This is a genomic window from Magnetospirillum sp. SS-4, from assembly GCF_902729425.1.
Classification (GTDB): Bacteria; Pseudomonadota; Alphaproteobacteria; order Rhodospirillales; family Magnetospirillaceae; genus Phaeospirillum.
This window is the reverse complement of sequence record NZ_CACVCH010000001.1, coordinates 119,169-172,947: the sequence shown is the minus strand read 5'-3', so window position 1 is coordinate 172,947 and position 53,779 is coordinate 119,169. Positions and strand designations below refer to the sequence as shown.

The window sequence follows — 53,779 nt, the reverse complement described above, 5'->3', positions numbered from 1 at the left end:
TCGGTATAGGAATCGACCTCGTAATCGAAGCTGGCATAGCCGCGCGAGATGGACTTGAGGCGATCGTAGAAGTCGAACACCACCTCGTTCAGCGGCAGCTTGTAGACCGCCATGGCGCGCGAGCCGGCATAGGTCAGGTCGATCTGCTGGCCGCGCCGCTCGGTGCACAGGGTCAGCACCGGCCCCAGATACTCGTCGGGCACCATGATGGTGGCCTTGATCCAGGGCTCCTCCATGTGGTCGATGCGGGCCGGGTCGGGCATGTCGGCGGGGTTGTGCAGTTCATGCATCTCGCCGTTGGTCAGGTGGACGCGATAGACCACGGACGGCGCCGTGGTGATCAGGTCCAGGTTGAATTCCCGCTCCAGCCGCTCCTGGATGATCTCCAGATGCAGCAGTCCCAGGAAGCCGCAGCGGAAGCCGAAGCCCAGCGCCGCCGAGGTTTCGGGCTCGTACTGGAAGCTGGCGTCGTTGAGGCGCAGCTTGGCGAGCGAATCGCGCAGGTCCTCGTAATCGGCGGCGTCGATGGGGAACAGGCCGCACCACACCACCGGCACGCTGGGCTTGAAGCCCGGCAGCGGCGCCTCAGCCGGCTTCTTATCGTCGGTGACGGTATCGCCCACCTTGGTGTCGGCCACCGCCTTGATGCCGGCGGTGAAGAATCCCATCTCGCCCGGCCTCAATTCGCCGCACTGAACGATCTTGGGGGTGAAGTAGCCGACGGTGTCGACCTGATAGGCGATGCCGGTGGCCATCATGCGGATCTTCTGGCCCTTCCTGAGGACGCCGTTCTTGATGCGCACCAGGATGATGACGCCCAGATAGGGGTCGTACCAGGAATCGACCAGCAGCGCCTGAAGCGGCTCGTTCTCCTCGCCCTCGGGCGGCGGCAGGCGGGTGACCAGGGCTTCCAGCACCAGATCGATGCCGATGCCGGTCTTGGCCGAGATCATCACCGCGTCCGAGGTGTCCAGGCCGATGACGTCCTCGATCTGCTGCTTGACCCGGTCGGGCTCGGCCGCCGGCAGGTCGATCTTGTTCAGGATCGGCACCACCTCGTGGCCGGCGTCCAGGGCGTGGTAGACATTGGCCAGGGTCTGGGCCTCGACCCCCTGGCTGGCGTCCACCACCAGCAGCGAGCCCTCGCAGGCGGCCAGCGAGCGCGAGACCTCATAGGCGAAGTCCACATGGCCGGGCGTGTCCATCAGGTTGAGCTGATAGGTCTTGCCGTCCTTGGCCGTGTAGTTCAGGCGGACGGTCTGGGCCTTGATGGTGATGCCGCGCTCGCGCTCGATGTCCATGGAATCGAGGATCTGATCCTTCATGTCGCGCGCCTCGATGGCGCCGCAGGCCTGGATCAGCCGATCGGCCAGGGTCGACTTGCCGTGGTCGATGTGGGCGACGATGGAGAAGTTGCGGATATGGGTCAGCTTGGTCATGGAGTTCATTCTTCCTGAGGCTGCCGGACCATAATGCCGGCCATCGCTTTTGGGAAGATGTCTCCTGCCTCAGCCCAGGGTGAACGGGTGAATGAGGGCGTGACAGCCGAGCACTACCCAAGAGGAAATCGACGGCTACCACATCGTCCGCGCCATTGTGCGTGAGGTAGTCAAGGTGGAGCGAGTCACCATGCGCGATGCCAAGAGCTATTGTGCAATCTTGTTGGACGACAACAACCGGAGGCCCATCTGCCGTCTGCACCTTAACCGAGGGGTTAAATATCTCGGTTTGTTCGATGCGGACAAAAATGAGGAACGGGTTCGCATTGAGAGTTTGGACGATATTTTCGCCCATGCTGACCGATTGAAGGTCACTGCTGCAATCTATGACAACGTGAAAATTAAGGAGATAGCGACGGTCTAGCAAGGCACCGTCCTGCCGTCCAGATATCGTAGCGGCCCGCCGTGGGGGCTGGGCCGCTACGACTTCAGGGCGTCCAGTTGCTGCTGGACATGGGCGCGGGCCGGGGAATCCGCCGGCAACAGGTTCAACAGCCGGGTCCACAGCTTGCCGGCGGTTTCCTTGTCCTCGCGGATGGCGGCGTCGAGACCGACGAAATAAAGGGCGTCCGGCTGGTCGGGGTCGAGCAGCAGCACCTCGGTCATCAGCCGGACCACGTCGACCGGCAGCTTGCCGCCCTCGGCCTCGTCCATCAGCAGGCTGGCGTATTCGACGCGGGACGGCACGTCGTCCTTCAACAGGGTGACGGCGTTGCGGTAGGCGTCCTTGGCCTCCTCGATCTGGCCCAGCGCGGCGTAGGACCGCCCCAGCATGGCCCAGCCCTTGCCGTCGGCGGGATCGGTCTTAAGCCGCTCGGCCAGACGCTCGACCATGGCCTGGATGGTGGAGGCCTGCTCCTTCATGCGGGCGACCTGATCGGCACGGCCGGAATAGGGCTGGTCCGGCAGTTCGGGAACGCCCAGCGGCAGGTACAGTCCCAGCGCCGCCAGCGGCAGCGCCACCGCGATCGCCATGGCGATGGCGCCGCCGGATTTGCCGGTGGCCGGGGCCGGAGAACTCCCGGTTTCGGCGGCGTTCAGCATGCGCCGCTGAATCTCGGTGCGGGCCGCCTCGGCCTGATCGGCGGACAGCAGGCCGCGTTCGATATCGCGGCCGATTTCGTCCAACTGGTCGCGGTAGACCGCCAGATCGTACTCGGCGCGGCTGGCGTCGGGGGCGGCGGGCCGCAGCAGCGGACGCAGCAGAACGGCCAGCGCCAGGGCCACCATGGCGGCAAAGACGATCCAGATCACTGGCCCTGCTCCTTCAGCAACTTTTCCAGGCGGCGCTTCTCTTCGGCGGACAGCGGCGTCACCGGCGCGGCGGCGTCGCCGGCGCGCCGGCGGCGATAGAAGCCGAACACCACCGCCAGGGCGCCGGCGAACAGCACGAACGGCCCTACCCACAGCACCAGGGTGGTGCCCTTGAACGGGGGCGTCAGCAGCACGTAGTCGCCATAGCGATCGACCACGAATTTCCTGACCTGATCGTCGGAATCGCCGGCCATGATGCGTTCGCGCACGATGACGCGCAGGTCCTTGGCCAGATCGGCGTCGGAATCGTCGATGGACTGGTTCTGGCAGACCAGACAACGCAAATCCTTGCCCAGTTCGCGGGCGCGGTGCTCCTGGGCCGGGTCCTTCAGCATCTCGTCGGGATTGACGGCGAACGCCGATGTGGCGAGCGCCATCATCAGCACACCCAAAATCCACTTCATTTTTGCAGCTCCCGGATGATCGGCAGCAAGGTCTTGTTCCAGACCTCGGGCGAGATGGGGCCGATATGCTTGTAGCGGATGATGCCGTTCTTATCGACGATGAAGCTTTCGGGGGCGCCGGTGACGCCGAAATCGACGGCGGCGCGGCCGGGGGCCGGGTCGACGCCGACCCGGTCATAGGGGTCGCCGTGCTTCTTCAGCCAGGCGGCGCCCTGGACGGGGTCGTCGCGCCAGTCGATGCCGTGAATGGGCACGATGCCGGATTTGCTGTATTCCATCAGGTAGGGATGCTCCTGGACGCAGGCGATGCACCACGAGCCGTAGATGTTGACCAGCGACACCCGCCCCTTCAGATCCCTGGTGGCCAGTCCGGTATCCTCGCCGCGGCCCGGCAGCGGCGGCAGGGCCATCTCGGGCACCGGCCGGTCGATCAGCACCGATGGAATCGCCTTGGGGTCCATGGTCAGGCCCTTGACGAACAGCAGGGCCATGGCGGCGAAGATGGCGACCGGCAGCAGATACAGGGCGCGCTTCATGCCCGTGCCCTCCGGCCGCGGGCGTGGGCGCGGGTGGGGGCGCCGACCCGGTGGCGGCGGTCGAGCAGGCTGATGGTTCCGCCCAGGATCAGCAGGCCGGCGCCCGCCCACAGCCAGGGAATGCAGGGATTGAAGTACAGCCGGGTGACGTGGCCGTCCTTGGCGGGGTCGGGGTCGCCGATGACCACGTAGAGGTCGCCGATGATGCCGGACCGGATGGCCGCCGTGGTGATCGGTCGCGGCGGCTGGCGGTAGACCCGCTTTTCCGGTTCCATCACGTCGATCACCTTGCCGTTCCGGCTGATCTCGAAGGTGGCGCGATGGGCCATGTAATTGGGGCCGGGCACGTCGTTGACCGCCTTCAGGGTGACGCCGTAGCCGCCCACCATGACGGTCTCGCCGATCTTCTGGGTCTGGATGCGTTCCTCGGTCCAGGCGGCCGAGGCGGTCAGGCCGATGATGAACACCGCCACGCCGAAATGGGCCAGCACCATGCCCCAGGTCGAACGCGGCAGGCGGGCGGCGCGTCCCAGCGCCTCGGCCGGCGCGTCGATCAGGCCGATGCGCTCGGCCAGGTCGACCAGGGTGCCGAGACCCAGCCACACCGCCAGGGCGAAGCCGGCGCCGGTCCACCACGGGCCGGCGCTGCCGCCCTGGAGGAACCACACCAGCAGGCCGGCGCCCAGGGCGATGGCGGCGACGAATTTCAGCCGGCCCAGCACGCCGGCGAGATCGCCGCGCTTCCAGGCCATCATGGGGCCAACCGCCATCATCGCCGCCATGGGCGCCATCAGCGGCAGGAACACGGAGTTGAAGAACGGCGGCCCCACCGTGACCTTGCCCAGGTTCAGCGCATCGGCGATCAGCGGATACAGCGTGCCCAACAGCACGGTGGCGGCGCCGGTGGACAGCAGCACGTTGTTGAGCAGCAGCGATCCTTCCCGTGACAGCGGCGCGAACAGGCCGCCCATCTTCATGGCTGGCGCCCGCATGGCGTAGAGCATGAACGACCCGCCCACCGCCAGCACCAGCAGCAGCAGGATGAACACGCCGCGGGCCGGATCGGTGGCGAAGGCGTGCACGCTGGTCAGCACGCCCGAGCGCACCAGGAAGGTCCCCAGCAGCGAGAAGCCGAAGGCGACGATGGCCAGCAGGATGGTCCAGCTTTTCAGGGCGTCGCGCTTTTCCACCACGATGGCGGAATGCAGCAGGGCGGTCCCGGCCAGCCACGGCATGAACGAGGCGTTTTCCACCGGGTCCCAAAACCACCAGCCGCCCCAGCCCAGGGTGTAATAGGCCCACCACGATCCCAGGATGATGCCGCCGGTCAGGAACACCCAGGCGGCCAGGGTCCAGGGGCGCACCCAGCGCGCCCAGGCGGCGTCCACCCGGCCCTCCAGCAAGGCGGCGATGGCGAACGAGAACGCCATGGAGAAGCCGACATAGCCCAGATAGAGGAACGGCGGATGGAAGGCGAGGCCGGGGTCCTGAAGCATGGGGTTGAGGCCGCTGCCGTCCAAGGGCGGCGGCTCCAGCCGGGCGAAGGGGTTCGAGGTCAGCAGGATGAACAGCAGGAAACCCACCGCGATCATCGCCTGGACCGCCAGGGCGCGGCACTTGAGCCCGATCGGCAGGTTGCGGCCGAACAAGGTGACGGCGAAGCCGAACAGCGCCAGGATGGTGATCCACAGCAGCAGCGATCCCTCGTGATTGCCCCACACGCCGGCCACCTTGTACAGCATGGGCTTTTCGGTGTGGCTGTTCTGGGCGACGTTCATCACCGAGAAGTCGCTGGTGACATAGGCGTTGGTCAGCGCCGCGAAGGCCACGGCGATGAACAGGAATTGCAGGGCCGAGGCCGGTTCGGCCACCGCCATCCACGACGCCTGGCCGCGCCGGGCTCCCATCAGGGGGACGACGGCCTGAACCATGGCCACGCACAGGGCCAGAATCAGGGCGAAATGGCCAATCTCGGCGATCATGGGGGCTCGTTCCTCGCTCTCGTCACTCCCGGGCGCGGCCCGGAAGTCCATGGATGCCCGGATCGACGACCGGGCATGACGGCTGAAATCACTGCGGCTGCGACGGATGCGTCTGCTTGCCGTCGTTCCACTGTCCCGATTTCTTCAGGGCGTCGGCTACTTCCTTGGGCATGTAGTTCTCGTCGTGCTTGGCCAGCACTTCGCTGGCCTGGAACACGCCGTCCTTCTCCATGCGGCCCTCGACCACCACCCCTTGTCCCTCTCGGAACAGATCGGGCAGCATGCCGGTATAGGACACCGGAATGGCGTTGGTGACGTCGGTGACCTTGAAGGTCACCGTCTTGCCGTCCTTCTTGAGGCTTTCGGCCTCGACAAGGCCGCCGACCCGCATCCGCCGGCCCTCGGGCAGGCGCTGGGTGACGATGTCGGTGGGCGAATAGAAATAGACCAAGCTGTCCGAGATGGCGGTCAGCACCAGCGCCACCGCCACGCCCAGGGTGGCGAGGCCGAGCAGGACGAAATAGAGGCGGCGTTGCTTGCGGGTCACTCCGGCGTCTCCGAGTCGCCACCGCGCCGGGCGCGGCGGTTGCGTTGCAACACGTCCAGGTCGGCCTCGGCGTGGCGCGCGGTCAGCAGCGACGCAGCCAGGACCGCCACCAGGACCAGGATGCTGATGCCGTAGGCCGGCCAGACGAAACCGGCATAGCCGCCCATGTGAAGGATTCCCGACAGCGAGTCCATGACGTTGATCACTCTCCCCGGGAGGCTGCGTGAATCTGGGCCATGCGGATGACCCGGATCTTCTGGGCGGCGATCTCGGCGCGGCCCCGCAAAATCAGCACGGTGACCCAGTAGGCCTTGAAGCCCAGCGCCATCAGCAGCAGCGGCACCATCATGGAGGCGTCGATGGCCGGCCCCCCCATCTTCACCACGCTGGCCGGCTGGTGGAGCGTGTTCCACCAATCCACCGACCACTTGATGATGGGGACGTTGACCACGCCGACCAGGGCCAGGATGGCGGCGGCCTTGTGGCCGCGCTCGGGATCGTCGAAGGCGTTCACCAGGGCCATGTAGCCGAGATAGAGGAACAGCAGGATCAGCATGCTGGTCAGCCGGGCGTCCCACACCCACCACGTCCCCCACATGGGCTTGCCCCACAGCGAGCCGGTCACCAGGCAGAGGAAGGTGAAGGCGGCGCCCACCGGGGCGGTGGCCTTGGCCAGCAGATCGGCCAGCGGATGCTTCCAGATCAGGGCCATGGCCGAGAACACCGCCATGGCGACATAGCAGAACAGGCCCATCCAGGCGGCGGGGACGTGCACATACATGATGCGCACGGTCTCGCCCTGCTGGTAGTCAGCGGGGGAGCCCAGCAGGGCGAACCAGAGGCCCAGGCCAAGCGAGACCACGGCGATGCCCGACGAATACGGCAGGATCACCTTGGCCAGTCTCAGGAAGCGGGCGGGATTGGCGAAGCGGTGCATGGGCGCACTTCATACTCCGGATTCTCGGCCGGCTCAAGAATTGGCGTCATTACAGATTCTCAATGTATCGGAAGGGGGAGGCGTCCTCCCCCGATCATCAGGGCTTGCGGCCGGGACCGATCTCCAGCAGCGCGTCGGTGGACTGAATCCTGAGCCGGGGCACATAGGCCTGCCGGGGGTCGTCGGTGACGGCGCGGGCCTCGGTGGCGCGGTAGTCCAGTTCGTCGTGATCGCGGATATCGCCGGCGCTGCGCTCGCCCAGTTCGAAAATATTCGGCATGACGTCCTCCCGGAACCGTGAGGTTAACGACAGCCTAACACATTCCGTCATCGCGAGGGCTGCCGGGAGCGCATGGCAGGAGGCAGGACGGCGCCTACCGGCCGTTTCCGGCATCGGCGGCGGCCTTGACCGTGGCCCAAACCGCCTCGTGCCGGCGCTGGGCCGGGCCGTCGCACGATGCCGCGAAGCCGACCTTGGCCGGCCACGGGGCCACCAGTTCGGGGGCGTTCAACACCTGGGGCAGCATGTGGGTCTCGCTGCCGCGGATCATGTTGGCGTAGCGGTTGAAGTTGGATTGCAGGGCGGCGTTTTCCGGCCGCAGCATGAAGGTGAGGAACTTCAGCGCATTGGCCCGGTTGGGCGGATTGCGCGGCAGGGCGATGACGTCGGTCCACACCAGATTGCCTTCCTGCGGATAGGCGAAGGCCAGAGACGGCCGTCCCTCCCTGGCCCGCATGGAATCGCCGTTCCAACTGACCGCCAGGGCCAGGGCCGGATCGTTGAGGGCGGTGGTGACCGTATCGGGGGACAGCATCCGGGCGCGGCCGACCAGCGGCGCCAGCAGCCGCGCCGCCTGCTCCAGCCTCTCCGCCTCAAGGGTGCAGCGGGGGGCGTCCAGGTACAGCAGGGCCAGTTGCACCATGTCGGCGTCGTCCAAGACGCCAAGCCGGCCGGCCAGATCGGCCGGCGGGTCGAACAGCAGGCGCAAGGTGTCGATCTCGCCCCGGTGAAGCCTGGTATCGACGGCGAAGGCCGTGGTGCCCCACTGATGGGGGATGGTGTACTCGTTGCGGGGATCGAACGAGCGCGACCGCCAGGGGTCCTCGATATTCCAAAATCCCGGCAGCCGGTCGGCCCAGATGCGCTCCAGCCGCCCGCCCTCGATCAGTTCCGCCACCCGGTGATCGGGGGGAAAGGCGATGTCGAAGCGGGAACGGGCGCCGGAAACGTCGGCGGTCATGATCCCGATCATGGCGATATGGTCGGGAATCTCCTCGACGGTGGCGCGGATGCCGGTCTCGCGCCGGAATTTCTCCAGAAGGTCCGACGAGACGTAGGAGGCCCTAGCCAGGATGCGCAGCTCGCTGGCCACCGCTCCGCCCGGGAATGCCGCCACGGCCAGCATCGCCAGCAGCATGGCGAGGACGCTCTTCATGCTCAGCCGCCGCTCCGGGCGACCACTGCGACCTGACGCGGCGCGCCCATTTCCTCGGCCCGGCGGGCGAAAGTCGCCAGTCGGGCGGCGACCCGGCGGTTGATGCTGCCCGGCGGGAACCGCCCGCGCGAATCCATCCCGCCGGCCGGAACACCGGTCAGCAATTCGATGCCCTGATCGATGGTGGCGATGGGAAACACCGAGAACAGCCCCCGGGCGCAGGCGTCGACCACGTCCTGGCGCAGCATCAGGTGGCCGGCATTGGTGGCGGGAATCAGCACGCCGTGGCTGCCGTCCAGCCCACGCGCCCGGCACAGGTCGAAGAAACCCTCGATCTTCTCGTTGACGCCGCCGATGGCCTGAACCCGGCCGAACTGGTCCACCGACCCGGTAACCGCCAGATTCTGGCGGATGGGGGCTTCGGCCAGGGCCGACAGCAGGGCGTACAACTCGGTGGACGAGGCGGAATCGCCCTCGATTCCGCCGTAGGATTGCTCGAACACCAGGGTCGCGGTCAGGGACAGCGGTTTCTCGACGCCGAATCGCGCCGACAGGAACGAGGACAGGATCAGAACGCCCTTGCCGTGCAGCGGGCCGCTCAGCAGGACCTCGCGCTCGATGTCGATGACGTCGCCCTTGCCGAGCCGGACGCGGGCGGTGATACGCGAGGGGCGGCCGAAGGAAAAGCGCCCCAGTTCCAGGACGGCGAGGCCGTTGATCTGGCCGATCACCTCGCCGGCGGTCTCCACATGGACGGTGCCGTCGCGGATTTCCGCCTGGACGCTGTCGCGCACCCGGTCCTGGCGGTAGATGGAGGCGCTGATCGCCCGGTCGACGTGGCGACCGGCGATCAGCGGGGCATCGTCCTCGCCGGCCCAGTAATCGGCCTCGCGCACCAGGTCGGCGAGGCTGGCCATGTGGGTCGACAGCCGGGCGGCGTCGCCGACATCGCGGGAGGCCTGCTCGATGACGCGGGCGACGGCGCCCCGTTCCAGCGGGCGCAGCCCTTCCTTGCGGGCCAGGGTGGCGACCGAACGGGCCAGCAGCAAGGTGTTGCCGGAGCTGCGTTCCATCCGCCAGTCGAAATCGGCGGCGACCTTGAACAGGTCGCTGAATTCGGGGTCGTGGTGGCTGAGCAGGTAATACAGCATGGGATCGCCGATCAGCACCACCTTGAGGTCCAGCGGAATCGGCTCGGGCTCCAGGCTCAGCGTGCTCATCAGGCCCAGGGACTGGCCCGGCGATTCGATGCGGATCTCGCGGGCCCTGAGGGCGCGTTTCAGGTCCTCCCAGGCGAAGGGGTTCATCAGCAGCTTGCGGGCGTCCATCACCAGATAGCCGCCGTTGGCCCGGTGCAGCGCGCCGGGCTTGATCAGGTTGAAATCGGTGATCAGGGCACCGAACTGGGCGATGTGCTCGACCCTGCCGATGATGTTGGGCTGGGTGGGATAGGTCTCCAGCACCACCGGCGCCCCGGCGACGGTCTCGTTGTTGACCAGGACGTTGACCCGGTAACGGCGGAAATGGCCGTCGGGTCCGTGATGGCGCCGGCGGCGGGGAGGGGCGGTCCTCGCCTCTCCGTCCTCGCCGTTGCCGATGAACTCGGCGACGTTCTCGGCGACGTCGCGGGCGACATCGTCCAGGAAGGCGGTCACCGCCGGCAGATCGGCCCAGCGCCCGGTCATGTCCTCCATCAGGTGGGCGATGGTCTGGGCCGCCACCTCCTGTTCCAGTTCGCGGACGCGGGCGCGGGTGTCGCGTTCCCAGCGGGGAACCCGCTTGATGACGTCCTCAAGCTGTTGCTGCATCGCCTCCAGGGCGGCGCGGTAGCGGTCCTGCTCGTCCTCGGGCAGCAGCTTGAAATCGTCGGGGCTGACCACCTCGCCATTCCTCAGCGGCGCCAGGGCGAGGCCGACCGGGGTGCGGATCAGCGAGACCTCGCGGGCGGCGGCCTGTTCCTGCACCGCGCCGAAGGCGGCTTCCTGCCGTTCCTTCTGCTCGTCCTCGATGCGGCGGCGGCGGCCGCGGTATTCGTCGGATTCGAAGGCCGCGGGCAGGGCCTGGATCAGTTCGTCGACCAGATGGTCCATGTCGCGTTCCAGCGCCCTGGCCCGCCCCGGCGGCAGGCGCAGCGCGCGCGGGCGCGACGATTCGGCGAAATTGTCCACATAGGCCCAGTCGTCGGGAACCGGCCGTTGCGCCGCCGCGCCGCGCAGATACTGCAAGATCAGGTTGCGGCGGCCGGTGCCCTCTTCCCCCAGGGCGAACAGGTTGAAGCCGCGATGGCGCATGCCGATGGCGAAGCGGATGGCCTCGATGGCGCGGTCCTGGCCGATGGCTTCGTCGTAATCGGCCAATTCGGCGGTGGTGTCGAACGGCAACTGGGCGGGATCGACGCTCCGGCGCAGGGTTTCGGGCGGCAATCCGGCGGGGATGGGGGGTAATTCGGTCACGCTTCGTCCTCGATCCGCTCCATGTCCTCGTCGGACAGGCCGAAATGGTGGCCGATCTCGTGGATCAGCACATGCCGGACCAGCGACGACAGGTCTTCGCCGGTCTCGCACCAGTAATCCAGGATCGGGCGGCGGTAGAGGAAGATCATGTCCACCGAGGGCGGAACGCCGCCAAAGGCGTGGCTGTCCATGGCGCTGCCGCGGTAAAGGCCCAGCAGGTCGAACGGGCTGTCCAGTTCCATGTCCTGCTCGACGTCGTCATCGGGAAAGTCCTCGACCCGGATGATGACGTCGGCGGCGTAGCGCCGCAGTTCCTCCGGGATGTCGGCGAAGGCGGCGGCGGCGATGGTTTCCAGATCGGCCGGCGACGGCGGGGTGGAGTGGTGGGGAATGACTCTGCTCATGATTGGAATTTAGCCTGTCCTTGATGACCGCGCCAGGGGCACCCACGTTTGAAGGAATGTCGGGAGGTTCGACCATGATCGAGAAGCTTGCCGGTTCCGCCCGCGTCGCCGCCCTTGCCGCCCTGCCCGGCTGGGACGAGGTCGCCGGCCGCGACGCCATTTCCAGACGTTTCGAGTTCGATGATTTCGGCGGGGCGTTCTCGTTCATGACGCGGGTGGCGCTGGCGGCCGAGCGGCTGAACCACCACCCCGAATGGACCAATGTCTGGAATCGGGTGGACGTCACCTTGTCGACCCATGACGCCGGCGGCGTCACCGAACGCGATATCGCCCTGGCCCGGGCCATCGACCGGGCCGGGGCGCGCTGATCACGGCAGCCGGGTCACCCGGGCGCCCTCGGTGAAGTCGCCCGAGGCGGCCAGATCCTTGAAGTAGTTGATCACCGACCCCGCCGACCCGATCAGGCTGTTGACGGGGCCGGGGCGGATGCTCAGTCCGTGGGCCTTGAGCAGACGCGCCTCGGCCTCCTTGGTCGGCGTCATCAGCACGATGTCGTCGCCCTCGACCTTGGCCAGCACTGACAGCCGGGCCGCGTCGAAATATTGCACCAGATAGATGCCGGAGCCGACGCGCGCCGCCTTGGCGGTGCCGGCCCGGCCGGGCTCGGCGCCCTTGGCGGTGACGTCGTACAGCTTCTCGGAGGCGTTCCAGCGCACGGTGATCTCGACGCCGTCGGGGCGGGCATAGCGCCCGTCCCTGATCCCGTCCACCCGCAGCGAGGCCGAGGCCGGCACGGTGTCGCTGTCCACCTGATAGCAGGCGGCGAGCAGCAGCAGGGCAAGAAGAGCGGTGAGGCGGCGCATGGCGGAACCCGAAGGCTGGAGGGGACGGACGCGCCGGACCCTACCATGCCCGCCGGTCCGGGTGAATTGACTCCGGCAAAGCCGCCCCTATCCCAGCGCCCGGTCCAGCCGGGTTCGGGCGGCCGCGTCGCCGGGCAGGCCGAAGCGCAGCAGGTCGGGGCGGTCGGCGAAGGCGCGCGCCAGGATGCCGGCCCGTCCCAGCCGGTCGTGGCGCGCCGCCGCTTCGGCATGGCGGGCCAACTGGAACAGGGTGGTGCCGCCCATCACCTGGAATCCGACGCGTTCCAGGCTTCGGGCCAGGGCGGCGGCCGCCTCCGCCAGGCGGGGACGGGTGGCCTCTGCCCAGGCCCGATCCTCCAGGGCGCGGCGCCCCACCTCCAGGGCCGGTCCCGACACCGCCCACGGCCCCAGCATTTCGGCAAGACGCGCCGTCGCGTCCGGCATGGCGATGGCGAAGCCCAGGCGCAGCCCGGCCAAGCCATGGAACTTGCCGAACGAGCGCAGCACCACCAGGCCGGGGCGGGGTTGGCTGGCCAGCGACACCTGGGGGCAGGTCTCGGCGAAAGCCTCGTCCACCACCAGCAGGCCTTGGCGCCGGTGCAGCCGCTCCGCCAGATCGGCCAGCCGGTCCGGCGCGATGATCCGGCCGTCGGGATTGTTGGGGTTGACCGCCACCACCGCGTCGGCGTCGCCGGCCTCGTCGGCCGAGGCGACCGCGCGAACGTCGTGGCCGGCGGCGCTCCAGGCGCGGGCGTGTTCGGCGTAGGTGGGGCCGATCACCGCCACCTTGCACGCTTTTCCCGCCATCCTCGGCACCGCCTGGATCAGCGGCTGACTGCCGGGGGCGGCCACGATCATGGCGGGGTCGGGAACGTTCCATGCGGCGGCGGCGGCGTGGCGCAGCGCCCGGTCCTCGGCGGCGCCGGGCAGGCGGCGCCAGGCGGCGGCGGGAATGTCGGGCAGTGGATAAGGCCAGGGATTGATGCCGGTGGACAGGTCCAGCCAGCCTTCCTGCGGCCGGCCCCAGCGCAATTCGGCGGCCAGCAGGTCACCGCCATGCGGCGGCGGGTTCACCGCCATCCCGCCAGCACCGCCTCGGCCGATTGTTCGCTGAACGGGCGGCGGCCGCGCACCCGCGCGCCTTCCATCAGGATGGGCAGCAGCACGTCGACGATGCCGTCGTCGCCCGCCTGGACGAAGCCGCGGGCGCGGTGATGGGGATGGTCGGGCACCTCGGCCGGCTCCAGCACCGGTTCGAAGGTGCAGTTGGCCGGCTCCAGCAGGGCGGTCCATTCCGCCAGGGTGCGGCCGGCGAACAGGGTCTCCAACTCGGCGATCATGGCCTTTTGCGGCATCGGGTCGTCGTGGCGGTGTATCCAGTCCTCGCGCCCGACCGTTCGGCAGAACGACCGCCAGAACTTGTCCTCCAGGGCGGCCAGGGCGGCGAAGCGGCCATCCCGGGTGCGATAGACGCGATAATGGGCGGCGCCGCCGTTGACCAGATCCGCTTCCCGCTCCGGCCCGCCCCAGCGCCGCGCCATGGTCAGCACGCCGCCCATCCACGACAGCGCCGCCTCGGTCAGGCTGACGTCGATCGTGGCGCCCTTGCCGGTGGCGCCGCGCCGCAGCAACGCCGCCAGGATGGCGTTGACCGCCAGCATGGCGCCGGCGTGGTCGGCCAGCGGCGGAAAGGCCATGATCGGACGCTCGGCCGGGCCGGTGGCGGCCAGCAGGCCGCTGGCGGCCAGGTAGGTGACGTCGTGGCCGGCCCGGTCGGCGAACGGCCCGGTGCCGCCATAGCCCGACAGCCGGCAGGTGATCAGGCGGGGATTGAGTTCCAGCAGGCGGGCGTCGCCAAAGCCCAGCCGGTCCAGTACGCCGGGGCGGAAGCCGTCCAGCATGACGTCGGCCTTGGCGGCCAAGCCGGCGAACAGCCGCCCGCCCTCCTCGGTCTTGAGGTCGAGCCTCGCCACCACCTTGTTGCGGTTCGCCAGTTTGTAGAACGGGGTGACGCCGTCCTCGTCCACCGGCCCCATGACCCGCATGGGGTCGCCGGCCGGTCCCTCGATCTTGACGACCTCGGCCCCCAGGTCCGACAGCCACATGCTGGCGATGGGGCCGGGAATGTACATGGACAGGTCAAGGACGCGAATACCGGCGAGGCAATCGGACAGCATGGCGGGCTCCCGTGGTCGAGGCCCACAGAGAAGCAGCCCGGGCGGCAGCGGTCAACCTAGTTGAAGACGCCTTCGAGCCAAGCCCGCTTGCGACGCTGAATCTGCGGCGTCTCGCCTTCCGATACCGAGCGGCCGAGCGCCTGGTTCTCGCGCAGCCGGCTGGTCTCCTTGACCGGGTCGACGGCGGTGCCCGGCGGCTGGGGCTTGCGCCAGAACACGATGCGGTCGGCGAAATCCTTGTCGGCGTCGAGCAGCGCCTGGTTTTCCTTGTTCACCAGCACCCGGATGTCCGGCTGGATGGAATCGGCGCCGACCCGGCGCATCATCGCCAGATCGCCCTGGCTGCGGCCCTCGGTGGCGATGGGGGTGGTGCCGCGCTGGCCGGTGATGACCTTGCGGGCCTGATCGCGGGTGGTTCCTTCCTGGGGACGGTCGGCACCGGCGACCGGCGGCCGGAGCGAGAAGTCCGGCGGCATGCTGAGCGGAGCGCGGCTGACCACCTGGAATTCATCCGGCGGGGCCTTCTCGTAGCCGAGGGCGCGCTTGGCGTCGGAGCAGGCCGACAGCGCCAGCGGCAGCAGCGCCGCCAGGAAGGCGGCGCGGGCGATTCGTCCGAACGGGCGGTGTGTCTGTGTCATGGCCTTAATTCTTAGTCGAATCCCGTTTCGTAAACAAGGAGTCGAACACAAGAATCACCGCGCCGACGGTGATGGCCGAATCCGCCAGATTGAAGGCCGGAAAATGATAGCCGGCCAGATGGAAATCCAGGAAGTCGGCGACCGCCCCGAAGCGCAGGCGATCGACCACGTTGCCCAGGGCGCCGCCGATGATGCCGCCCAGCGCCAGCCGCAAAATCAAGGTGTCGGCGTTTCTCAGCCAGACCAGCATGGCGGCGACGATGGCCAGGGCCAGCCCCGACAGGATCAGCGCGTTCCAGTCCCCACCATTGTTGCCGATGCCGAAGCTGACGCCGCGATTCCACGTCATCACCAGATTGAAGAACGGCGTCACCGCGATGCGGACCGGCGAAAAGAACGGCGTGGCGGCGATTCCGTCCGGCCGCATCACCATTTCGATCATCCACCACTTGGTGATCTGGTCGAGGATGGCGATCACCAGGGCGACCGCCAGTCCCAGCCGCAGGCTAGCGTTCATCGATAGCGTCCGAGCAGCGGTGGCAGACCCCGTCATGGGCGGCGGTGCCGACCTCGTGCAGCACCTTCCAGCAGCGCTGGCACTTGGTGCCCTGGGCCATGTGCGGCACCACCGAGACCCCGGCCACGTCGGGCAGGGTGAAGTCCTCGTCGCGGGGCAGTCCGTCGATCACCATCATGCCCGAGGTGATGCAGATCTCGGCCATGTCGAGGCCGTCCAGCAACTGGTGAATCTCGGCCGAGACCGTCAGCAGCGGCGCCGACTGGAGCGAGGAGCCGATGCGCTTGGCGACGCGCTCGACCTCCAGGGCGCCGGTGACCACCCGGCGGACCTCGCGAATCCTGGTCCACTTGGCCGCCAGGGCGTCGTCGCGCCACGCGGCGGGAATCTCGGGGAACAGCTCCAGATGGACCGAGCCGTCCTCGGACGGATGCCGCGCCAGCCAGGCTTCCTCGGCGGTGAAGCACAGGAACGGGGCCAGCCACTTGCACAAGGTGTCCAGCACGATGTCGAACACGGTCCGCGCCGCGCGGCGGCGCGGGCTGGACGCAGCGTCGCAGTACAGCGCGTCCTTCCTGATGTCGAAATAGAACGCCGACAGGTCGACGGCGCAGAAATTGTGCAGTTCGGTGAACAGGCCGTGGAACTGGAACCCCTCGCAGGCGGCCCGAACCTGGGCGTCCAGTTCGGTCAGGCGGTGCAGCACCCAGCGTTCCAGTTCCGGCATCTGGTCGACCGGCAGCCTTTCCGCCTCGGTGAATCCGTCCAGGGCGCCCAGCAGATAGCGCAGCGTGTTCCGGAGGCGGCGGTAGATGTCCACCTGGGTCTTCAGGATTTCCGGCCCGATGCGCAGGTCGTCGGAATAGTCCGAGCCCACCACCCATAGGCGCAGGATGTCGGCGCCCTGGGTGCCCACCACGTCCTGCGGGCTGACCACGTTGCCCAGCGACTTGCTCATCTTGCGGCCCTGCTCGTCCAGGACGAAGCCGTGGGTCAGCACCGCGTCATAGGGCGCCCGGCCACGGGTGCCGCAGGATTCCAGCAAGCTGGAATGGAACCAGCCGCGATGCTGGTCCGAGCCTTCCAGGTAGAGCGACGCCGGCCACGACAGGCGCGGCCATTCCTCGCCCTCCAGCACGAAGGCGTGGGTGCAGCCGGAATCGAACCAGACGTCCAGGATGTCGAACACCTGATCGAAGTCGGCGGGATCGCGGCCTTGCCCTAAGAAGCGTTCGGGCTTCGAGGTGAACCACGCATCCGAGCCCTCGGCCCGGAACGCAGCCACGATGCGGTCCACCACCGCCTGGTCGCGCAGCGGCTGGCCGGTCTTCTTGTCCACGAACACGGCGATGGGCACTCCCCAGGCGCGCTGGCGCGACACGCACCAGTCGGGGCGGTTCTCGATCATGGAACCGATGCGGTTGCGGCCCTGGTCGGGGACGAAGCGGGTGTCGTCGATGGCCTTCAGCGCCTTGGCGCGCAGGCCGGCGCTCTCCATGGAGATGAACCATTGCGGCGTGTTGCGGAAGATCAGCGGCGCCTTGGACCGCCAGGAATGGGGGTAGGAATGCTCGACCTTGCCGTGGGCCAGCAGGGTGCCGCATTCGGTCATGGCGTTGATCACCGGCTTGGCGACGGGTGAGTAATACTTGCCGTTCTTGCCCTGGGCCAGCACGTCCATTCCGGCGAAGATCGCCACATGGGGGAAGTACTTGCCGTCGGGCTGCACCGTGTCGGGAATGGCGATATTGTGTTCCTTGCCCAGGTGCCAGTCGTCCTCGCCATGGCCCGGCGCGATGTGGACGAAGCCGGTGCCGGCATCGGTGGTGACGAAGGAACCGGCCAGCAGCGGCACGTCGAAATCATAGCCGTTCCTGGCGTCCGGATGGAGCTTCAGCGGATGGTGGCAGATGGTGCCGGCCAGATCGGCGCCCTTCAGGGTGGCCACCGTCTTGAAGCCGCATTTGGCATCCTTGGCCACTTGTCCTGCCAGATCGGCGCAGAGCACCAGCTTTTCCCCGATGGCGGCGAGGCTGCCGGCCTCGGCGCTTTCCACCTCGACCACCACGTAGTCGAACTCAGGCCCATAGGCGATTGCGCGGTTGCCCGGCATGGTCCACGGCGTGGTGGTCCAGATCACCACCTTGGCCCCTTCAAGGGCCGGATGGCTTGCCTTCACGACAGGAAAGCCAACCCAGATGGTGACGCTGGTGTGGTCGTGGTATTCCACCTCGGCCTCGGCCAGGGCGGTCTTTTCCACCACCGACCACAGCACCGGCTTGGCGCCCTTGTAGAGCGAGCCGTCCATCAGGAACTTGCCCAGTTCGCCGACGATCACCGATTCGGCGTGGTTGGTCATGGTGGTGTAGGGATGGTCCCAATCGCCGGTGATGCCCAGGCGCTGGAACTCCTCCTTCTGGATGGCGATCCACTTGGCGGCGAACTGGCGGCATTCCTCGCGGAAATCGACGATGTCGACCTCGTCCTTGTCCTTGCCGGCCTCGCGGTATTTCTCCTCGATCTTCCATTCGATGGGCAAGCCGTGGCAGTCCCAGCCCGGCACGTAGTCGGAATCCTTGCCCAGCATCTGCTGGCCGCGGGTGATGACGTCCTTCAGGATCTTGTTCAGCGCGTGGCCGATGTGCAGGTTGCCGTTGGCATAGGGTGGGCCGTCGTGAAGGATGAACTTGTCGCGTCCCTTCGACGCGGCGCGCAGCCGGCCGAACAGGCCGATCCTGGCCCAGCGCTCCAGCAGCCGGGGTTCGAGGTCGGGCAGGCCGGCCTTCATGGGGAAATCGGTCCTGGGCAGGAAGACTGTGCTTTTGACGTCGGCGCTCATGGCATTCTCAGGCGTTGGGCGAGACCGGCACCATCGGGCCGGCATTCGCGGTGAAACGGCGTCCGGCCAGCAGGGTCCGCCCGGTCTCGACATCGGCGGCGATTTGCGCCTTCAGTTCGTCGAGGCCGGAGAACTTGCGTTCGGGCCGGATGTGCTCGATCAGCGCCACCCGCAGGTGGCGGCCGTAGAGGTCTTCGTCGAAGTCCAGCAGGTGGACTTCCAGCAATTCGTCGGTCTTGTCGAAGGTGGGGCGGCGGCCGAAATTGGCGACGCCGTCATGCCAGACGGTGGCGCCGCCCTTGTCGATGCCGGCGCGGACCGCATAGACGCCGGCGGCGGGATGCTGGTACTCGCCCAGGCGCAGGTTGGCGGTGGGAAAGCCCAGGATGCGGCCCCTGGCGTCGCCGTGCTCGACCCGTCCCTCGATCTCCCAGTAATGACCCAGCAGCCGGGCGGCATCGTCGGGCCGGGCGTTCAGCAGGCATTCCCGCACCTGGGTCGAGGAATAGATCACGCCGGACGGCGCCGTTTCCGGCGGCACCACGGTGACGCCGAAGCCCCGCTCCTCGCCGGTCTTCTGGAGGAAGGCGCCGGTGCCCTGGCGGCCCTTGCCGAACACGTAGTCGTAGCCGACCACCACATGGCGGGCTCCCAGGCACTGGACCAGCTGTTCGTCGATGAACTGGGAGGCGGTGATGCCGGCGAAGGCCAGATCGAAATGCTGTTGCAGCAGCAGGTCGATACCCAGCGCCTCGATCAGGCGGGCCTTGACCCGGAACGGAGTTAGGCGGAAGGGGGGCTGGTCGGGGTGGAACAGGGTGCGGGGATGCGGTTCGAAGGTCATCACCGCGTGGGGCACGCCCATATCCCGGGCGATGCGTCTGGCCGTCAGGATCACCGCCTGATGGCCGAGATGAACGCCGTCGAAATTGCCCAACGCCACCACGCAACCGCGGTGTTCGGGGTTGAACTCGCCACAATGCCGGATCAGGCGCATGTCGGACGGGACCTAAGCGAAAACCAGGGCCCAAGGGGTATTCGATTACCGCACAGAGCGCAAGACCGGGGTGGGGCGTCGGCGGGTTCGCCCGCCATATTCCCGCCGTCCATGCCGGATTTGCCCGGAGCCGGGTTTTGCCTCATACTTTCGATCGGGTGAGTGTTCCCCATAGCCTGAGGAAGCGTCCATGCGCGTCGAAGAGGTTCTTGCCGGAAAGGGCGATGTCGTTCATTGCGTCAGCCCGGGACATTCGCTGCACGAGGCGGCGGTGCTGTTGCAGGACAATAATATCGGGGCGCTGGTCTGCACCGATCCCACCGGCGGCGTGATCGGCATTCTGTCGGAACGGGACCTCGCCCGCGCCGTCGCCCGCCACGGCTGGGATTCCATCGACATGTCGGTTGCCGAGGTCATGACCCGCGACGTCATCACCTGCCGCATGGAGGACGAGGTCGATTACCTGCTGACGGTGATGACCGAGACCCGCTGCCGCCATATTCCGGTGGTCAGGGACGGGGTAGTCGTCGGCATGGTGTCCATCGGCGATCTGGTCAAGCTGAAGGCCGCGTCAGAGTAGCGGTTCCAGCCGCGCCGCCAGCCAAGCTCCGATCCTGGCGGCGCCGGCCGGGGTATTGTGGACGTGGTCGTAGAAATCGCCGTCGGCGAAGGCGAGCTCGGCGGCGAGGTCGAGGCAGACCGCGTGGCCCTCGGCGCACACCGCCAGGGTGACCCGGTTGAACTCGTCCAGCAGGCGCCAGTTGTCGACGCCGTTCAACTCGTCGTCGCGGATCAGCCCCCACACCTTGCCGTCCACCACCTTGTAATCGCCGCGGGTCTGGGTGACGAACACCGCCTTGGCTCCCATGGCTCCGATCCGTCCGGCCATCCGGCGCAGCCGCTCGGCATAGGCGGCGGGGTCGGCGACCGGCCGGGCCTCGCGGTTGGTGGCGGTGTTCGGGGTGTCGGTCCATTGGGCGCGGGCGAAGTCCAGCGCGCTGTGGGTCAGGTTGGTCCGCCGGGCCTCCAGCATCCCGGTAACGGTGCGGCCCAGGCGGAACAGCGCCGAGTTGTGGCGGAACCATTTGAAGATACTGGAAAAAGCCAGGGTGTCGGTGCTGTTGACCCCGATCATGGCGTCGTTGATGCCGACATAGGCCAGCACGATGCGGGGCTTCAGGCCGGGAATCGCCGGATACCACGTCTCGAAATTGAACAGATGCCCGACGGTGCTCTGGCCGTCGATGCCGGAATTGGCGATGCCGACCGGCTTGCCCCGTTCGGCCAGCCGGGCGGCGGCCACCGCCTGCCAGGTCAGTTCGTCGGGCAGGTAGAGCTGGTTGGTGGTGCTGCCGCCCACCGTCAGGATGTCGATGGCGGCCGGGTCGATGCCGTTGCCGCGAAATCCCCAGGAATCGCGGCGATAGGTGAATTCGCGGCCATCGGGATAAAGGCCGGTGGCGTCCACCTGGGCGGCGCTGGAACGGGCGATGTTGAGACGGTCGAGCGGATCGTTGCTGAACCAGGTTCCGAACAGCGCCTCGATCGCCAGCAGCCCGAAGACCAGTATGGCGATGTTGACGGCGATGATCCGGATAAGGCGTCCCAGCATGGGGGTCTGTATAGCCGAGGCCCGCCCGCCCGTCCATCCATGCCGGGCGTCACTTGACTTTGCTCAATGCAATTTGCCGGTGGCGTTGATACCGACGGCATCATCCTGACCTGGAGGGACCCGAGATGAGGATTGGACTGCGTCTGGCGATGGCCGCCGCCACCGTTTGGGGGGGCGTTTTCCTGGCCGGGACCGATGCCGGGGCCCAGCAGGCTCCCATCATGATCAAGGGACAGCCCTACGTCTACGATCCCGACAACGCCAAGGACGTGATGCGCATCTGCGGCGGCTGCCATGGCGAACTGGGCAATGGCGGCGGCGGCGGGCAGTATCCGCGCCTGGCCGGGATCAATGCCGATTACCTGGCCGACCAGATGCGCAAGTTCAAGACCCGCGAGCGCGAGAACATCCCCATGATTCCCTTCGCGGTGGATCGCGAACTGTCCGAGGCCGACGTCCTCGACGTCACCCGCTACCTCTCCGAGATCAAGCTGGACACCAAGCCGCCGGCCGACATGCCGGCCGACGGCTATGCCCGCCTGCAAATCATGAAGAAGGTGCTGCAAATCCCGCGCGAGCCGGGCGACGTCGCCGCCGGCAAGGCCTTCTATGACGCCGACTGCGCCGCCTGCCACGGCCGCAAGGGCGAGGGCCGCGTCAAGAAGCCGCCGCTGGCCGGCCAGCACATCCATTACCTCAAGGTGCAGGTGGAAACCTTCCTGAACGGCAAACGCAAGCACGAGGACATGGACATCCTCAAGGCCCGTTCCGCCGCCGACTGGACCAATCTGTGGGCCTATCTGTCGTCGCTGATGGACTGACGCCGGGATTCCGGAACCGGAGGGGGCGTCAGACGGTCGAGGAAACGCCGTCGTCGGGAAGGTCGGCGGCCTCGCGGTCGAGGCGGACGGCGTGGCGCCATGCGCTGATGGAGATCGCCGCGCCGACGACGGCAAGCAGGGCGATGGCCGCCAACACGATATCCATGGTGGAAAAGTACATTCTGCTCTCCTTGGCCCCGGACGGCGATGCCGGTTCGGGTGTCGCGGTGACTGCGCGTGCCGGAGATGTACATCGCCTCTCGCACATGCGAAAGGGCGGGTAGATCGGCCATGCGCGGCGCACATGGCTGAAAAGGGGAGACGGGAGTGGGGGGCCGTTAGGAATGGCGGCCCCCCTCGTTTGCGGCTGTCAGCCCTTGGACGGAACCATCAGGGTGGCCTCGCCGTCCATGACGATCTTGCCGGCCACCGAGCAGGTGGTCTTGAAGGTGGCGAATTTCTTTTCCGGGGTCAGGCCGGTGACCTCGACCCGGGCGGTGACGGTGTCGCCGATACGCACCGGCGCCTTGAACTTCAGCAGCTGCGACACGTAGATGCAGCCCGGTCCGGGCAGCTTGGTGCCGAACACGGTGGAGACGAAGGCCGCCGACAGCATGCCGTGGGCGATGCGACCCTTGAACATGGTCTGGCTGGCGAATTCCTCGTTGATGTGCACCGGGTTGAAGTCGCCCGACACCCCGGCGAAGGCGACGATGTCGGCTTCGGTCACGGTCTTGGCGAAGATGGCCGACTGACCGACCGACAGTTCCTCGAAATACATTCCGTTCAGGGATTCGCCGTTCATTACTGCATCTCCATGGCGCTTGTTGGTGCTGCATCGCAGCACAAATCGGCGGGAGTATAGACGGGGTGGCAAAAACGGGAAACGGAATTGTTCTGAAGTAACTTCCCAATGCCTCTTGCCGTAACGGCGTCCTGGTCACGGGCGGTGGACCTCGCGCTCGATCCTGGCGAGCACCTGCAACATCAATGCCGCCTGTTCGTCATCCAGACCGCCGTGGCGACGTAGGGTAACGCCGACATCGTGGCCGGAATAGCGCCCATAGAGCCGACCGTCACGGCTGACGATCTGCTCACGGACAAATTGGGTGGCAAGGCCATGGCACTCATTGCACATGGTTCGGAACAGATCCGGCGTCCCCGCCTGCGCCTTCAGCATGTCGGCCATGGCGGCAATGATCTCTGGGGAATAGCCGCCGTTGTGCTTTTCCAGATAGGTGTTGACGGTGTCGCCCAGCCTCTTGCCGACGAGTTGTCCGTCGATCACCCGCAGCGAGTCGCGGGCGAAATCCCCGGCGTGATCGTGGCATCCGCCGCATTGCCGGTTCCACAGGACGTGCAGGTCGTCCGCCGCAGCCGTAGGCCCGGTTATCGCCAGCAGAGCCGCCCCGACGAATGCGGAAAGAGATAAACGGGACGTGCAGGAGAGTGTCGTCCACAGGTTCGCCATCACGATTTCCTTTGGTGTCTGCATCGAGGCGGTTCCACTCAGCAATGAAAAGCCCTTCCCGCGCGGTGGCGGGAAGGGCGGGTTCACTGTCGCGTCGTTCCACCCGAGCCGGTGGCGGGTCACTCCTCGCGGGGCGGCATCTTATGGGCCACGCCCTTGTGGCAGGCGATGCAGGTCCGGCCTTCCTGGGCGGCGTCCTTATGCTTCTGGCGAGCGGCCGTGCTCTGCTTCGGCCCCCCCATGGACTCGTAGGAATGGCAGGTCATGCATTCGCGCGAACCGCTGGCCGCCATGTATTTCCATACCCTTTCCGCCAGTTCGCCGCGCTTGGCCTCGTACTTTTCCGGCGTGTCCAGCGTCCCCTTGATCTCGGCGACGACGTCGTTGACCGCCAGCACCTTGCGGATCACCTTGGCCCCCCATTCCTTGGGGACGTGGCAATCGGCGCATTGGGCGTGCGCGCCGGACCGGTTGGTGTAATGAACCGATTTCTTCAGTTCATCGTAATTGGTCTGCATGGAATGGCACGAGACGCAGAACTCGGTACGGTTCGTCCACTCCATCGCCCCGATCATGCCCAGCATCAGCGCCATGCCGGCGACGACGGCAATCGCCGCCAGCCCCATCGTTCGCCACTTGCGGCCGCCGTTTCCGGCCCCGCTGGTCATTTCGGCAGCGACTGGGTATAGGCGACGGTATCCGAGGCCACCGACGGGTCAAGCGAGCGCAGGGCAGGCATCGCCTCGGCCGGCAGGCCGTTCAGCGACTTGTGCAGCATGTCCCAGGGGTTCTCGGCGGCCTGGCCCAGCGGAATGCCGGTGCTGACCTTCTTGCCGTCCATGCCGTGGCAGCCGGCGCACAGCGTGTTGTAGTAGACCTCGCCCTTGGCGGCGTTGCCCTTGGGCTTTCCCGAGGCGGAATCGATGAATTTCGAGGTATCCACCTGTCCCTTGGAGACGAACAGGGCCAGATCCTGGACATCCTTGTCGTTCAGCTGTTCGGGGGCGTAGGCATGGGTCTTGTCGCGCAGCAGGGCGGCGATGGCGGCCGGGTCCTTGCCGGCGGCGGCGTTGATGCCCTTGATGCCGACATTGTGGTCGTTGTTGGCGGTGATGCCGTCCTTGCCGCGATAATCCCAGCCGTGGCATTCCTTGCAGCGCCAGGACTGCTTGGGATATTTGCCGGTCGCCGGATAAGCCGGATGGGCCTTGTCGGGCCGATCCATCTTCTTTTCCTTGTACCAGTTGTCGTAGAGGCGGCCGCCGCGGGCGATGGCCGATTCCTGTTCGGCCGCGGCCGCGGTGAAAGCGCCGCCCGTCAGGACGGTCACGGCGATGGCAAGGGCAAAGAGACTGCGCGCGATCATATGGGTGGTCCTCCCTCCGGCTTGGTCGTCTTCCGGGCGCGTTGGCCGCGCCTCAATCGACACAAATCTTATATAAACAAACCAGCAAATACATTGCAAGGGCAGCTTTTGAGGTTTTACGTAAGGTGAAAGTATAATAGCAATGGCACGCCATGACGAAACCCACCACGCCTAAATAAAGGCGTGGTGGGGAATGTAATGTTCCGTCAGTTTCTTGGCGTCAGCCCCAGCTGTCCTGGCTGATGCTGGCATACCAACCGCCGGCGAAATCGGCTTCCTTCTTGCGGAACTGATAGGGCGCCCCCATCGGGCTGACGCCGCCCGATCCCTTGATGGCGGCGATCTTGCCGTCCTGCACCGAATAGACGCCGGCGACCGAGATGCCGTAATCCGGGGCGAGCAGCGAGTAGCAGGTGTTGATGGCCGACATGGGGGCGGGCTTGTCGCCCATCACCATGGCGGCGATGGCCCCGGCCGCCACCTTGGCCTGGCTGCTGGCGGAATAGCCCGACTTGGGCATATCGCCGGCGATGCAGGAATCGCCGATGACGAACACGTCCTTCACCAGGGTGGATTCGAAGGTGTTCGGATTGACGGGGCAGAAGCCGCTCTTGTCGGTCAGGCCGGTCGATATGGCGATGGCTCCGGCCGATTGCGGCGGAATGACGTTGGCGACCGCCGGCTTGATCTTCTCGAAATCGGTCTCCAGCACGCCGGCCTTGGCGTCGACCCTGGTGACCTTGCCGTTCTTGGCGGCGGGCACCCATTCGATGATGTCGTCGTACATCTTTTCCCAGCCTTCCTTGAACAGCTTGTCCTTGGCGAAGGCGTCCTTGGAATCCAGGATGAGGATCTTGGACTTGGGCTTGTTGCGCTTCAGGTAATTGGCGATCAGGCTGGCGCGCTCGTACGGGCCGGGCGGGCAGCGGAACGGATTGCCGGGGGCGCTGATGGCGACGACGCCGCCGTTGGGCATGGCCTCGATCTGCTTTCTGAGCAGCATGGTCTGCGGGCCGGCCTTCCAGGCGTGCGGCATGATCTCGGCGGCGGCCTGGTCATAGCCCGCCAGGGCGCCCCACTTCAGGTCGATGCCGGGCGAAACCACCAGCTTGTCGTAGTTGAAGGTGTTGCCGCCCTTGGTCTTGACCGCCTTGGACACCGGATCGATGCCGACCACCAGATCGGTGACGACGGTGATGCCGTGCTTGTTGGCCAGGGCGTCGAACTTGCGTTCGATGAAGGCCATGTCGTTCATGCCGGCGATGACGGTGTTGGAGAACGGGCAGGTGAAGTGGCTCTTGTCGGCGTCGATCAGGACGACGTTGGCCGACGGCAGGTAGCGCTTGACGTACTTGGCGGCCGTGGCGCCGCCGAAGCCGCCCCCCACCACCACGATGCGGGGACCGCCGCCGCAGCCGGACAGGCCGAGAGCGGACAGGGCGCCGGCCGCGCCGACGAAGCCGGTGAAGGTCCTGCGGGAAATATTGATCATGGCCGGGCCCTCACTTCTTGAAGTGGTCGACGATGGCGTCGAGCTGGGCTTCGGTATAGCCCTTGGCGATGCGCCCCATCACGGTTGCCTCGCGGGCGCCGCTGCGGTAGTCGCGCAGCAGTTTCTTCAGTTCCGCGGCGGATTTGGCGTCGGCCGCCTTGGCGTCGAAGCCGGGCATGGCGCCGACGCTCTGGCCGTCGGTGCCGTGGCAGCCGGAGCAGGCGTCGGCCATGACGTTGATCGGTCCCGCCTCGGCGGGGGCGGCGAGAATCGCGAGGCCCAGGATCGCCGGGATCGCTGCAAGGGATCTCTTCATCTGTTCTCCTCCCCAGGAAACGTTGGTTGTTTTTTATGACAGTGAATGATCACTCGACCGTGATCTGCGCGGCCGAGGTATAGGTCTCTCCATTGTCGTCGAACCAGGTCATCTCGATCTTGCCGGTTTCCGTGGCAAGTACGAAGAACGAAATGAACGGGTTGGCGGAAACGGCGGGCTGCATGTCCATGCGGAATACCTCGGCGCCGTTGTATGTGCACAGGAACTTATTGATGATCCTGCGCGGAATCGGCTTGTCCGAGCTGTCCTTGCGCTGGCCCGATTCCATGTCGTGGGTGATCGCGGTCTTGATCTCGACGATCTCGCCCTTCTTGGCCTTTTCCGGCACCCTGATCTTCGCGTTGGCAGTCGCCATGGTCTTCGCTTCCTCGTATCTGGGTCAGCAGCCGCCGGCCGTGACCTTGACCTCTTCCTTGGTGTGCCAGACGGTTCCGTTGCTCATGATCGCCACGGCGTGCACGTTCTGGGTCTTGCCCAGGCGGATGCGGGTCGACACCTCGGCCTTGCCGCTTTTGGGGGTGAAGTGGAACGAGGCGACGGCGGGCAGCGGATTGCCCTCGGCGACCACATGCACCACCTTGACGTAATCGTTCGCGGTCATGGGGCTGTCCACGGTGACCTTCATCAGCACGGTGGCGCCGTTCTCGGCGATCTGGGGCAGGTGCAGCTTCACCTTGCCCTCGCTTGGCGCGGCGGCACCGGTCAGGGTCTTCATCAGGGCGTCGGCCTCGGCCGGCGTGGCTGCGGCCCGGCCGGGCAGCAAGCCGGCGCAGGTGATGCCGGCGGCGGCGCCGAGAACGCCCACCGCCCGGCGGCGGTTCATGGTGAAGGCTTGGTTACGGGATTGCGGCATGATCCTCTTTCCTGTTCTTTGCCCAAGAGCAAGACGATGGGGCGGGCCTTGGTTCAGGCCCGCCCGAAAACGGCCTTGAGGGCGCCCGGCAGCGTTCCCTCCTCCAGGTATTTCATCCCCAGCACGCCGCCGAACACGATGGAGCCCAGGGCGATCGGTGCCGACAGGGCCAGGGTCGACATGCCGGTGATGCCCTGGCCGACGGTGCAGCCCAGCGCCAGCACGCCGCCGGTGCCCATCAGAGCGGCGCCCAGCAGGTGGCGCAGCAGGTCGTCGGTGCCGGTGAAGCTTTCCAGTTGGAAGCTGCCGCCGGTCCTGGCCGCCAGGAACGAGCCGAAGATGACGCCGCCCACCGCCGCGATGCCGAAATCGATGGTGGCGCCGGTGAAGCTCATCAGATATTGCATGGCGCCGCCGATGGGGGCGACGAAGGTGAACGAGGTCACCGGCAAGGGTTCGAATTCGTCGGCCCCCAGGATGCCGCTGACCGCCCAGCCGCCGACGATCAGTAGGCCGATGACCAGGCCGCCGATCACGTCGTGGCCCGATCCCCGGAACTCGGCGTCCTTGAAGCACCACAGGGCGAGGCCGCCGCCGACCAGCGCGGTCAGCAGCATCCGCGCGGTGGCGGCCGGAAGTCCGGTGATCTTGGCCAGGATGTCGGGCATGCCCTGGCTGGCGAGGCCCAGCGAGGCGAGATTGAGGTTGAGCGCCTCCATCTGGATGCGGCCCAGCGCGATCAGGCCGCGCAGCGTCATGTAGGAGAAGAAGCCCAGCACCAGGAAGACGATGACCGATTTGAGGTTGCCGCCGCCGATGCGCACCAGGGTCTTGTTGCCGCAGCCCCCGGCCATGGTCATGCCGAAGCCGAACATGGCGCCGCCCAGGATGGCGCCGGCCCAGCCCAGGTTGGGGGTGAGGTAGATGGATTTTCCGATATTGACCAGCCCGGTCAGCTGAAGCGTCTGGGTGCCGATGATCGCCACCGCCACCGCCAGCATCCAGGCCCGGAACCGGCGCCAGTCGCCCATGAATACGATGTCGGAAATGGCGCCCATGGTGCAGAAATTGGTTTTCTGCGCCGTCCAGCCAAACACCGACCCGACCACGAAGGCGCCCGCGCCGACTATTGTGGTTGCAGCTATGTCCGACACGTCCCCTCCATTCGCGGATCAGGCGTCACGCCGCCGCGCCCCAAGGGGAGCGGAGACATTCAAGATCGTCAACCCTGCAAATGGATGCCGCGGCGTTCGCCGCAATCTCTCCGACCAGGAGAGACCCCCCATTCGCCTCCTCCCATCCCCACCGGCTCTTCGTGGCCGATTCGGGATCGCCATCTGCCTGCGCAAATAACGTTTCGCATAGTGTATTTCAGGTCCGATACATTTAGCAAGACTCATATACGCGCAGGCTTAATGACCGGGGTGGACCTTCGCCGATCGCGATTCCGGGGGGCGGCCGCGATTCCGGCAAAGGTCCGGCCGGATCAGGCGAAGGCGCAGCCGGGCTTCATGCCGAGGCGCTTGAGCATCATCACCAGCGGGCAGAAGCCGGTGAACGAGGCTTGCAGCATGTTGGCGCCGACAAAAGCGGTGAACCACAGCCAATTGGCACTATGAACCTGGGACAGGGCGAGGCTGAGGAGTATCATGAGGCCGGCGAAGGTCATGACGGCGCGGTCGATGGTCATGGGGGAGACTCCAGTGTCTGCGAATTGAACTGTTGTAAAATTAGCTAATGCTAATATATTAGTCAAGCCCAATCCTCAGTGAAGGTCGTTCCATGAGACTGCTGCCCGCCCTTGTGATCCTGGCGCTCGCCTCTCCCTCCCTGGCCGGGGAGGTCGAGGTCAGGCTGCGCCGCGTCGACGATCTGAAGGCGGTGGCCGCCACCGTGGAGAGCGAGCACGAGGCCGCCGCCCGCGCCCGCCTGGGCGGCACCGTCACCGATCTCGCCACCGACGAGGGCCAGCGGGTCGAGGCCGGCCAGCGCCTGGCCACCGTCGCCGACACCAAGCTGGCGCCGCAGATCGGCGGGGCCGAGGCCCGCATCAAGTCGCTGGAGGCCGAGCGCGATCTGGCGCGGACCGAGTTCCAGCGCTCGGCCGAGCTGTTCGAGAAGGGCGCCGGCACCAAGATGCGGCTCGATGCCGCCCGGACCCGGCTGGAAGTGGCGGAACGCGCCATCGCCGCCGCCCGCTCGGAACGCACCGTCCTGACCGAGCGCAGCGGCGAGGGCGCCGTGCTGGCTCCGGCCAACGGCCGCGTCCTCAAGGTTCACGTCACCGAGGGCTCGGTGGTGCTGCCCGGCGACGTCGTCGCCACCATCGCGGTGGAGAATTACGCGCTGCGCCTCGCCCTGCCCGAACGCCACGCCCGCTTCATCAAGGTGGGCGACACCGTCCTGGTCGGTCCCCGCGCCCTCGGGATGGCGGACCAGCCGCCGCGCACCGGAGTGGTGCGCAAGGTCTATCCCCGCATCGAGAACGGCCGCGTCACCGCCGACGTGACGGTGGACGGCCTTGGCGACTTCTTCGTCGGCGAGCGTATTCCGGTCCATGTCAGCACCGGCAGCCGCGACGCCTTCGTCCTGCCCAGGGACGCCATCAGCCGCCGCCTCGGCCTCGACGTGGTCCGCCTCAAGTCAGGAGGCGAGGTGGTGGTGCAGACCGGCCAGATCACGGCGGACGGCGTCGAGATACTGTCCGGCTTGCGCGACGGCGACGTGGTGACGTGGTGAGCGACATGAAGCTGGGTCTCTCGGGCCATATCGCCAAGGCCTTCATCGCCTCGCCGCTGACGCCCTTGCTGCTGCTGGCCTCGCTGGCGCTGGGACTGATCGCCCTGATGGCGCTCCCGCGCGAGGAGGAGCCGCAGATCAGCGTCCCCATGGTCGACATCATGGTCGCCGCCAATGGGCTGAAGGCCGCCGATGCGGTCGAACTGGTCACCAAGCCGCTGGAAGTGATCGTCAAGGGCATCGACGCCGTCGAGCATGTCTATTCCCAGACCGGCGACGACCGGCTGGTGGTCACCGCCCGCTTCAAGGTCGGCACCCAGGAGGATATCGCCATCCTGAGGGTGCACGAGCAGGTGCGCGCCCACATGAACGAGATTCCTGTGGGGATTCCCGAACCGCTGATCGTCGGGCGCGGCATCAACGACGTCGCCATCGTGGTGCTGACGCTGGCGCCCAAGCCCGAGGCGGCCGAGCGCTGGAGCGGAACCGCCCTGGCCGAACTGGCCGAGCAACTGCGTCACGAACTGATCAAGGTCGACGACGTCGGCCTGACCTATCTGTCCGGCGCCCGGCGCGACCAGATCCGGGTCGAGCCCGATGCCGAGAAGCTGGCGCTGTACGCCGTCACCCTCAACCAGCTGGTGGACAAGGTCGCCAACGCCAACCGCTCGTTCATGGTCGGCGCGGTCCGCGAGGCCGGCAAGACCCTGCCGGTGGTGGGCGGCCAGACCCTGACCGGCATCCCCGATATCGGCAACCTGCTGCTGACCGCCCGCGACGGCCGCCCGGTCTATGTCAAGGACGTGGCGCGCGTGGTGGTGGGGGGCGACACCGCCGAGCATCGCGCATGGCATATGGCCAGGGGCGCCGACGGCCAGTTGGTCCGCGTTCCCGCCGTCAGCCTGGCCCTGGCCAAGCGGGCCGGCGCCAACGCGGTGGTGGTGGCCGCCGACCTGCTGGAACGCCTCGAGTCCATCAAGGCGCGGCTGCTGCCCGCCGACGTGGAGATCAGCGTCACCCGCAATTACGGCGAGACCGCGTCCGACAAGGCCGACGAGCTGCTGTTCCATCTCGGCCTCGCCACCTTGTCTATCGTCGCCCTGATCACCTGGGCGCTGGGCTGGCGGGAGGGCGTGGTGGTGGCGCTGGTGGTGCCCACCACCATCTTGCTGACCCTGTTCGCCTCGCACGTCATGGGCTACACCATCAACCGGGTCAGCCTGTTCGCCCTGATCTTCTCCATCGGCATCCTGGTGGACGACGCCATCGTGGTGGTCGAGAACATCGTCCGGCGCTGGCGGCTGGACAAGGGCACCGACACCACCGACACCGCCATCCGCGCCGTGGCCGAGGTCGGCAATCCCACCATCGTCGCCACCCTGACCATCGTGGTGGCGCTGCTGCCCATGATGTTCGTCTCCGGCCTGATGGGGCCGTACATGAGCCCCATTCCCGCCAACGCCTCGTCGGCCATGGTGTTCTCGTTCTTCGTGGCGGTGGCGATCACGCCGTGGCTGCTGGTCAAGGTGGCCGGCCGCAACGCCGCCGCCACCGCCGCCCACGCCCATTCCGAATCCTCGAAGCTGAGCGATCTGTATCTGCGCATCGCCACGCCCCTGCTGGAAGGCCGCGGCAAGTCCAAGCGCCTGCTGCTGGGGGTGACCCTGGCCACCCTCGCCGCCATGGCGTTCTTTCCGCTGAAGCTGGTGACGGTCAAGCTGCTGCCGTTCGACAACAAGTCCGAGCTTCAGGTGGTGATCGACCTGCCCGAGGGGGCTGCGCTGGAAGATACCGAGCGGGTGCTGATGGACGCGGCGGCGCGGTTGAAGGATCTGGCCGAGCTGTCCTCGATCCAGGCCTATGCCGGTACCGGCGCGCCGTTCAATTTCAACGGTCTGGTGCGCCACTCCTATCTGCGTCAGTCGCCGGAACTGGGCGATCTCCAGATCAACCTGCTGTCGCGCCACGACCGCGAACGCGCCAGCCACGCCATCGCGCTCGATGTCCGCCAGCGGCTGAACGGATTGCCGATGCCCGAGGGGACCGCCGTCAAGGTGGTGGAGGTGCCGCCCGGCCCGCCGGTGCTGTCGACCTTGCTGGCCGAGATCTACGGTCCCGACCACGCCAGCCGCCGCGAGGCCGCCGCCAAGGTCAGGGAAGCGTTCCAGGCGGTGGACTTCATCGTCGACGTCGACGATTCGCTGGCGGCGCCGCAAATGCGGCTCAGAATCTCCATCGACCAGGAGAAGCTGGAATTCCACGGCGTCGAGCAACAGGCGGTCTACGACACCATCACCGCCCTGATGGGCGGCGTGAAGGTCGGCTATTCCCATCGCGGCGGTGGAGCCACCCCCCTGGCCATCGTCATCGGCCTGCCCAAATCCGACATGCATCCCGGCGAGTTGCTGGCCAACACGCCGGTTCCGTCCAGGGCCGGCGTGGTCGAACTGGGCGACGTGGTCAAGGTGTCGTACGAGCCCGCCTCGGCCCCGCTGTTCCGCCGCGACGGCCGTTTCGCCGAGATGATCACCGCCGAGCTGGCCGGCCGCTTCGAGGCGCCCATCTACGGCATGTTCGCGGTCAACGACCGCCTCGAGGACATCCGGATCGCCTATCACGGCCAGCCCCGGGACGAATCCAGCCCGACCCTGCTGTGGGACGGCGAGTGGGAAATCACCTACGTCACCTTCCGCGACATGGGCGCCGCGTTCGGCGTCGCCATCCTCGGCATCTATCTGCTGGTGGTGGCGCAGTTCGGCTCGTTCCGGCTGCCGCTGGTGATCCTGGTGCCGGTGCCGCTGACCCTGATCGGCATCGTCGTCGGCCACCTGCTGTTCGGAGCCCCCTTCACCGCCACCTCGATGATCGGCTTCATCGCCCTGGCCGGCATCATCGTGCGCAATTCCATCTTGCTGGTGGACTTCATCCGCCACCGTCAGGCCGAGGGCGCGTCCTTGCGCCGGGCCTTGCTGGATTCGGGGGCGACCCGGGTCAAGCCCATCGTGCTGACCGCCGCCGCCGCCATGATCGGCGCCGCCTTCATCCTGACCGATCCCATCTTCCAGGGATTGGCGCTCAGTCTGGTGTTCGGCCTGATGTCGTCCACCTTGCTGACCCTGCTGGTGATTCCGGCGCTCTACATCTGGCTGCGCGACGACGGCAAGGCGGCGTGACCGAGTGAAACGGGGACTTCCCCGCCACCGGCGGGCGTGCGATTCTGCCCGCGCCCGCAAGCGGAGGACTGACGCCCGATGACGCCATCGACATTCGCCCTGGCGGCCGGTCTCGCCGCCGCCCTGTTGTTCGGTTTCCCGGTCCGGGCCCAGATGCTGGACCGTATCGACGGCCCGTCCACCTATGACGAATGCGTCGCCGAGCAAATGCGGGGCGAGGTGTCGGACTCGCGGGAACAGTCCATCCGCCTCGCCTGCCACAACCGCTTCGTCCTGCGGCTGCCCTATGCGGCGGCGGCGGAGCAGGATCCCGGCTACAATCCCTTCGTCGCCTGGGTGGCCGACCGCGACGCCAGCCACGGCTTCATGGTCCATTCCAGCGATCCCCGCGCCGGCGGCCGGTTCTCGCGCGGATTGAGCGACGCCCGCGCCGACGGATTGCGTCGGGTCCAGCGCCTTCACCGCCTGGCCACCAGCCGCCTGGCCAAGCTTTCGGGGTCGGTCAGCGGTTTTTCCACCCTGACCGTCCATTTGCGTAACCACAACGGCTTTCCGGTGACCCGTGTCGTCCTCGGCCTGTCGGAGGAGGAGGGCGACCCCTGCGTCCGGCCGCTGACCGACTATCCCGCCACCTTGTCCTGTCCCGCGATCACGCCCAAGATCGAGGCCGGAACCGAGGGCAAGGTGTCTTGCCGCTATTCCGGCTCGGTCGACATCGTGACCCTGTGCATCGTCGGTTTCGAATCCGGCTTCGTGCGGACCGATGATTTTCCGGCCGCCATGGGCGTTTCCGTCCGGCCCTGACCCGTTGATGGCGATTGACCGGGACGGCCCCGGCTCTGTAGAACAAAACTGTCCAGTTCAGTTTACTTCAGCCGGATCGGAACAATGTCGAGCAAGCCGAACCGAGGTCCTTCATTCCTGCCGGCTCTTCTGGCCGCGGTCCTGATCCTGGCGGCGGGGGACGTGGCGGATGCCCAGACCGCCGCGCCGCCGGTGACGGTGGCGCAGCCGGCCAAGCGCAGCGTCACCGAATGGACCGACTATACCGGCCAGTTCGTCGCGGTCGACAGCGTCGACGTGCGGGCCAGGGTCGCCGGCTATCTGACCGAGATTCACTTCACCGACGGCCAGATGGTCGACAAGGGCGACCTGCTGTTCGTCATCGACCCCCGTCCCTACGAGATCGCGGTGGCGTCGGCCAGGGCGCGGCTGGATCAGGCGGCGGGCAGCAAGGAATACGCCTCGCGCCAGCTCAGCCGCGCCGGCGAACTGCGCCGCAAGGATTTCGTCGCCGAAAGCACCCTGGACCAGCGCACCGAGGCCTCCAGGGGGGCGGGCGCCACCGTCGAGGCCGCCCGCGCCGCCCTGCGCGAGGCCGAGCTGAACCTTTCGTTCACCCGTGTCACCGCTCCCATTTCGGGGCGGATCGGCGCCCGCCAGGTCAGCGTCGGCAATCTGGTCAGCGGCGGCCCCAGCATCGCCGCGCCGACCCTGTTGACCACCATCGTGTCGCAGGCCCCCATCCATTTCATCTTCGACATGACCGAGGCCGATTTCCTGACCCAGGCCCGGCGGGGCCAGGGCAAGCCCGGCGCGGCCCTGTCGGGGGCCCAGGTCCGCATCGGCCTGGTCAACGAGGTCGGCTGGCCCCGCGAGGGCCGCATCGACTTCGTCGACAACCAGTTCGATCGCGGCACCGGCACCATTCGCATCCGCGCCGTTCTGCCCAACGACGACCACGCCATCGCCGCCGGCTCGTTCGGGCGCGTTCGTCTCGCCGCCTCCGAGCCCTACGAATCCCTGCTGGTTCCCGATACCGCCATCGTCACCGACCAGGCCCGCAAGCTGGTGATGACGGTCAAGGACGGCACCGTCGTTCCCAAGCCGGTCCGGCTGGGACCACTTCAGGACGGCCTCAGGGTGATCAGGGACGGCCTTGCCGCCGACGATCAGGTCATCGTCAACGGCCTGATGCGCGCCCGCCCCGGCGCCAAGGTCACGCCCCAGCCCGGCAAGATCGAATAGCCATGCGCCTGTCCCACTTCTTCATCGATCGCCCGATCTTCGCCACGGTGGTGTCGCTGCTGATCACCATCGTCGGCGGCATCGCGTTCTTCAGCCTGCCGGTGGCGCAATATCCCGAGATCGCGCCGCCGACCATCGTGGTCAGCGCCTCCTATCCCGGCGCCTCGGCCCAGGTGGTGAGCGACACCGTCGCCGCGCCGCTGGAGGAGAAGATCAACGGCGTCGAGAACATGCTCTACATCAACAGCCAGGCCACCGGGGACGGCAATCTCCGCATGACGGTGACCTTCGCGCTGGGGACCAATCTCGACACCGCCCAGGTGCTGGTGCAAAACCGGGTCGCCATCGCCACCGCCCGGCTGCCCGACGACGTCAAGCGCATCGGCGTCACCGTCGCCAAGAACTCTCCCGACATGCTGATGGTCGTTCACCTCAGTTCGCCCGACGGTTCCCGCGATCAGCTCTACATGTCCAATTTCGCGACGCTGCAAATGATGGACGTGCTGGCCCGTCTGGACGGCGTCGGCGACGTCCGGGTCTTCGGCGCCCGCGACTACGCCATGCGCGTCTGGATCGATCCGGACAAGGCGGCGGCCCGCAACCTGACCGCCGGCGAGGTGGTGAAGGCGCTTCAGGCCCAGAACGTCCAGATCGCCGCCGGCGTGCTGAACCAGCCGCCGATTCCCAGCCAGGGCGCCTTTCAGCTGTCGGTGCAGACCCAGGGCCGCCTGACCGAGCCCGCCCAGTTCGAGAACGTCATCGTCAAGACCGATCCGTCCGGGCGGATCGTCCGCCTGAAGGACATCGCCCGCATCGAGCTGGGGGCGCAGGATTATAGCGTCAGCGGCAGCCTGAACGGCGACAACGCCGTGCCGGTGGCGCTGTTCCAGCGGCCCGGCTCCAACGCCCTCGCCACCGCCGAGCGCATCATCGCCAAGGTCGAGGAGATGTCCAAGACCTTTCCCACCGGCATCACCTACACCATCGCCTACAATCCCACCCAGTTCATCGCCCAGTCGGTGAAGGAGGTCATCAAGACCATCTTCGAGGCGGTGATCCTGGTGGTGGTGGTGGTGATCGTCTTCCTTCAGACGTGGCGGGCGTCGCTGATTCCGGTGGCGGCCATTCCGGTCTCGCTGATCGGCACCTTCGCGGTGCTGAGCGCCATGGGCTATTCGCTGAACAACCTGTCGCTGTTCGGGCTGGTGCTGGCGGTGGGCATCGTGGTGGACGACGCCATCGTGGTGGTCGAGAACGTCGAGCGCAACATGCGCGACGGCATGAATTCCCGCTCCGCCGCCCACCAGACCATGGACGAGGTCGGCGGCGCCCTGATCTCCATCGCCCTGGTGCTGTGCGCGGTGTTCATCCCGGCGGCGTTCATCCCCGGCATCTCCGGCCAGTTCTTCCGCCAGTTCGCCGTCACCATCGCCGCCTCCACCGTGATCTCGCTGATCGTGTCGCTGACCCTGTCGCCGGCGCTGTGCGCTCTGCTGTTCCGCGGCCACGGTCCCAACGACCATCACGAGGGCAAGGCCTGGACCCGGCCGTTCACCCTGTTCTTCCGGGGGTTCAACCGGGGCTTCGAACGCATGGCCGGCGGCTATGGCCGGCTGACCCGCGTGGTGGTGCGGCGCTCGTTCATCATGCTGGCGGCCTATGCCGGGCTGATCGGGCTGGCCGGCTATGAATTCGTCAAGACCCCCAAGGGCTTCATCCCCGGCATGGACCAGGGCTATCTGATCACGGTCGTGCAATTGCCGCCGGGCTCGTCGCTGGAGCGTACCCGCGAGGTGGTCGGACGTGCCGCCCGGATCATGGCGGCGACGCCGGGAGTCGGCCATACCGTCGCCTTCGCCGGCCTGGACGGCGCCACCTTCACCAATGCCTCCAACGCCGCCGCCATCTTCACGCCGCTGAAGCCGTTCGAGGAGCGCTATGCCCAGGGGCTGTCGGCCGACGCGATCACCGCGGAATTGCGCAAGCGCCTGGGCGCCATCCAGGACGCCTTCATCATCACCATCGCTCCGCCGCCGGTGCGCGGCATCGGCACCGCCGGCGGCTTCAAGATGATGTTGCAGGACAAGGGCGGGCGCGGGCCGAAGGCGCTGGAGGATGCCGCCCAGGACATGGCGGCGGCGGCGGCCCAGGTCCCCGGCCTGTCCGGCATCTTCACCCTGTTCAACACCCGCACCCCCAATGTCCAGCTCGATATCGACCGGGTGCGGGCGCAGATGCTGGGCGTGCCGACCGAGCGGATATCCGAGGCGTTGCAGGTCTATCTGGGATCGGCCTTCGTCAACGAGTTCAACTTCCTGGGCCGCACCTTCCGCGTCACCGCCCAGGCAGACGCGCCCTACCGCGACGAGATCGGCGACATCTCCACCATCAAGGTCAGGAACGACAAGGGACAGATGGTGCCGCTGGGCGCGGTCACCACCTTCCGCTCCGATACCGGCCCCTACCGGGTGCCGCGCTACAACCTGTTTCCGGCGGCCGAGATCCAGGGCGCGGCGGCGCCCGGCTACGCCAGCGGCTATGCCCTGGCCCAGATGCGCCAACTGGCGGACGAGCGGCTGCCCGATGGCTTCGGCTTCGAATGGACCGAACTGGCGTTGCAGGAATTGCTGGCCGGCGACAACGGCCTGTGGGTGTTCGCCGCCTCGGTGCTGTTCGTCTTCCTGCTGCTGGCGGCCCAGTATGAAAGCTGGTCGCTGCCTGCCGCCGTGGTGCTGATCGTGCCCATGTGCCTTCTGGCCGCCGTCTCGGGGCTGATCGTGCGCGGCATGCCCATCAACATCCTGGCCCAGATCGGCTTCATCGTCCTGATCGGCCTCGCGGCCAAGAACGCCATTCTCATCGTCGAATTCGCCCGCCAGGCCGAGGCCGAGGGCATGGACCGCATCGAGGCCGCCGTCCATGCCGGCCGCACCCGTCTGCGCCCCATCCTGATGACCTCGCTTGCCTTCGTGCTGGGCGTGCTGCCGCTGGTGATCGCCACCGGCGCCGGCGCCGAGATGCGCCAGAGCCTTGGAACCACGGTGTTCTTCGGCATGCTGGGCGTCACCCTGTTCGGGCTGGTCTTCACGCCGATCTTCTACGTGGTGATCCGCAAGATGGTGGCGGGATACCACGTCCGCGCCGCCGCCGCCCACGCCGCCGAGCAGGCCCGGGGGCACTGAGCCCCTTGGCCGGTCGGTGGCGAAACGGACGCGGCGGGACGGAATCCTTGCGAACCGGGCTGGTCAGGCGGCGGCTTTCGCGCCACACTCGCCCCGCCTCCACGCTATCCGGATAGCCCGCCATGACCGCATGCCCCTCCGAGTTCGTGACCCTGGCCGGACGCCTGGCCGACGCCGCCCGGCCGGTGATCGCCCGCTATTTCCGTTCGGCCTTCTCCATCGACGACAAGGCCGACAACAGTCCGGTCACCATCGCCGACCGCGAGGTCGAGGCCGCCATGCGCGCCATCATCGCCGCCGAGCAGCCGGGGCACGGCATCTTCGGCGAGGAGCACGGTCGGGCCAATTGCGATGCCGAGTGGGTTTGGGTGCTGGACCCCATCGACGGCACCGCCGCCTTCATCACCGGAATGCCGAGCTTCGGCACCCTGATCTCGCTGTTCCACCATGGCCGGCCGGTGCTGGGCGTTATCGATCAGGCCGTCCTGGATGAGCGCTGGCTGGGGGTGGCCGGCCGCCCCACCACCTTGAACGGCGTTCCGGCGCGGGTGCGGCCCTGCCCCGATCTCGCCCACGCCTATGCCTTCACCACCGCTCCGGAACTGTTCGGTCCCGACACCCGGCCGGGTTGGGACCGCGTCGCCGCCAGGGTCAAGCGCACTCGCTACGGCGCCGATTGCTACGCCTATGCCATGCTGGCGTCCGGCCATGTGGATCTTGTGGTCGAGGCCGGGCTCAAGCCCTATGATTTCGGCGCCCTGGCTCCGGTGATCGAGGGAGCCGGCGGCGTCATGACCGAATGGTCCGGCCGGCCGCTCACCATCCAATCCGACGGCCGCGTCTGCGCCGCCGGCGACGCGCGGGTCCATGGCGAGGCGCTGAAGGTCCTGGGGGCATGACTCCCGATCAGGTCGACCGCTTCTACGCCCGGCTGGCGGCGGCCAATCCCGAGCCCAGGAGCGAACTGGACCATTCCGACCCCTATACCCTGCTGGTGGCGGTGGTGCTGTCGGCCCAGGCCACCGATGTCGGCGTCAACAAGGCGACCGGGCCGCTGTTCGCCGCAATCAGCACTCCCGCCGCCATGGTGGCGCTGGGCGAGGACCGGCTGGCCGAGGCGATCCGGACCATCGGGCTTTACCGGACCAAGGCCCGGAACGTCATCGCCCTGTCGCAAATCCTGCTGGACCAGCACGGCGGCCAGGTGCCCCGGGACCGTGCGGCGCTGGAGGCGCTGCCCGGCGTCGGGCGCAAGACCGCCAACGTGGTCCTCAACGTCGCCTTCGGCGAGCCCACCATCGCGGTGGACACTCATTGCTTCCGCGTGGCCAACCGGACCGGCATGGCGCCGGGAAGAACGGTGCTGGAGGTGGAAGACGGCCTGATGGCGGCGACGCCGGCCCGCTGGAAGAACCACGCCCACCACTGGCTGATCCTGCACGGCCGCTATGTCTGCAAGGCCAGGAAACCCGATTGTCCGGCCTGCGTGGTCCGCGATCTGTGCGGCTTCGCCGGCAAGGAGACGGCATAGGCCGAATCACCGTCCCCGGACGTAGGGCTGGAATTCCATGTCGCTGGTGGTGATGTGGGTGGTCAGCCAGGTGGCCAGGGAATCGCCCAGGGTCCGGACGATGCCCGCCCGGACCTCGGCGCAGCCGTCGGCATAATGAGCCATCACCGCGTCGAGACGCTTCAGCAGCATCTCGTGGCCCAGGCGATGGTCCTCGTGGTCGGGAAAGCCGATGGTCCGCTGGAAAGCCTCCTCGCGGGAGAAATGCTCGCGGCACAGGGCCGAAAGTTCCGCCAGGGTCAGGGCGATCCGGTCGTCGGACGGCGGGTCGGCCGATGCCCCCTCCAGCAGCGCGATCAGCTCGATCATGCGGCGGTGGTCGGCATCGATGGCGGCATCGCCCACCGCCAGCGTCTCGTCCCAGACGATTGACATGGCTCTCCTCCCAGGCCAACTGTACCCGAGCTTTGGTCTTGGGGGAAATACGGATGATGGCGGCTTCGCATATGGCGCTGGGGGGAGCCGCCTGGGTGGTGGTGACCAAGCTGGGCGGCGCCGCGCCTGAACTGTCGGCGGCGGGCATGGGCATGGCGGTGCTGGGGGCGCTGCTGCCCGATATCGACCATCCCGGTTCGGCGGTCGGCCGCCGGCTGTGGATGATATCCCGGCCGCTGTCCATGCTGATCGGCCATCGCGGCCTGACCCACTCGCTGCTGGCGGTGCTGGCCGGGGTGGCGGCGCTGGTTCTGGTCGCTCCTTCCTCCGACCTTGCCGTGTTCGTGGCGCCGCTGGCGGTGGGGTATCTGTCCCACCTGGCGGCCGATGCCCTGACCCCGTCGGGGGTGCCGCTGCTGTGGCCCGCCAAGCGGCGTTTCGGCATCGCCCTGTGCAGCACCGGCGGGCCGGCGGAAATGCTGACGGTGGCGGCCTGGCTGGCGCTGGCGGCCTGGCTGGCCGGGCCGGAAGCCCTGGGAATCGGCTGAGGTCCGGGCGGCGTTGCCGGTGGCGCTGGCCCACGGGGCCGGCGAGGGGTATAATATCCCTTCGTCGGGAACGGCCTGGCCCTTTACCCGCCGTTGTTTCCTTCCGTCCGCCGTGGTGTGGTCATGACCCTCAAAGCGCTGATCTTCGATGTGGACGGAACGCTGGCGGAAACCGAGGAGGCGCACCGCAACGCCTTCATGCGGGCTTTCGCCCAGGCGGGGCTCAACTGGAACTGGCCTCCCAAGCTGTATCGCAAGCTGCTCAAGGTGTCGGGCGGGCGCGAACGCATCCTCGCCTTCGACCCCGACGCTTCGCCGGAACTGGTGGCGGCGCTGCACCGGCGCAAGACCGAGATTTATACCGGCATGGTAGCCTCGGGCCGGGTGATGCTGAGGCCCGGAATCGAACGGCTGATCGCCGAGGCCCGCGAGGCGGGGATCAGGCTGGCCATCGCCTCGACCACCAGCCGGGCCAACGTCGTCGCCCTGCTCGGACACCGCAGCGAGTGGTTCGAGGTGATCGCCTGCGGCGAGGACGCCGCCCGCAAGAAGCCCGATCCCCAGGTCTACCATCTGGTCCTGAACAAGATGGGATTGCCGGGCGAGGACTGCCTGGCCCTGGAGGATTCCGCCAATGGCGTCCGCGCCGCCCGCGCCGCCGGCATCGACGTGGTGGTCAGCGAGAGTCTCTATACCGCCGGCGACGATTTCAGCGGCGCCCTGGCGGTGTTTCCCGATCTGGCCAAGGTCGACCTGGAACGGCTGCGGCATCTGCACCGGTGAACGGCGAGACCCTGGACCAACTGGTCGGACGCATTCGCGCCTGCCGCCTGTGCGCCGATCATTTGCCGCTGGGGCCACGCCCGGTGCTGCGGGTATCGGAGCCGGCGCGGCTGCTGATCGTCGGCCAGGCCCCCGGAACCAGGGTTCACGAGACCGGCCTACCCTGGAACGACCGTTCGGGGGATCGTCTGCGCCATTGGCTGGGGATGGGGCGCGAGACGTTCTACGACCAGGGGCGGGTGGCCATCCTGCCCACCGGCCTGTGCTATCCCGGCCGCGACCCCAGGGGCGGAGACAGGCCGCCGCGTCCGGAATGCGCACCGCTGTGGCATCCGCCGGTCCTCGCCCGCCTGCCCCATGTCCGCCTGACCCTGCTGGTGGGGGGGTATGCCCAGGCCCATGTGCTGGGCGGGCGTCGCCGGTCCAGCCTGACCGAGACCGTCGCCGCGTGGCGGGACTACTTGCCCGACCATCTGGTCTTGCCGCATCCATCGTGGCGGACCACCGGCTGGCAGGCCCGCCACCCCTGGTTCGAGGCCGACCTGCTGCCGGAGGCCCGCCGGCTGGTGGCCGAGGCTATCCTCGCTTGATGCCGGAACAGACCCGCGCGACGAAGGCGTCGATGTCGTCGTTCATGCCGACGCTGCGCTGGGCGAGGTCGCCGGCGGCGATCAGCACCTGATCCGCCGCCTCGGTGGCGGTGCCGGCGGTGGAGGCCACCTCGCCGATGGTGCCGGCGACGGTCTGGACGTCGGCGGCGACCGAACGGATGGCCCGGCTCATCTCGGCGACGGCGGCGCTCTGCTGCTCGGTGGCGGCGGCGATGCCGGTGGCGTTCTCGTTGATGTCCCTGATCTTGCCGCCGATGTTGCGCACCGCGTCCACCGCCTGCTGGGTGGCCATGCGCATGCTGTCGATCTGGTTGGAGATGTCCTCGGTGGCGCGCGCGGTCTGGTTGGCCAGGGTCTTGACCTCGTTGGCGACCACGGCGAAGCCCTTGCCGGCCTCGCCGGCGCGGGCGGCCTCGATGGTGGCGTTGAGGGCGAGAAGGTTGGTCTGGCTGGCGATCTCGGTGATCAGGCTGACCACCTCGCCGATCTTCTGGGCCGCCTGGTTGAGGCCGTTGATGGCCTCGTCGGTCTGGACGGTGACCCGCACCGTTTCCTGTGCCATCGAGGCCGAGGCCTGGATGCGCTGGGCGACCTCGCGGATGCCCGACGACACCTGTTCTGCGGCGGCGGCGACGGTCTCCACATGGATCGAGGCGTCCTCGGCGGCGCCGGCGACCCGGTTGGAGGTGTCGCTGGTCTGGCTGGCGATCTCCGACATCTGCCGGGCGGTGGCCTCCAGCTCGGTGGCGGTGGCGGCCACCACCTGGGTGACGTGCTTGATGTTGTCGCCGACTCCGGTGGCCTCGGTGGTGAAGGCGTTGGAGCGCGCCTCCATCTCGGTCAGGGCCTTGTTGATCAGGCGGGCGTGATCGGCGAACTCGCCCACCATGCCCTCGGTCAGGATATGGCGAAAATAACGTCCCTCCGAGGTCATGGCCATGGCGGCGTCGGCCTCCTTGGTGAAGACCTCGGTGAGGTCGAGCACCCGGTTGACCGAGCGGTCCAGCTGTCCCAGGACCCCGCCCTCGGTGATGCCGATGACGCGGACGTCGAGGCGGCCCGAGGCGGCCTCGCCCAGCACGGAGCAGGCCCGGTAGATCGATGTGCGGGCGCGGCTGACCAGCAGAACGGTTCCCAGGGCGGCGAGGGTGGCCAGGGCCATGGCGCTGGCATCCAGGGTGGCGCCGCGGGTCAGCGCGATCACCGCGCCGATGGCGCACAGGGCGGCGGCGACCCCGGCGGCAAACCGGGCCTTAGAGAGAGAAGACGAATTCATCATAGGGTACCCCTGCGTTCTGCAACGTCGCGACCACGGCCTGGAAGGCGGCCTCCATCCCTTTCTTGCGGTCGTCGTGGCCCTGTTCGATGGCCAGCAACTGCTTGTAGAGACCCTCGGCCTTCTCGATCGCCTCGCGGCGGGGAGACCGGCGGTTGGAATGATAGCTGACGATGTTGCCCGCCTTGTCGAAGGTGGGGGTGACGTGGGCCAGGACCCAGTAATGATCGCCGTTCTTCGCCCGGTTCTTGACGTAGGCGAAGATTTCCTTGCCGGTCTCGATGGTGTCCCACAGCAGCTTGAAGACGCAGCGCGGCATGTCGGGGTGGCGGATGATGCTGTGCGGCTGGTTCAGGATTTCAGCCTCGGAGTATCCCGCCATACGCAGGAAGACTTCGTTGGCATAGATGATCCGACCCTTGGTGTCGGTCTTGCTGACGATGATCTCGTCAATGCCAAAGGAACGTTCAACCCCTGTAAGATAAATGTCACTCTTGGCCATGTCTCTTCCCCACAAGAGAGCATACGTGATAACCACCAGAATCTCTTCTGTCGCCCGCCAATAGCTATATCATATTTGCACAAATTCCAGGCGTGACGATATCACTCATATTATGATGAAATGTGTTAATAATAAATGTTTGGTAGTGATGAAGGGCAGGCCGCCAAGTAACATTGAGTCGGAGGGTGACAAAGGTCATAGATTCTATGATTAATTATAATCATTAAAATTCATAGTTTCCTTGGCCGAACGGGCTTTCCCCCCACCGGGTTCCCGCCTATGGTTCGGCCGAAGTCCAGGAGACGCGCCGCCGCCATGAATTACCGCCACGCCTACCATGCCGGCAATTTCGCCGATGTGATGAAGCATTCCATCCTGGCCCAGGTGGTCGAGGCGCTGAAGCGCAAGGATACGCCGTTCTTCGCCCTGGACACCCATGCCGGCATCGGCGCCTACGACCTGATGGCGGAGGCGGCCGGCAAGACCGGCGAGTATCTGGACGGCATCGCCAAGGTGATGGACCGGCCCGATCCCCCCGCCGGAATGGAGGCGTATCTGCGGGTGATCCGGGCCTGGAACACGGACGGCACGCCGCGCCGCTACCCCGGCTCGCCCGAATTGCTCCGGGCGCTGATGCGTCCCGCCGACCGTCTGGCCCTGGTGGAACTGCACCCCGAGGACGTCTGTCTGCTGCGCAGCCGTTTCGCCGGCGACCGCCGGGTGGGGGTGCATCACCTGGATGGCCACGCGGCGGCCAAGGGGCTGTTGCCGCCGGCCGAGCGGCGGGGACTGGTGCTGATCGATCCGCCGTTCGAGGTCCGGGACGAGTTCGACCGGTTGCGGCTGACGCTCCGCCGTATCCGCCGGCTGTGGCCGGGCGGCATCATCCTGGCGTGGTATCCCATCAAGGGGCGTGAACCGGTTCGGCGCTTTCACGACGCCATCCGCGAGGAAGGGGGCAGCCGGACCCTGGCGGTCGAATTGCTGATCCGGCCCGACGATGATCCGTTCCGGCTGAATGGCAGCGGCCTGGTGGTGGTCAATCCGCCATGGCGGCTGGAGGACGCGCTGGACGAGAGTCTGGAGTGGCTGGCGCGGGTCGTCGCTCCGGGAAGCGGCCGTCACCACCTGGAGTGGTTGATCGAGGAGCGTTCCGCTTCCTCCTTGGTATAGCCCTACGGCAACCACCCTAACTCGCCGGCCATGCGGCCCTATCCGTTTCCCCCTATCCCCGTTGTGGAGATTCTCGGGCAAATTCGAAACATTCCAGCGTGATCGATGGGGGATGTCATGATCGCCATTTGGGACAATCGGCTGTCGAGCGGCAATTCCATCATCGATGCCGAGCATCGCCTGGTTCTGGACCTGCTGAACGAGCTTGATGTCGCCTTCGCGGTGGGGGCTCCCGACGAGGTGGTGGAAAGGGCGCTGGACGCCCTGGTCCGCGGCATCGGCCGCCACTTCGCCCGCGACGGCCAGTCGCCGTCGGGGCGGGTCGCCGAGCACGCCGCCATCGCCGCCTGCGCCCATCGCCTGCTGCACGACTGGCGCGCCGGGACCGCCCGCGCCATCGATCGCCGGACCCTGCTCAACCTGAGCCGCCGCTGGATCGACCACATGGGCCGCCGCGAGACCCGCGTTCCCCAGCCCACCTCCCCGGACGTCACGTTCTCGCCGGCCCTGGCCAGCTAGCGACGCCTTATTCCTTGATTGTCCCCCCGGCGGCCGGGGCGGGGGTGGAACGGGTAGGCCGGCCGGCGGCGGCGTGGCCGCCCGCCGCCGCGGCCGCCGCCAAGCTGGAAAAGCGGAAAAGCTCTGGGGACGCGGGCTTGTTTGCTTGACAGTCCCTGGGGGCTGCATTACACCACGCCTACCCACGCGGGGGGCTGCGAGGGGGTGTAGCTCAGTTGGTTAGAGCGCCGGCCTGTCACGCCGGAGGTCGCGGGTTCGAGCCCCGTCACTCCCGCCATCCCCCATCCTGGTCCGTCTCTCCGGTCATGGGGCGACTGGCCGGATCGTGGTGCGTTTGTGGCAGGAGGGGGCTTCCTGACGGCGTTTGCCAATCGTCGCTATTCCTGTGATCCCGCCCGGGCTGTTCTCTGATTGCGTCTTGCAGTGCCCGGCTGACAGCGGATCGCGCGACGACACGCCGCCGGGGCGTCTTCTCGATCGGAACACCTCTTTGCAGGGCAGGGACGATGGAAGCTTGGCTGCTCGAATATCTGCCGATCCTGATTTTTCTCGGCATCGCCATCGCCATATCGGCGATCTGCGTCGGGGGATCGTGGATCGTGGCGCGCCAGAAGCCGGACACCGAGAAGGCCTCGGCGTATGAATGCGGCTTCGACGCCTTTGGCGACGCCCGCTCCAAGTTCGAGGTGCGGTTCTACCTCGTCGCCATCCTGTTCATCATCTTCGACCTGGAAGTGGCCTTCCTGTTTCCCTGGGCGGTGACGCTGGGCAAGATCGGCCTGTTCGGGTTCTGGTCGATGATGGTGTTCCTGGCGGTGCTGACCATCGGCTTCATCTACGAATGGCGAAAGGGAGCCTTGGAATGGGAGTGAACCCGTCCTCCGGCGGCATCATGACCCCCGACCACGCCGCGCCGCTGCCTCCGGGGCCGGCGCAGGACGCGCTGCTCAAAGCCGTCACCACCGAGATTTCCGACAAGGGCTTCGTGCTGGCCAGCGTCGATTCCGTGGTCAACTGGGCGCGCACCGGCAGCTTGTGGCCGATGACCTTCGGTCTCGCCTGCTGCGCCGTCGAGATGATGCATGCCGGCTGTTCGCGCTATGACATGGACCGCTTCGGCGTCGTGTTCCGCCCCAGCCCGCGCCAGAGCGATCTGATGATCGTGGCCGGCACGCTCACCAACAAGATGGCTCCGGCGCTTCGCCGCGTCTACGACCAGATGGCCGAGCCGCGCTGGGTCATCTCCATGGGGTCGTGCGCCAACGGCGGCGGCTATTATCACTATTCCTATTCGGTGGTGCGCGGCTGCGACCGCATCGTGCCGGTCGACATCTACGTGCCGGGCTGCCCGCCCAGCGCCGAGGCGCTGATGTACGGCATCTTGCAGCTGCAGAAAAAGATCCGCCGCACCGGCTCCATTCTCCGATAGCGCCTGAACGAGGGACGGCCCAAACATGACGCAAGCGCTGAAGGATCTGGGCGAGTACATCGCCCAAGCCCTGCCCCAGGACGTGCTCCGCTTCGAGGTCAATCGCTGCGGCGAGCTGACCCTGGAGGCCAGGGCGGCCTCGATCGTGAAGGTCTCCACCTTCCTCCGTGACGATTCGGGCTGTCTGTTCAAGCAACTGGTGGACGTGTGCGGCGTGGACTGGCCGGGGCGCGAAAGCCGCTTCGACGTGGTCTACCACTTCCTGTCCATGAAGCATAACCAGCGGGTCCGCGTGAAGGTCGCCACCGACGAGGAGACCCCGGTTCCCTCGGTGACGGGCGTGTTCTCGTCCGCCGGCTGGTTCGAGCGCGAGGTGTGGGACATGTACGGCGTGACGTTCTCGGGCCATCCCGATCTGCGCCGCATCCTGACCGATTACGGGTTCGAGGGGCATCCGCTGCGCAAGGATTTCCCGCTGACCGGCTATGTGGAGATGCGCTACGACGACGAAGCCAAGCGGGTGGTCTACGAGCCGGTGAAGCTCACCCAGGACTTCCGCAGCTTCGATTTCCTGTCGCCCTGGGAAGGTCCGGGGTTGCTGCCCGGCGATGAGAAGGCGAGCTGAGATGGCCGAATCGCAGATCCAGAACTACACCATCAATTTCGGTCCGCAGCATCCGGCGGCGCACGGCGTGCTGCGCCTGATCCTGGAAATGTCGGGCGAGATCGTCGACCGCGCCGATCCCCATGTGGGCCTGCTGCATCGCGGCACCGAGAAGCTGATCGAGCACAAGACCTACATGCAGGCGACGCCGTATTTCGACCGGCTCGACTACGTGGGCACCATGAATCAGGAGCACGCCTTCGTCCTGGCGACGGAGAAGCTGCTGGGCATCGACATCCCGATCCGGGCCAAGTACGTCCGCGTGCTCTATGACGAGATCGGCCGCATCCTCAACCATCTGCTCAACGTCACCGCCTTCATTTTCGACGTCGGCGGCATGACCCCGCTGCTCTACGGCTTCGAGGAGCGCGAGAAGCTGATGGAGTTCTACGAGCGGGTCTGCGGCGCCCGCCTGCACGCCAATTACTACCGCATCGGCGGCGTGGCGGCCGACCTGCCGGCCGGCCTGCTGGAGGATATCGCGGCGTGGTGCGAGACCTTTCCCAAGGTGCTCGACGACATCGAGACCATCGCCACCGAGAACCGCATCTTCAAGCAGCGCACGGTGGATATCGGCACGGTGACGGCCGAGCAGGCGCTGGACTGGGGCTTTACCGGCCCCAACCTGCGCGCTTCCGGCATCGCCTGGGATCTGCGCAAGGCCCAGCCCTACGACGTCTACGACCAGATGGACTTCGACATTCCGGTGGGCAAGCACGGCGACGGCTACGACCGTTATCTGGTCCGCGTGCTGGAAATGCGGGAATCGGTCAAGATCATGAAGCAGTGCATCGCCAAGATGCCCGGCGGTCCGGTCAAGGTCGAGGACAACAAGATCAGCCCGCCCAGCCGCGCCGACATGAAGCGCTCGATGGAATCGCTGATCCACCACTTCAAGCTGTTCACCGAGGGCTTCCATGTGCCGGCCGGCGAGGTTTACGGTGCCATCGAGGCCCCCAAGGGCGAATTCGCCGTCTACCTGATCTCGGACGGCACCGGCAAGCCCTACCGCTGCAAGATCCGGCCGCCGGGATACGTCCACCTGCAAGCCCTCGACATGATGTCCAAGGGGCACATGCTGGCCGACGTGGTTTCCAACATCGGCTCCATCGACATCGTTTTCGGCGAGATTGACCGATGAGCGACATGACTCACGAACCCGACAGCTTCGCCTTCACGCCCGAATACCTGGAGAAGGCCAAGGCCTTCATCGCCAAGTATCCCAAGGGCCGCCAGCAGAGCGCGGTGATGCCGCTGCTCGACCTCGCCCAGCGCCAGGACGGCTGGGTCAGCCGCGCCGCCATGGAGGTCATCGCCGACATGCTGGAGATGGCGCCGATCCGGGTGGAGGAGGTGGCGACCTTCTACACCATGTACAACCGGAAGCCGGTGGGGAAGTTCCACGTCCAGGTCTGCACCAACCTGCCTTGCATGCTGCGCGGCTCCGACGACGTGGCGGCGGCGGCCAAGGCGGCGCTGGGGGTCGAATTCGGCGACATGACCAAGGACGGATTGTTCACCCTGTCCGAGGTGGAATGCCTGGGGGCCTGCGTCAACGCGCCGATGATGCAGATCAACGACGACTATTACGAGGACCTGACCGCCGAGACCACCAAGGCGGTGCTGGAAGCCTTCAAGCGCGGCGAGACGCCCAAGCCCGGTCCGCAGAACGGCCGCCAGTTCTCGTGCCCGGCCGGCGGCCCGACCAGCCTGACCGAGCTTTCGTTCCAGGGGGGGAAGGCCTGATGCTGCGCGACTCCGACAGGATTTTCACCAATCTGTACGGCCTCCACGACTGGCGGCTTGCCGGCGCCAGGGCGCGCGGCGACTGGGACGGCACCAAGGAGATTCTGGCCAAGGGCCGCGACTGGATCATCGAGGAGATGAAGAATTCCGGTCTGCGCGGCCGTGGCGGCGCCGGCTTCCCCACCGGCGTCAAGTGGTCGTTCATGCCCAAGACCGAGGGGCCGCGCCCGCATTATCTGGTGATCAACGCCGACGAGGGCGAGCCCGGCACCTGCAAGGACCGCGAGATGATGCGGTTCGACCCCCACAAGCTGATCGAGGGCGCCCTGATCGCCTCGTTCGCCATCGGGGCGCACGCCGCCTACATCTACATTCGCGGTGAGTTCGTGCGGGAAGCCGAACACCTCAATTACGCCATCGACGAGGCCCGCGCCGCCGGACTGCTTGGCCCCAACGCCTGCGGCTCGGGCTGGGATTGCGAGGTCTACGTCCATCGCGGCGCCGGCGCCTATATCTGCGGCGAGGAATCGGCGCTGATCGAAAGCCTGGAAGGCAAGAAGGGCCAGCCCCGCCTGAAGCCGCCGTTCCCGGCCGGCGTCGGCCTCTACGGCTGTCCCACCACCGTCAACAACGTCGAATCCATCGCGGTGGCGCCCACCATCCTCAGGCGCGGCGCCTCGTGGTTCGCCGGCCTCGGCAAGCCCAACAACACCGGCACCAAGGTGTTCTGCATCTCCGGCCACGTCAACACGCCGTGCAACGTCGAAGAAGAGATGGGCATCCCGCTGAAGGACCTGATCGAGAAGCATGCCGGCGGCGTGCGCGGCGGCTGGGACAACCTGCTGGCGATCATTCCCGGCGGCTCCTCGGTGCCGATGCTGAACAAGCAGCAATGCGAGGAAGTCACCATGGACTTCGACGCGCTGCGCGCCATGCGCTCCGGCCTCGGCACCGCCGCCGTCATCGTCATGGACAAGTCCACCGATCTGGTGCGCGGCATCGCCCGGCTGTCCAAGTTCTACTGGCACGAAAGCTGCGGCCAGTGCACGCCGTGTCGCGAGGGCACCGGCTGGATGTATCGCATGATGCAGCGGATGGTCACCGGCAACGCCGAGCTGTCCGAAATCGACCTGCTGGAGGAAATCTCGCGGCAGATCGAGGGCCACACCATCTGCGCCCTGGGCGATGCGGCCGCGTGGCCGGTCCAGGGACTGATCCGCACCTTCCGCCCCGAGCTTGAGCGCCGCATCAAGGAGCGCCAGGCCAAGATCCAAGCGGCCTGATACGAGAGAGAGCACGACAATGCCCAAGCTGACCATCGACGGCAGGGAAATCGAGGTCGAGGCCGGGATGACCATCATCCAGGCGGCCGACCAGCTCGGCATCGAGATTCCGCGTTTCTGCTATCACGAACGCCTCGCCATCGCCGGCAATTGCCGCATGTGCCTGGTGGAAGTGGAAAAGATGCCGAAGCCGGTGGCGTCCTGCGCCATGCCGGTGGGCGAGGGCATGGTGGTCAAGACCAACACTCCCGTCGTGCGCAAGGCGCGCCAGGGCGTGATGGAATTCCTGCTGCTCAACCATCCGCTGGACTGCCCGATCTGCGATCAGGGCGGCGAGTGCGATCTCCAGGATCAGGCCATGGCCTACGGCGCCGACAAGGGCCGCTGCCAGGAAGGCAAGCGCGCCGTGCCGGACAAGGATTACGGCCCGCTGGTCCAGACCATGATGACGCGCTGCATCCAGTGCACCCGCTGCGTCCGCTTCATCTCCGAGATCGCCGGTACCCCGGTGCTGGGCGGCCTGGGCCGGGGCGAGCACCTGGAAATCACCCGCTATGTCGGCGCGGCGGTGTCGTCCGAGCTGTCGGGCAACCTGATCGACCTCTGTCCGGTCGGCGCGCTGACCAACAAGCCGGCCAGCTACACCTATCGTTCCTGGGAGCTGAAGAAGACCGAATCCATCGACGTCATGGACGCCCTTGGCGCCGCCATCCGGGTCGACACCCGCGGCAACGAGGTCATCCGCGTGCTGCCCCGCGTCAACGAGGACGTCAACGAGGAATGGCTGTCGGACCGTTCGCGCTTCGCCGTCGACGGCCTGAAGCGCCAGCGTCTCGACCGCCCCTATGTCAGGAAGGACGGCAAGCTGGCGGCGGTGACCTGGCCCGAGGCGCTGGCCGCCATCGCCGACAGGCTGAAGGGGATGGCCGGATCGAAGATCGCCGCCATCGCCGGCGATCAGGCCGATGCCGAGGCCATGGTGGCCTACAAGGATCTGCTGACCGCGCTGGGTTCGGTGAATCTGGATTGCCGCCAGGACGGCGCGGCGCTCGACGCCTCGGTCCGGGCCTCCTACCTGTTCAACAGCACGGCGGCCGGCATCGAGCAGGCCGATGCCCTGCTGATCATCGGGTCCAATCCCCGCAAGGAGAACCCGGTCCTCAACGCCCGCATCCGCAAGCGTTGGCAGAAGGGCGGCTTCAAGATCGGCCGCATCGGCCACAAGGGTGACCTGACCTACAAGTACGAGCATCTGGGCGAGACCGCCTCGGTGCTGAAGGATATCGCCGACGGCAAGCATCCCTTCTTCGAGGTGCTGAAGGCCGCGTCCAGGCCGGCCCTGATCATCGGCCAGGGGGCGCTGTCGCGCGCCGACGGCGCCGTCCTGCTGGGCCTTGCCCGCAAGCTGGCGGATTCGGCCGGTCTGGTGAAGGACGGCTGGAACGGCTTCAACGTGCTGCACACCGCCGCCGCCCGCGTCGGCGGCCTTGATCTCGGCTTCGTGCCGGGCAAGGGTGGTCGGGACGTGGCCGGAATCCTCGACGGTGCCGCCAAGGGCGACATTTCTGCGGTGTTCCTGCTGGGCGCCGACGAGATCGACATGGCCGGCCTGGGGCAGGCCTTCGTGGTCTACCAGGGCACCCACGGCGATTCCGGGGCACACCGCGCCGACGTGATCCTGCCGGCGGCGGCCTATACCGAGAAGAGCGCCACCTACGTCAACCTGGAGGGCCGCGCCCAGCAGACCCGTCTGGCGGTGTTCCCGCCCGGCGAGGCCAAGGAGGACTGGCGCATCGTCCGCGCCCTGTCCGACGCGCTGGGCAAGCCGCTGGCCTACGACTCGCTGAAGGCGGTGCGCGAACGCCTCGCCAAGGCCAGCCCGGCCTTCGCCGCCATCGGCGAGGTCGCGCCGGCCGCCTGGGGCGCCTTCGGCGCCGAGGGCGCGGTGGGCGACGGCTCGCTGGTGAGCAATATCGACAATTTCTACATGACCGACCCGATCAGCCGCGCCTCCAAGACCATGGCGGAATGCACGGCAGCCTTCGGCGGTGGTTGCAACCACAAGCACAAGAAGACGGGGACCCATGGTTGATGTTCTGGCCGGGCTGCTGCCCCCTCTCGTCTGGCGTCTGATCGTCATCGTCGTTCAGATCGTCGCCATCGTCTTGCCGCTGCTGATCGCCGTGGCCTATCTCACCTATGCCGAGCGCAAGGTGATCGGCGCCATGCAGTTGCGCAAGGGGCCCAACGTGGTCGGCCCGTTCGGCCTGCTGCAACCCATGGCCGACGGCCTCAAGCTGTTCGTCAAGGAAATGGTCCTGCCGACCTCGGCCAGCAAGGCCGTGTTCATCGGCGCGCCGATGCTGACCTTCTTCCTGGCCTTGATCTCGTGGGCGGTGATTCCGTTCGACGCGGGCTGGGTGCTGTCCGACATCAATGTCGGCGTGCTCTATATCTTCGCCATCTCGTCCTTGGGCGTCTATGGCATCATCATGTCGGGCTGGGCGTCGAATTCGAAGTACGCCTTCCTGGGCGGCCTGCGTTCGGCGGCGCAGATGGTGTCCTACGAAGTCTCCATCGGCTTCATCATGATCTCGGTGCTGCTGACGGTGGGGTCGCTGAACCTGTCGGACGTGGTCAAGGCCCAGCAGAACATGTGGTTCATCATTCCGCATCTGCCCAT

58 protein-coding genes and 1 tRNA gene (2 of these 59 only partly in view) are annotated in these 53,779 nt (G+C 67.0%); 25 read left to right on the top strand and 34 right to left on the bottom strand.

Going from position 1 to position 53,779, the window contains the following annotated elements:
• Nucleotides 1-1,439: the 5' portion of a translation elongation factor 4 gene (gene lepA, locus MTBSS4_RS00845; protein ID WP_173981489.1), read on the bottom strand. It extends 364 nt beyond the left edge of the window; 1,439 of the gene's 1,803 nt are visible here — the first part of the coding sequence; its start codon is at nt 1,437-1,439; its stop codon lies beyond the left edge, outside the window.
• 190 nt (nt 1,440-1,629) lie between these two features.
• Between lepA and MTBSS4_RS00840 the strand changes: the two genes are divergently transcribed.
• A complete protein-coding gene (locus tag MTBSS4_RS00840; protein ID WP_173981488.1) occupies nt 1,630-1,863 on the top strand; it encodes a hypothetical protein in 234 nt (77 codons plus the stop codon).
• A gap of 56 nt (nt 1,864-1,919) precedes the next feature.
• On the opposite strand, the gene ccmI is transcribed toward MTBSS4_RS00840, so the two are convergent.
• From ccmI to MTBSS4_RS00785, 11 genes are all read right to left on the bottom strand, one after another.
• Entirely contained in the window at nt 1,920-2,753 is an 834-nt protein-coding gene (gene ccmI, locus MTBSS4_RS00835) for a c-type cytochrome biogenesis protein CcmI (protein ID WP_173981487.1), read from the bottom strand.
• Entirely contained in the window at nt 2,750-3,217 is a 468-nt protein-coding gene (locus tag MTBSS4_RS00830) for a cytochrome c-type biogenesis protein (RefSeq protein WP_173981486.1), read from the bottom strand. The genes ccmI and MTBSS4_RS00830 overlap by 4 nt, the downstream gene beginning before the upstream one ends.
• Nucleotides 3,214-3,753 carry a DsbE family thiol:disulfide interchange protein gene (locus tag MTBSS4_RS00825; RefSeq protein ID WP_173981485.1) on the bottom strand — a complete coding sequence of 180 codons (540 nt, stop codon included), beginning with the start codon at nt 3,751-3,753 and terminating at the stop codon, nt 3,214-3,216. Before MTBSS4_RS00825 ends, MTBSS4_RS00830 begins: the two co-directional genes overlap by 4 nt.
• Nucleotides 3,750-5,735: a heme lyase CcmF/NrfE family subunit gene (locus tag MTBSS4_RS00820; protein WP_173981484.1), complete on the bottom strand. Its 1,986-nt coding sequence runs from the start codon at nt 5,733-5,735 to the stop codon at nt 3,750-3,752. Before MTBSS4_RS00820 ends, MTBSS4_RS00825 begins: the two co-directional genes overlap by 4 nt.
• A gap of 88 nt (nt 5,736-5,823) precedes the next feature.
• Nucleotides 5,824-6,282 (bottom strand): cytochrome c maturation protein CcmE, encoded by a 459-nt coding sequence (gene ccmE, locus MTBSS4_RS00815; RefSeq protein ID WP_173981483.1) that lies wholly within the window; start codon nt 6,280-6,282, stop codon nt 5,824-5,826.
• Nucleotides 6,279-6,476 carry a heme exporter protein CcmD gene (ccmD, locus tag MTBSS4_RS00810; RefSeq protein WP_254432318.1) on the bottom strand — a complete coding sequence of 66 codons (198 nt, stop codon included), beginning with the start codon at nt 6,474-6,476 and terminating at the stop codon, nt 6,279-6,281. Before ccmD ends, ccmE begins: the two co-directional genes overlap by 4 nt.
• 8 nt (nt 6,477-6,484) lie before the next feature.
• Entirely contained in the window at nt 6,485-7,219 is a 735-nt protein-coding gene (locus MTBSS4_RS00805) for a heme ABC transporter permease (protein ID WP_173981481.1), read from the bottom strand.
• Nucleotides 7,220-7,316: 97 nt separating this feature from the next.
• The gene (locus tag MTBSS4_RS00800; protein ID WP_173981480.1) at nt 7,317-7,499 is read right to left on the bottom strand and encodes a hypothetical protein; all 183 of its coding nucleotides are present in this window, start codon (nt 7,497-7,499) and stop codon (nt 7,317-7,319) included.
• 94 nt (nt 7,500-7,593) lie between these two features.
• Complete coding sequence (locus tag MTBSS4_RS00795; protein WP_173981479.1) at nt 7,594-8,655, bottom strand: extracellular solute-binding protein; 1,062 nt, start codon at nt 8,653-8,655, stop codon at nt 7,594-7,596.
• A 2-nt stretch (nt 8,656-8,657) separates the two neighbouring features.
• A complete protein-coding gene (locus MTBSS4_RS00790) occupies nt 8,658-11,108 on the bottom strand; it encodes a Lon protease family protein (RefSeq protein ID WP_217425476.1) in 2,451 nt (816 codons plus the stop codon).
• Nucleotides 11,105-11,512, bottom strand: coding sequence for a metallopeptidase family protein (locus tag MTBSS4_RS00785; RefSeq protein WP_173981478.1), 408 nt, complete (start codon nt 11,510-11,512; stop codon nt 11,105-11,107). The genes MTBSS4_RS00790 and MTBSS4_RS00785 overlap by 4 nt, the downstream gene beginning before the upstream one ends.
• A gap of 74 nt (nt 11,513-11,586) precedes the next feature.
• On the opposite strand from MTBSS4_RS00785, the gene MTBSS4_RS00780 reads away from it, so the two are divergent.
• On the top strand, nt 11,587-11,880 hold the full coding sequence (locus tag MTBSS4_RS00780) for a 4a-hydroxytetrahydrobiopterin dehydratase (protein WP_173981477.1): 294 nt from the start codon (nt 11,587-11,589) through the stop codon (nt 11,878-11,880).
• Here MTBSS4_RS00780 and MTBSS4_RS00775 read toward each other — a convergent pair whose 3' ends face one another.
• From MTBSS4_RS00775 to MTBSS4_RS00745, 7 genes are all read right to left on the bottom strand, one after another.
• A complete protein-coding gene (locus tag MTBSS4_RS00775; protein WP_173981476.1) occupies nt 11,881-12,375 on the bottom strand; it encodes a hypothetical protein in 495 nt (164 codons plus the stop codon). It lies immediately after the preceding gene.
• An 87-nt stretch (nt 12,376-12,462) separates the two neighbouring features.
• Nucleotides 12,463-13,455, bottom strand: a complete 993-nt coding sequence (cobD, locus tag MTBSS4_RS00770; protein WP_173981475.1) for a threonine-phosphate decarboxylase CobD — start codon at nt 13,453-13,455, stop codon at nt 12,463-12,465.
• A complete protein-coding gene (locus MTBSS4_RS00765) occupies nt 13,446-14,552 on the bottom strand; it encodes a CaiB/BaiF CoA-transferase family protein (RefSeq protein WP_173981474.1) in 1,107 nt (368 codons plus the stop codon). The genes cobD and MTBSS4_RS00765 overlap by 10 nt, the downstream gene beginning before the upstream one ends.
• Before the next feature lie 56 nt (nt 14,553-14,608).
• Nucleotides 14,609-15,190, bottom strand: coding sequence for a DUF3035 domain-containing protein (locus MTBSS4_RS00760; RefSeq protein WP_173981473.1), 582 nt, complete (start codon nt 15,188-15,190; stop codon nt 14,609-14,611).
• Nucleotides 15,191-15,194: 4 nt separating this feature from the next.
• The gene (lspA, locus tag MTBSS4_RS00755; protein WP_217425475.1) at nt 15,195-15,707 is read right to left on the bottom strand and encodes a signal peptidase II; all 513 of its coding nucleotides are present in this window, start codon (nt 15,705-15,707) and stop codon (nt 15,195-15,197) included.
• On the bottom strand, nt 15,697-18,546 hold the full coding sequence (gene ileS, locus MTBSS4_RS00750) for an isoleucine--tRNA ligase (protein ID WP_173981471.1): 2,850 nt from the start codon (nt 18,544-18,546) through the stop codon (nt 15,697-15,699). The genes lspA and ileS overlap by 11 nt, the downstream gene beginning before the upstream one ends.
• Nucleotides 18,547-18,553: 7 nt before the next feature.
• A complete protein-coding gene (locus MTBSS4_RS00745) occupies nt 18,554-19,543 on the bottom strand; it encodes a bifunctional riboflavin kinase/FAD synthetase (RefSeq protein ID WP_173981470.1) in 990 nt (329 codons plus the stop codon).
• A gap of 190 nt (nt 19,544-19,733) precedes the next feature.
• Between MTBSS4_RS00745 and MTBSS4_RS00740 the strand changes: the two genes are divergently transcribed.
• A complete protein-coding gene (locus MTBSS4_RS00740) occupies nt 19,734-20,123 on the top strand; it encodes a CBS domain-containing protein (RefSeq protein WP_173981469.1) in 390 nt (129 codons plus the stop codon).
• Here MTBSS4_RS00740 and MTBSS4_RS00735 read toward each other — a convergent pair.
• Nucleotides 20,115-21,155, bottom strand: coding sequence for an SGNH/GDSL hydrolase family protein (locus MTBSS4_RS00735; RefSeq protein WP_173981468.1), 1,041 nt, complete (start codon nt 21,153-21,155; stop codon nt 20,115-20,117). The genes MTBSS4_RS00740 and MTBSS4_RS00735 overlap by 9 nt on opposite strands.
• A 125-nt stretch (nt 21,156-21,280) precedes the next feature.
• On the opposite strand from MTBSS4_RS00735, the gene MTBSS4_RS00730 reads away from it, so the two are divergent.
• Nucleotides 21,281-21,976 (top strand): c-type cytochrome, encoded by a 696-nt coding sequence (locus MTBSS4_RS00730; RefSeq protein ID WP_173981467.1) that lies wholly within the window; start codon nt 21,281-21,283, stop codon nt 21,974-21,976.
• A gap of 28 nt (nt 21,977-22,004) precedes the next feature.
• On the opposite strand, the gene MTBSS4_RS00725 is transcribed toward MTBSS4_RS00730, so the two are convergent.
• The 11 genes from MTBSS4_RS00725 to MTBSS4_RS00675 all read right to left on the bottom strand — a co-directional run bounded on the left by MTBSS4_RS00725 (nt 22,005) and on the right by MTBSS4_RS00675 (nt 29,185).
• Nucleotides 22,005-22,157 carry a hypothetical protein gene (locus MTBSS4_RS00725; protein WP_173981466.1) on the bottom strand — a complete coding sequence of 51 codons (153 nt, stop codon included), beginning with the start codon at nt 22,155-22,157 and terminating at the stop codon, nt 22,005-22,007.
• A gap of 189 nt (nt 22,158-22,346) precedes the next feature.
• Nucleotides 22,347-22,781, bottom strand: coding sequence for a MaoC family dehydratase (locus tag MTBSS4_RS00720; RefSeq protein WP_173981465.1), 435 nt, complete (start codon nt 22,779-22,781; stop codon nt 22,347-22,349).
• Nucleotides 22,782-22,916: 135 nt separating this feature from the next.
• Nucleotides 22,917-23,471, bottom strand: coding sequence for a hypothetical protein (locus MTBSS4_RS00715; protein WP_173981464.1), 555 nt, complete (start codon nt 23,469-23,471; stop codon nt 22,917-22,919).
• A gap of 95 nt (nt 23,472-23,566) precedes the next feature.
• The gene (locus tag MTBSS4_RS00710; protein ID WP_173981463.1) at nt 23,567-24,115 is read right to left on the bottom strand and encodes a NapC/NirT family cytochrome c; all 549 of its coding nucleotides are present in this window, start codon (nt 24,113-24,115) and stop codon (nt 23,567-23,569) included.
• Entirely contained in the window at nt 24,112-24,813 is a 702-nt protein-coding gene (locus MTBSS4_RS00705; protein ID WP_173981462.1) for a c-type cytochrome, read from the bottom strand. Before MTBSS4_RS00705 ends, MTBSS4_RS00710 begins: the two co-directional genes overlap by 4 nt.
• Nucleotides 24,814-25,033: 220 nt before the next feature.
• Nucleotides 25,034-26,305: an NAD(P)/FAD-dependent oxidoreductase gene (locus MTBSS4_RS00700; RefSeq protein WP_173981461.1), complete on the bottom strand. Its 1,272-nt coding sequence runs from the start codon at nt 26,303-26,305 to the stop codon at nt 25,034-25,036.
• Between the two features lie 10 nt (nt 26,306-26,315).
• Nucleotides 26,316-26,621, bottom strand: a complete 306-nt coding sequence (locus MTBSS4_RS00695) for a c-type cytochrome (RefSeq protein ID WP_173981460.1) — start codon at nt 26,619-26,621, stop codon at nt 26,316-26,318.
• 49 nt (nt 26,622-26,670) lie between these two features.
• Nucleotides 26,671-26,997 carry a thiosulfate oxidation carrier complex protein SoxZ gene (soxZ, locus tag MTBSS4_RS00690; RefSeq protein ID WP_173981459.1) on the bottom strand — a complete coding sequence of 109 codons (327 nt, stop codon included), beginning with the start codon at nt 26,995-26,997 and terminating at the stop codon, nt 26,671-26,673.
• Nucleotides 26,998-27,021: 24 nt separating this feature from the next.
• Nucleotides 27,022-27,495, bottom strand: a complete 474-nt coding sequence (gene soxY, locus MTBSS4_RS00685; RefSeq protein ID WP_254432317.1) for a thiosulfate oxidation carrier protein SoxY — start codon at nt 27,493-27,495, stop codon at nt 27,022-27,024.
• 53 nt (nt 27,496-27,548) lie between these two features.
• Complete coding sequence (locus tag MTBSS4_RS00680; protein WP_173981458.1) at nt 27,549-28,649, bottom strand: YeeE/YedE family protein; 1,101 nt, start codon at nt 28,647-28,649, stop codon at nt 27,549-27,551.
• A 332-nt stretch (nt 28,650-28,981) separates the two neighbouring features.
• Complete coding sequence (locus tag MTBSS4_RS00675) at nt 28,982-29,185, bottom strand: DUF2892 domain-containing protein (protein WP_173981457.1); 204 nt, start codon at nt 29,183-29,185, stop codon at nt 28,982-28,984.
• 92 nt (nt 29,186-29,277) lie between these two features.
• On the opposite strand from MTBSS4_RS00675, the gene MTBSS4_RS00670 reads away from it, so the two are divergent.
• The 7 genes from MTBSS4_RS00670 to nth all read left to right on the top strand — a co-directional run bounded on the left by MTBSS4_RS00670 (nt 29,278) and on the right by nth (nt 40,148).
• Nucleotides 29,278-30,234 (top strand): efflux RND transporter periplasmic adaptor subunit, encoded by a 957-nt coding sequence (locus tag MTBSS4_RS00670; RefSeq protein ID WP_173981456.1) that lies wholly within the window; start codon nt 29,278-29,280, stop codon nt 30,232-30,234.
• 5 nt (nt 30,235-30,239) lie between these two features.
• Nucleotides 30,240-33,407: an efflux RND transporter permease subunit gene (locus MTBSS4_RS00665; protein WP_173981455.1), complete on the top strand. Its 3,168-nt coding sequence runs from the start codon at nt 30,240-30,242 to the stop codon at nt 33,405-33,407.
• A 78-nt stretch (nt 33,408-33,485) separates the two neighbouring features.
• Nucleotides 33,486-34,211: a hypothetical protein gene (locus MTBSS4_RS00660; RefSeq protein WP_173981454.1), complete on the top strand. Its 726-nt coding sequence runs from the start codon at nt 33,486-33,488 to the stop codon at nt 34,209-34,211.
• Nucleotides 34,212-34,295: 84 nt separating this feature from the next.
• The gene (locus MTBSS4_RS00655; protein WP_173981453.1) at nt 34,296-35,435 is read left to right on the top strand and encodes an efflux RND transporter periplasmic adaptor subunit; all 1,140 of its coding nucleotides are present in this window, start codon (nt 34,296-34,298) and stop codon (nt 35,433-35,435) included.
• A gap of 2 nt (nt 35,436-35,437) precedes the next feature.
• Complete coding sequence (locus MTBSS4_RS00650) at nt 35,438-38,617, top strand: efflux RND transporter permease subunit (RefSeq protein ID WP_173981452.1); 3,180 nt, start codon at nt 35,438-35,440, stop codon at nt 38,615-38,617.
• A 122-nt stretch (nt 38,618-38,739) separates the two neighbouring features.
• Nucleotides 38,740-39,516 carry a histidinol-phosphatase gene (gene hisN, locus MTBSS4_RS00645; RefSeq protein ID WP_173981451.1) on the top strand — a complete coding sequence of 259 codons (777 nt, stop codon included), beginning with the start codon at nt 38,740-38,742 and terminating at the stop codon, nt 39,514-39,516.
• Nucleotides 39,513-40,148 carry an endonuclease III gene (gene nth, locus MTBSS4_RS00640; RefSeq protein WP_173981450.1) on the top strand — a complete coding sequence of 212 codons (636 nt, stop codon included), beginning with the start codon at nt 39,513-39,515 and terminating at the stop codon, nt 40,146-40,148. Before hisN ends, nth begins: the two co-directional genes overlap by 4 nt.
• Nucleotides 40,149-40,154: 6 nt before the next feature.
• Here nth and MTBSS4_RS00635 read toward each other — a convergent pair whose 3' ends face one another.
• Nucleotides 40,155-40,562, bottom strand: coding sequence for a bacteriohemerythrin (locus MTBSS4_RS00635; RefSeq protein WP_173981449.1), 408 nt, complete (start codon nt 40,560-40,562; stop codon nt 40,155-40,157).
• A gap of 53 nt (nt 40,563-40,615) precedes the next feature.
• On the opposite strand from MTBSS4_RS00635, the gene MTBSS4_RS00630 reads away from it, so the two are divergent.
• The 3 genes from MTBSS4_RS00630 to MTBSS4_RS00620 all read left to right on the top strand — a co-directional run bounded on the left by MTBSS4_RS00630 (nt 40,616) and on the right by MTBSS4_RS00620 (nt 42,483).
• Nucleotides 40,616-41,110 (top strand): metal-dependent hydrolase, encoded by a 495-nt coding sequence (locus MTBSS4_RS00630; protein ID WP_173981448.1) that lies wholly within the window; start codon nt 40,616-40,618, stop codon nt 41,108-41,110.
• A gap of 123 nt (nt 41,111-41,233) precedes the next feature.
• Nucleotides 41,234-41,893, top strand: a complete 660-nt coding sequence (locus MTBSS4_RS00625; protein WP_173981447.1) for an HAD-IA family hydrolase — start codon at nt 41,234-41,236, stop codon at nt 41,891-41,893.
• Nucleotides 41,890-42,483, top strand: coding sequence for a uracil-DNA glycosylase family protein (locus MTBSS4_RS00620; protein WP_173981446.1), 594 nt, complete (start codon nt 41,890-41,892; stop codon nt 42,481-42,483). The genes MTBSS4_RS00625 and MTBSS4_RS00620 overlap by 4 nt, the downstream gene beginning before the upstream one ends.
• On the opposite strand, the gene MTBSS4_RS00615 is transcribed toward MTBSS4_RS00620, so the two are convergent.
• Together MTBSS4_RS00615 and MTBSS4_RS00610 are read right to left on the bottom strand one after the other, a co-directional pair.
• Nucleotides 42,470-43,783, bottom strand: coding sequence for a methyl-accepting chemotaxis protein (locus MTBSS4_RS00615; protein ID WP_254432316.1), 1,314 nt, complete (start codon nt 43,781-43,783; stop codon nt 42,470-42,472). The genes MTBSS4_RS00620 and MTBSS4_RS00615 overlap by 14 nt on opposite strands.
• Nucleotides 43,758-44,282, bottom strand: coding sequence for a PAS domain-containing protein (locus MTBSS4_RS00610; protein WP_173981445.1), 525 nt, complete (start codon nt 44,280-44,282; stop codon nt 43,758-43,760). Before MTBSS4_RS00610 ends, MTBSS4_RS00615 begins: the two co-directional genes overlap by 26 nt.
• Before the next feature lie 279 nt (nt 44,283-44,561).
• Here MTBSS4_RS00610 and MTBSS4_RS00605 point away from each other — a divergent pair, with 279 nt between their 5' ends.
• The 11 genes from MTBSS4_RS00605 to nuoH all read left to right on the top strand — a co-directional run.
• The gene (locus MTBSS4_RS00605) at nt 44,562-45,455 is read left to right on the top strand and encodes a 23S rRNA (adenine(2030)-N(6))-methyltransferase RlmJ (protein ID WP_254432315.1); all 894 of its coding nucleotides are present in this window, start codon (nt 44,562-44,564) and stop codon (nt 45,453-45,455) included.
• 117 nt (nt 45,456-45,572) lie between these two features.
• Nucleotides 45,573-45,974: a hypothetical protein gene (locus tag MTBSS4_RS00600; RefSeq protein ID WP_254432314.1), complete on the top strand. Its 402-nt coding sequence runs from the start codon at nt 45,573-45,575 to the stop codon at nt 45,972-45,974.
• A 200-nt stretch (nt 45,975-46,174) separates the two neighbouring features.
• Nucleotides 46,175-46,251: transfer RNA gene (locus MTBSS4_RS00595), tRNA-Asp, on the top strand.
• A gap of 229 nt (nt 46,252-46,480) precedes the next feature.
• A complete protein-coding gene (locus MTBSS4_RS00590) occupies nt 46,481-46,846 on the top strand; it encodes an NADH-quinone oxidoreductase subunit A (protein ID WP_173981443.1) in 366 nt (121 codons plus the stop codon).
• Nucleotides 46,837-47,403 (top strand): NADH-quinone oxidoreductase subunit B family protein, encoded by a 567-nt coding sequence (locus tag MTBSS4_RS00585; RefSeq protein WP_173981442.1) that lies wholly within the window; start codon nt 46,837-46,839, stop codon nt 47,401-47,403. Before MTBSS4_RS00590 ends, MTBSS4_RS00585 begins: the two co-directional genes overlap by 10 nt.
• Nucleotides 47,404-47,428: 25 nt before the next feature.
• Nucleotides 47,429-48,028, top strand: coding sequence for an NADH-quinone oxidoreductase subunit C (locus tag MTBSS4_RS00580; RefSeq protein ID WP_173981441.1), 600 nt, complete (start codon nt 47,429-47,431; stop codon nt 48,026-48,028).
• Nucleotide 48,029: 1 nt separating this feature from the next.
• Nucleotides 48,030-49,208 (top strand): NADH-quinone oxidoreductase subunit D, encoded by a 1,179-nt coding sequence (locus MTBSS4_RS00575; protein WP_173981440.1) that lies wholly within the window; start codon nt 48,030-48,032, stop codon nt 49,206-49,208.
• The gene (nuoE, locus tag MTBSS4_RS00570) at nt 49,205-49,813 is read left to right on the top strand and encodes an NADH-quinone oxidoreductase subunit NuoE (protein WP_173981439.1); all 609 of its coding nucleotides are present in this window, start codon (nt 49,205-49,207) and stop codon (nt 49,811-49,813) included. Before MTBSS4_RS00575 ends, nuoE begins: the two co-directional genes overlap by 4 nt.
• Complete coding sequence (nuoF, locus tag MTBSS4_RS00565; protein WP_173981438.1) at nt 49,813-51,096, top strand: NADH-quinone oxidoreductase subunit NuoF; 1,284 nt, start codon at nt 49,813-49,815, stop codon at nt 51,094-51,096. The genes nuoE and nuoF overlap by 1 nt, the downstream gene beginning before the upstream one ends.
• A 19-nt stretch (nt 51,097-51,115) precedes the next feature.
• Complete coding sequence (nuoG, locus tag MTBSS4_RS00560) at nt 51,116-53,188, top strand: NADH-quinone oxidoreductase subunit NuoG (RefSeq protein WP_173981437.1); 2,073 nt, start codon at nt 51,116-51,118, stop codon at nt 53,186-53,188.
• Nucleotides 53,181-53,779: the 5' portion of an NADH-quinone oxidoreductase subunit NuoH gene (nuoH, locus tag MTBSS4_RS00555; RefSeq protein WP_173981436.1), read on the top strand. It continues 421 nt past the right edge of the window; the window shows 599 of its 1,020 coding nt (coding positions 1-599); its start codon is at nt 53,181-53,183; the stop codon falls past the right edge of the window. The genes nuoG and nuoH overlap by 8 nt, the downstream gene beginning before the upstream one ends.

What these genes read in the sequence shown, in the direction of transcription:
- MTBSS4_RS00760 (WP_173981473.1), bottom strand. Translation starts at nt 15,190, where the DNA reads ATGACACAGACACACCGCCCGTTCGGACGAATCGCCCGCGCCGCCTTC.
- MTBSS4_RS00605 (WP_254432315.1), top strand. Translation starts at nt 44,562, where the DNA reads ATGGTTCGGCCGAAGTCCAGGAGACGCGCCGCCGCCATGAATTACCGC.
- MTBSS4_RS00780 (WP_173981477.1), top strand. Translation starts at nt 11,587, where the DNA reads ATGATCGAGAAGCTTGCCGGTTCCGCCCGCGTCGCCGCCCTTGCCGCC.
- MTBSS4_RS00630 (WP_173981448.1), top strand. Translation starts at nt 40,616, where the DNA reads ATGATGGCGGCTTCGCATATGGCGCTGGGGGGAGCCGCCTGGGTGGTG.
- MTBSS4_RS00695 (WP_173981460.1), bottom strand. Translation starts at nt 26,621, where the DNA reads ATGAAGAGATCCCTTGCAGCGATCCCGGCGATCCTGGGCCTCGCGATT.
- MTBSS4_RS00840 (WP_173981488.1), top strand. Translation starts at nt 1,630, where the DNA reads ATGCGCGATGCCAAGAGCTATTGTGCAATCTTGTTGGACGACAACAAC.
- MTBSS4_RS00725 (WP_173981466.1), bottom strand. Translation starts at nt 22,157, where the DNA reads ATGTACTTTTCCACCATGGATATCGTGTTGGCGGCCATCGCCCTGCTT.
- MTBSS4_RS00795 (WP_173981479.1), bottom strand. Translation starts at nt 8,655, where the DNA reads ATGAAGAGCGTCCTCGCCATGCTGCTGGCGATGCTGGCCGTGGCGGCA.
- MTBSS4_RS00625 (WP_173981447.1), top strand. Translation starts at nt 41,234, where the DNA reads ATGACCCTCAAAGCGCTGATCTTCGATGTGGACGGAACGCTGGCGGAA.
- MTBSS4_RS00660 (WP_173981454.1), top strand. Translation starts at nt 33,486, where the DNA reads ATGACGCCATCGACATTCGCCCTGGCGGCCGGTCTCGCCGCCGCCCTG.
- MTBSS4_RS00830 (WP_173981486.1), bottom strand. Translation starts at nt 3,217, where the DNA reads ATGAAGTGGATTTTGGGTGTGCTGATGATGGCGCTCGCCACATCGGCG.
- MTBSS4_RS00765 (WP_173981474.1), bottom strand. Translation starts at nt 14,552, where the DNA reads ATGCTGTCCGATTGCCTCGCCGGTATTCGCGTCCTTGACCTGTCCATG.
- MTBSS4_RS00825 (WP_173981485.1), bottom strand. Translation starts at nt 3,753, where the DNA reads ATGAAGCGCGCCCTGTATCTGCTGCCGGTCGCCATCTTCGCCGCCATG.
- MTBSS4_RS00655 (WP_173981453.1), top strand. Translation starts at nt 34,296, where the DNA reads ATGTCGAGCAAGCCGAACCGAGGTCCTTCATTCCTGCCGGCTCTTCTG.
- MTBSS4_RS00785 (WP_173981478.1), bottom strand. Translation starts at nt 11,512, where the DNA reads ATGAGCAGAGTCATTCCCCACCACTCCACCCCGCCGTCGCCGGCCGAT.
- nuoF (WP_173981438.1), top strand. Translation starts at nt 49,813, where the DNA reads ATGCTGCGCGACTCCGACAGGATTTTCACCAATCTGTACGGCCTCCAC.
- MTBSS4_RS00715 (WP_173981464.1), bottom strand. Translation starts at nt 23,471, where the DNA reads ATGCAGACACCAAAGGAAATCGTGATGGCGAACCTGTGGACGACACTC.
- MTBSS4_RS00710 (WP_173981463.1), bottom strand. Translation starts at nt 24,115, where the DNA reads ATGACCAGCGGGGCCGGAAACGGCGGCCGCAAGTGGCGAACGATGGGG.
- MTBSS4_RS00730 (WP_173981467.1), top strand. Translation starts at nt 21,281, where the DNA reads ATGAGGATTGGACTGCGTCTGGCGATGGCCGCCGCCACCGTTTGGGGG.
- MTBSS4_RS00820 (WP_173981484.1), bottom strand. Translation starts at nt 5,735, where the DNA reads ATGATCGCCGAGATTGGCCATTTCGCCCTGATTCTGGCCCTGTGCGTG.
- MTBSS4_RS00615 (WP_254432316.1), bottom strand. Translation starts at nt 43,783, where the DNA reads ATGATGAATTCGTCTTCTCTCTCTAAGGCCCGGTTTGCCGCCGGGGTC.
- MTBSS4_RS00675 (WP_173981457.1), bottom strand. Translation starts at nt 29,185, where the DNA reads ATGACCATCGACCGCGCCGTCATGACCTTCGCCGGCCTCATGATACTC.
- lspA (WP_217425475.1), bottom strand. Translation starts at nt 15,707, where the DNA reads ATGAACGCTAGCCTGCGGCTGGGACTGGCGGTCGCCCTGGTGATCGCC.
- soxY (WP_254432317.1), bottom strand. Translation starts at nt 27,495, where the DNA reads ATGCCGCAATCCCGTAACCAAGCCTTCACCATGAACCGCCGCCGGGCG.
- MTBSS4_RS00775 (WP_173981476.1), bottom strand. Translation starts at nt 12,375, where the DNA reads ATGCGCCGCCTCACCGCTCTTCTTGCCCTGCTGCTGCTCGCCGCCTGC.
- hisN (WP_173981451.1), top strand. Translation starts at nt 38,740, where the DNA reads ATGACCGCATGCCCCTCCGAGTTCGTGACCCTGGCCGGACGCCTGGCC.
- nuoG (WP_173981437.1), top strand. Translation starts at nt 51,116, where the DNA reads ATGCCCAAGCTGACCATCGACGGCAGGGAAATCGAGGTCGAGGCCGGG.
- MTBSS4_RS00600 (WP_254432314.1), top strand. Translation starts at nt 45,573, where the DNA reads ATGATCGCCATTTGGGACAATCGGCTGTCGAGCGGCAATTCCATCATC.
- soxZ (WP_173981459.1), bottom strand. Translation starts at nt 26,997, where the DNA reads ATGGCGACTGCCAACGCGAAGATCAGGGTGCCGGAAAAGGCCAAGAAG.
- MTBSS4_RS00590 (WP_173981443.1), top strand. Translation starts at nt 46,481, where the DNA reads ATGGAAGCTTGGCTGCTCGAATATCTGCCGATCCTGATTTTTCTCGGC.
- MTBSS4_RS00745 (WP_173981470.1), bottom strand. Translation starts at nt 19,543, where the DNA reads ATGCGCCTGATCCGGCATTGTGGCGAGTTCAACCCCGAACACCGCGGT.
- MTBSS4_RS00705 (WP_173981462.1), bottom strand. Translation starts at nt 24,813, where the DNA reads ATGATCGCGCGCAGTCTCTTTGCCCTTGCCATCGCCGTGACCGTCCTG.
- MTBSS4_RS00610 (WP_173981445.1), bottom strand. Translation starts at nt 44,282, where the DNA reads ATGGCCAAGAGTGACATTTATCTTACAGGGGTTGAACGTTCCTTTGGC.
- MTBSS4_RS00805 (WP_173981481.1), bottom strand. Translation starts at nt 7,219, where the DNA reads ATGCACCGCTTCGCCAATCCCGCCCGCTTCCTGAGACTGGCCAAGGTG.
- MTBSS4_RS00800 (WP_173981480.1), bottom strand. Translation starts at nt 7,499, where the DNA reads ATGCCGAATATTTTCGAACTGGGCGAGCGCAGCGCCGGCGATATCCGC.
- MTBSS4_RS00665 (WP_173981455.1), top strand. Translation starts at nt 30,240, where the DNA reads ATGAAGCTGGGTCTCTCGGGCCATATCGCCAAGGCCTTCATCGCCTCG.
- MTBSS4_RS00650 (WP_173981452.1), top strand. Translation starts at nt 35,438, where the DNA reads ATGCGCCTGTCCCACTTCTTCATCGATCGCCCGATCTTCGCCACGGTG.
- MTBSS4_RS00575 (WP_173981440.1), top strand. Translation starts at nt 48,030, where the DNA reads ATGGCCGAATCGCAGATCCAGAACTACACCATCAATTTCGGTCCGCAG.
- MTBSS4_RS00720 (WP_173981465.1), bottom strand. Translation starts at nt 22,781, where the DNA reads ATGAACGGCGAATCCCTGAACGGAATGTATTTCGAGGAACTGTCGGTC.
- MTBSS4_RS00585 (WP_173981442.1), top strand. Translation starts at nt 46,837, where the DNA reads ATGGGAGTGAACCCGTCCTCCGGCGGCATCATGACCCCCGACCACGCC.
- MTBSS4_RS00635 (WP_173981449.1), bottom strand. Translation starts at nt 40,562, where the DNA reads ATGTCAATCGTCTGGGACGAGACGCTGGCGGTGGGCGATGCCGCCATC.
- ileS (WP_173981471.1), bottom strand. Translation starts at nt 18,546, where the DNA reads ATGAGCGCCGACGTCAAAAGCACAGTCTTCCTGCCCAGGACCGATTTC.
- nth (WP_173981450.1), top strand. Translation starts at nt 39,513, where the DNA reads ATGACTCCCGATCAGGTCGACCGCTTCTACGCCCGGCTGGCGGCGGCC.
- MTBSS4_RS00740 (WP_173981469.1), top strand. Translation starts at nt 19,734, where the DNA reads ATGCGCGTCGAAGAGGTTCTTGCCGGAAAGGGCGATGTCGTTCATTGC.
- MTBSS4_RS00580 (WP_173981441.1), top strand. Translation starts at nt 47,429, where the DNA reads ATGACGCAAGCGCTGAAGGATCTGGGCGAGTACATCGCCCAAGCCCTG.
- ccmD (WP_254432318.1), bottom strand. Translation starts at nt 6,476, where the DNA reads ATGGACTCGCTGTCGGGAATCCTTCACATGGGCGGCTATGCCGGTTTC.
- MTBSS4_RS00700 (WP_173981461.1), bottom strand. Translation starts at nt 26,305, where the DNA reads ATGATCAATATTTCCCGCAGGACCTTCACCGGCTTCGTCGGCGCGGCC.
- cobD (WP_173981475.1), bottom strand. Translation starts at nt 13,455, where the DNA reads ATGGCGGTGAACCCGCCGCCGCATGGCGGTGACCTGCTGGCCGCCGAA.
- MTBSS4_RS00735 (WP_173981468.1), bottom strand. Translation starts at nt 21,155, where the DNA reads ATGCTGGGACGCCTTATCCGGATCATCGCCGTCAACATCGCCATACTG.
- MTBSS4_RS00670 (WP_173981456.1), top strand. Translation starts at nt 29,278, where the DNA reads ATGAGACTGCTGCCCGCCCTTGTGATCCTGGCGCTCGCCTCTCCCTCC.
- nuoE (WP_173981439.1), top strand. Translation starts at nt 49,205, where the DNA reads ATGAGCGACATGACTCACGAACCCGACAGCTTCGCCTTCACGCCCGAA.